Source organism: Streptomyces boninensis, from assembly GCF_048572725.1.
Classification (GTDB): Bacteria; Actinomycetota; Actinomycetes; order Streptomycetales; family Streptomycetaceae; genus Streptomyces; species Streptomyces boninensis.
Genome location: NZ_CP183837.1, coordinates 5,582,501 through 5,637,766, shown reverse-complemented (window position 1 = coordinate 5,637,766; position 55,266 = coordinate 5,582,501). Strand labels below are relative to the sequence as shown.

Genomic DNA, 55,266 nt, shown 5'->3' with positions numbered 1-55,266 from the left:
CCGGCGAGCCGATCACCGAGACGGCAGTTCGCGAGTTGTACGAAGAGACCGGCGTCACGGTCAAGCCCGAGCACCTCCGCGTCGCCCACATCATCCACGGCGCCTGGGGCGTCGAAGCCCCCAACGGCTTCCTCACCGTCGTCTTCGTAGCCCACAAATGGACGGGGAAGCCGGAAAACCGCGAACCTCTCAAGCATGCGGAGGTGAGCTGGGTGAGTACGGATGCCATTCCCAAGGAGTTCGTGGACACCACTGCCAACGCCCTCCACTCATACCGGGAGTGTCCAATAGACGGCGGATCCGATGATCAAGGAGACGCCTGATGAGCGAGACCATCACCGAGCACGAGTCCGTGGAGGAGCCGGTCGTTGAGTCGGCCGCGGGGGCGGTGTCGGACGAGCAGTTGGTCGCGATGCTGGTCGATCGTGCCCGCTCCGACGGGCTGCAGCTGACCGGGGAGGGCGGGCTGCTGCAGCAGTTGACCAAGCGCGTGTTGGAGTCCGCCCTGGAGGGCGAGATCACCGATCACGTCGGCTATGACAAGCACGACGCGGCCGGCCGCAACAGCGGCAACTCCCGCAATGGCACTCGGTCGAAGACGGTGCTGACCGACGTCGGACCGGTCGAGGTGAAGGTGCCCCGTGACACCGCCGGCACGTTCGAGCCGCAGATCGTCAGGAAGCGGCAGCGGCGGCTGACCGGCGTGGACGAGATGGTGCTGTCGCTGTCTGCGAAGGGCCTCACGCACGGGGAGATATCGGCTCATCTGGCCGAGGTGTACGGGGCGGAGGTGTCCAAGCAGACGATCTCCACGATCACCGACGCGGTGATGGAGGGCATGGCGGAATGGCAGGCCCGCCCGCTCGATCGTGTCTATCCGGTCGTGTTCGTGGACGCCATCAACGTGAAGATTCGCGATGGTAAGGTCGCTAATCGGCCCATCTACGTGGCGATGGCCGTGACCGTCGAGGGCACCCGGGACATTCTCGGGATCTGGGCCGGCGACGGCGGTGAGGGCGCCAAGCACTGGCTCCAGGTCTTCACCGAGCTGAAGAATCGCGGAGTCGAAGACGTCCTGATGCTTGTCTGCGACGGCCTGAAGGGCCTGCCCGACGCGGTCGAGACCGTCTGGCCCTGCACTGTGGTGCAGACGTGCATCGTTCACTTGATTCGCAACAGCATCCGTTACTGCGCTCGCCAGGACTGGGACAAGGTCGCCAAGGATCTCAAGCCCGTTTACACCGCGCCGAGCGAGGCCGCCGCAACCGAGCGGTTCCTGGAATTCTCCGGGAAGTGGGGCGGCAAGTATCCGGCCGTGATCAAGCTGTGGTCCGACGCCTGGGCAGAAATGGTGCCCTTCTTGTCCTTCGACGTCGAGATCCGCAAGGTCATCTGCAGCACGAACGCGATCGAGAGCGTGAACGCCCGCATCCGCAAGGCGGTCCGGGCCCGCGGGCACTTCCCGTCCGAGGCCGCCGCGTTGAAGTGCGTCTACATGGCGCTGATGAGCCTGGACCCGACCGGCAAGGGGCGACGCCGCTGGACGATGCGCTGGAAGGCGCCGCTGAACGCGTTCCAGATCGCCTTCGACGGCCGCCTCACCCCCACCGACCAGCGATAACTCAACAACCAAGATCAGCCGTTTACTTGACACACCCCTCATACCTGACAGGGAGCACGCAGGTGTCAGTCGACGGTTGGAGGTAGCGGCGATCTGCGACCGGTGGGTCTACCCTGCGACCCGGCGCACCGAGCACCCTGGTCGAAATCCGCTATGAGCGTGGCGTTGGGGTGTGGCGACGGGACATGCGGATGCGGATGGTGGTGCCGGTGTTGGCGCTGCGCATGTCGGCAGCATCGCTGAGCTGGCGGATGATCCATAGGCCGCGGCCGTCAAGCTGGCTGGTGACGGGGGGCAGGTAGCCGGCCAGGGCGGCGTTCAGGGAGCCGTTGGGGTCGGTGATCTCGCAGAACACTTCGGTGGTGGTGGTCCAGATTCGGCAGCGCCCACTGCCGCCTCCGTGCTGTATCGCGTTGGCGGCCGCCTCGTCGACGCAGATGAGCAGCGTCTCCACGCGGTCGGTGGAGAGTCCGGCAGCGGCAGCGAGGCGGGCGGTGAAGGCTCGGAGTTCGGCGAGCTGCTCGCGGCCGTCGAAGCGCAGTTCGGCACTGTCGGCGGGCGGGTCGGGCAGCGGGACGCTGTCGCAAGCCGCGCTGAAATCCTCCGGTGGGATGTGGGCGGGGTTGGGCCGGTGGGAGATGCCGGCGGTGAACGTGGGGTGGGTGAGCTGGGCCGCGTGCAGCAGACCGGAAGGCAGGGTGGCGGTGTTGTAGGGGCACAGGTGCCAGGCGCCGGTGGAGGCCAGGGCCAGGTTGAGCAGGGCCTCATATCGGGTCCACTCGCGGGCCTGTTCCTCGCTCAGTCCAGCCCAAGGGGTCTCGCCCAGCACGCGGGAGGGACCGGTCTGGGCCCGGGCCTGGTCGTGGTAGGCCAGCAGGGCCTGCGCGGGCGTGCGATACCAGTGCGCGGCGGCGAAGGTGACCTGGCTGGCTCGTCGTCCGAGATGCTCGCGCAGCAGCGCGGTGTTGTGGGGGGAGGTCGCGATGAACACCGGCTCGCCGGCATCCAGGCCATCGCGGGCGAATGGCAGTGCAGCATCGAGAAATTGCCGATCGCCGCCGTAGAGCAGCAGATGGTGCGCGTGCGGCGCAAGCCCCTGCGCCGGGCGGTCTGGCTTACTCATCGGTGATCTCTTCCAGCAGGGTCAGAGGGAGCTCGGGACGATCCCATCCGCAGGCGGCCAGCACCTGCGCGATCGCCGGGGAGCGGGTGTGCACTATCAAGCGTCGGCCCGGTTCGAGTAACTCGGAAAAGGACACCAGTGCATGCAGGGAGAGGAAGTTCACGAACGTCACCTCCCGCAGGTCCACAGTGACATCGGCCGGTTTGCCGTCAACCGCGAACAGGTGGGCCATGAGCACGGTCTGGTTGGTCGCGTCGACCTGTCCGACCAGGCGGAGGCCCGGCGGATCTGCGGCGACGAACAGAGCAGACTAACGCCGGTAGAATCATGCGTGTGCCGCTCAGTCGACAACTGGTTTCGGCACGGACCCGTTTGGGGTCGGCACTCGGGGCGACACGAGAAACGCCTCTCCCCAGTGCACCAGCGCCACCAAGGCGCTGGCAGGGCCAAAAGGACGATCAGGCCGATACCTGGAGAGCGGCCGCCTCCAGGAATTCGTCGGCGATCGCGTCCTCCGAGGTGTTATTCGACGAGAACAGGAAACTCGCTGACCAGCTCGGTTCCGGTACATACCCATGGGGCTGGACCGGGTCAGGCTTCCACGGTTCGGAACTGAGCCGGGGAAGCCGATATGGCCCGTACCGCAGGTGGCCGTGCTCACACAGCCCGTACGGCTTCGCCAGCACATCATGGCGTGCTTGAGCGGGGTGCCCTCCGCCGTCCCGGCACTGTGCGCGGAGGGCACAAGCAGGGCACACGAGAGCCGAAAGCGCCGGTGATCAGCGTCAACTACTGAAGGTAGTTTCGGCTGGTCACCGGCAGGTTCGATGCATCCTCGCAGGTCAGAGGCCCGTGGTGATCACTGGCTCCACGAGTGGCAGGACTTCGCTGATCGGCTGCATGAGGCGGGGCATCAGCTTTATTGCTTGGTGTGGCCCTGACCTGCGATCTATTCACTTAAGGTGCCTTGTTTTTGGGCGCCTCAGCGGGATCGTTGCGAAGCGGCCGTCAGTGCAGGCAGAGGCAGAAGGGATGGCCGGCCGGGTCCGCGTAGATCCGCCAGTTGGCCCCGGGCTGGATCTCATCGGTCCGCTCCAGCACGGTGGCGCCGAGGGCGAGTGCCCGCTGCTCCTCGCCGTCGAGGTCGTCGACGTCGAAGTCCAGGTGGAGCTGCTGCGGGATCTCCTGGCCGGGCCATACGGGGGGCCGGTAGCCGTCCACCCGCTGACAGGCGAGCGGAGTGCCCTCGAAGCCGTGGACCTCGATCCAGTCGAGGTCCCCCTCGTCGGCCACCACCCGGCCGCCGAGCAGCTCCGCGTAGAACTCCGCGAGCCGTACCGGATCGGCGCAGTCCAGCGCGACCGCCTGCAGCTTTCGAATCACTTACGGTGCTCCTTGTTCCTCGGCCGCTTCCGCGGCTGCTGCGTCAGCGGTCCGAGCTGCTCGACGATCTTCGCGAGGGTCAGGATCGCGTCGGTTTCGGCGCTGGTGCGCCAGATCAGTCCCCACTGGATCGGCGCGGCGTCGTGGATGGGGAGGTAGGCGATGCCGGGGCGGGCGAAGTAGCGGGCGGCCTGGAGGTGCACCTGTGACACGGCCTCACCGCTGGAGATGATCAGCAGTACCTCCATGAAGTCGGGGGCGGTGGGCCCGGCGTGGATGGGACGGCCGCTGGGGGTGTGGGTGGGCACCATGGCCTCGCGCCAGTACGCGGGTGCGTCGAGGTTGATGACGGTCTGGCCGGCGAGGTCCTCGCGGCTGACGGTGGTCTGGCGCGCCAGCGGGTGGGCGGAGGAGACGGCGAGCATCAGCGGCTCGATGTGGATTACGGGCCCCACGGTCAGATCGGGCTCCCGGACGGGCAGCCACACCAGGGCGGCGTCGAGGTCTCCGGTGCGCAGCCCGGCGAAGGGGTCGGTGTAGCCGATGGTGCGGATCTGCACCTCGATGCCGGGCCGCTCGGCGGCGAAGGCGTCGAAGTAGGGCCGCAGGTCGTCCACATTGGACGAGATCATGCCCAGCCGCAGCACCCCGGTCGTTCCCCGGGCGGCCTGCTCGGCGCGCTGCAGGCTCTCCCTCAGCTGCCGGTGGACCGGCGCCAGATCATCGATCAGTTGGCGCCCGATGGGAGTGAGCGCCACCTTGCGGCTGGTCCGCTCGAACAGCGCCGTGCCGATGCGGCGCTCCTGTGCCTTGACGCACTGACTGACCCGGGACGGGGTGACGTGCAGCCGCTCGGCGGTCCTGCCGAAGTGCAGCTCGTCGGCGAGCACGAGCAGTATCTCGATGTCCCGCAACTCCATGACGACCACCCCCGTGACCTGGCCTGCCTGCGAAGGCGACACGCTACCTCGTCGCGCAGGCCGCCGCACGGGATCGTTGCGTGCCAGGTAAACGCTGCTGTCCCAGTCAAGCGTTGATCACCCCTCACATGCCGGTGCAGCCTGAGACAGCACCCAACCCCACCCGTCGCGCCGCAACACAGCGGCACCGCTCTGCTGGAGGGCACAGATGACCACAACAGCACCCGGCACACTCATCCACTTCGTGGCCCAATCGGTCGACGGCTTCATCGAGGGCCCCGCCGGCGAGTTCGACTGGACGGTGATGGACGAGGAGCTGTCCGCGTACTCGCATACGGTCAGCGACGAAGCCGACGCTTTTCTGTACGGGCGAGTGGTGTGGGAGATGATGTCCGGCTACTGGCCGCGCGCCGAGGAGATCTCCACCCACCCGCACGATCTGCAGTTCGCACCGCTATGGCGGGAAAAGCCCAAGTTCGTGGTCTCCCGGAGCCTGGAGAAGGCGGACTGGAACACACAGGTGCTGGGCGCCGACTTCGCCGAGCAGGTCGCAGCACTGAAGCGGTCCGGTACCAGCCTGGTGCTGTTCGGCGGCGCCGACCTCGCCGCGTCCCTGGCCGAACACGACCTGATCGACGAGTACCGGATCACCGTCCACCCGGCCCTGCTGGGAGGCGGCAAGCCGGTCTTCAAGGACCTCAAGCGCCGCACCGGGCTGACGCTGGCCGAGGCGAAGGTCTTCGACTCCCAGGTCGCCCTCCTGCGCTACCGGCGAGACCGAGCCTGACCTGCAACCACACGCACCAACCCACAACCAACAGGAGATGTGCGATGCGCACGCTGATCAGTTCCGCCTTCATCTCGCTCGACGGGGTCGTGGAGGCACCGGGAGGCGAGCCCGGCTACCGCAACGCCGGCTGGACCTTCAAGGACGTCGAGTTCGTACCGGAGGCGTACGAGATCAAGGGCCGGGAGCAGCAGGAAGCAGCCGCCATGCTGTTCGGCCGGGTCAGCTACGAGGCGTTCGGCCCTGTCTGGCCGGACATGGCAGAGTTCGCCGAATACAAGGAGAAGCCGAAGTACGTCATCTCCACCACGCTCACCGAGGACGACCTGGTGGACAACTGGGGCCAGACGACGATCCTGCGGTCCCTGGAGGAAGTCTCCGCGCTGAAGCAGACCGACGGCGGCCCGATCATCATGCACGGCAGCGCCCAGCTGAACCGGCACCTGGCCGACGCCGGCCTGATCGACCGCTACCACCTGCTCGTCTTCCCGGTACTGCTGGGTGCCGGCAAGCGCATGTTCCCCACCACGGATAAGGACACACAGCGGCTGAAGCTGGTCGAGCACGAGGCGTACCCCAACGGCATGCAGCTCAACGTCTTCGACGTCGTTCGCTGACGCGCTCCGGCACGGCTCGTGAAAGGAACACGGCAGATGAAGTTCGCTTTGGTGTACGCCTACGACCCCGTGCAGGCGGGCCCTGGGCACGGCGAGATCGACGAATGGCTGGAACTGGATGCCGCGCTGAAGTCGGCTGGGAACCTCGTCCACGAGTCCGGATTCCACCCGGCAAGCGAGGCACGGACCCTCACGGTTCGGGACGGACAGGCCCAGGTACGGGCCGGTGCGGTGATCGGCGCCGGGACGACAGTCGCCGGCTACATCGAGGTCGAGGTGACGGACGAGGCAGCGGCGCTGGCCTGGGCCGAGCGGGTACCGACGGCTCGCTACGGACACGTCGAGGTCCGACGAATCGTTGAGTACTAGCGGAGCAGCACACGGGGGCCGGTCGGGTGGGTGCCGGTGACGCCCATGACCACCGAGTAGAGGCTGGTCTCGGCGGTGAGGAACAGGCGGTTGCGCTTGGGGCCGCCCCAGGAGATGTTGGCGACGGTCTCGGGCACGTTGAGGCGGCCGATGAGGGTGCCGTCGGGGTCGTAGCAGTGCACGCCGTCGGCCATCGCCGCCGCCCAGAGCCGGCCGTCGTCGTCGAAGCGGATGTTGTCGAAGCGGGCGCCTTCGCGGCGTGCGGCTTCCGCGAAGACCTTGCCGTCGGACAGCGTGCCGTTCTCGGTGACGTCGAAGACGCGGATGAAGCCCGCCCGGGTGTCGGAGACGAACAGCTGCCGCTCGTCGGCCGAGAAGACCAGGCCGTTCGGGGCGCCGAAACCGTCGGCGGCCAGCCGGACTTCGCCGCTGTCGGGGTCGATCCGGTAGACGTTGTTGGCGCCGATCTCGCTCTCGGCGCGATAGCCCTCGTAGTCGCTGGTGATACCGAAGTCCGGGTCGGAGAACCAGATCGAGCCATCGGACTTCACGGCCGCGTCGTTCGGGCTGTTCAGCCGCTTGCCCTGCCACTGGTCGGCGAGCACCGTGACGGTGCCGTCGTGCTCGGTGCGGGTGACGCGGCGGTTGCCCTGCTCGCAGGTGATCAGGCGGCCCTCGCGGTCGAGGGTGTTGCCGTTGGTGTGCCCGGCGGAGCGGCGGAAGACGCTGACCGCGCCGGTCTCCTCGTCCCAGCGCAGCATGCGGTCGTTGGGGATGTCGCTCCAGACCAGCTGCCGCCAAGCGGGCACATAGATGGGCCCCTCGGCCCAGCGGCAGCCGGTGTACAGGACCTCGAGGCCGGCGTCACCGCCCATGCACCGTCCGGTACGGAACCGGTCGTCGAGCATCTCGTACAGTCCTGGCCCCTCGCCGGCCATGAGGCCCTCCCTCTCTCCGAAGAGTGGGCCGATGACCTCGCCCGCCGGCTCTCAGCCCGCGGGGCGTGGAGCCACGTACAGGGTCTGGGAGCCGCGGCCCAGGGGGCCCTTTTCGTCGTGCAGGGATGATTCTGCAAGGCCGATGCCTGAGCTGTCCACGCTGGTGCGGGCGTTGAGGCAGACCCAGTCGCCCTGGGGGTGGCGGTGGAGGTTGACTGTCAGGTCGGCGTTGACGAAGACGTAGCGGGTGAAGTCGACCGTGCCGCTGATGCCGTTGCCGGAGTCGGCGGCGAGGAGGACTCGGGTGAGGGGGGTGGTCTCCTCGCCTGCGATGAGCGGGACGCGGGTGCGGAACCAGGCGGTCGCGGGGCCGAGTTCGCGGAAGGAGCCGCTGGTGAAGCGGACCTCCATCGCCGTGTGGTAGCCCTGCTCCCACGGCACGGGGAAGAAGCCGTCGTCCTTCGCGCCCTCCGGGCCGGGCACCTCGGGCCCGGGCTGCACGGCCGGCGCGGAGTCGGGCGAGTCCCGTACGCGCAGCATCGTCACCCGCATCACCTCCCGCCCGTCGTCAGGGCTCAGCGTGGCCTCGACAAGCTGGACGCTGCGGCCTTCGCGCAGGATGCGGGTGGTGACGGTCAGCGGGGCTACGGGGACGGGCCGCTGGATCTCGTACGTGGCGCGAGCGACCCGCATCTCCCCAACCCGCCCCGCCCGCTCCTCGGCGGCAAGCGCGAGCAGCGCGGCAGGCGGCCCGGCGTGCTGGGCGCCCGGGTCCCAGGGGCCGGTGGTGTACGGGCTGGAGAGAAACCGGTCCTCAGCCACTCGCTCGTAAAACGCCTCCACTCGCGCCTGCGCCACCACTCCGAGCTCCCTCCCGCCAACCATCTGTCCAGCGATCGTACTGAGCGCTTGCTCAGCCCCGCTACACCGCTTCTCAGCACCCACCCTCCATTCGACACTCATGACGCAGCGTTCATCAGCGGCCCCGGATTGTTATCTTCACTGGGCGCACGATATTCTGCGTCCAATGAAGATTTCCCCGCCACTGCTACCGATCCTGCGCTCGCGCCTGCAGGGAGAGCTGCTGGCAGAGGTGCTGCTGCACCCGGAGCGCGAATACAGCCTCGCCGAGCTCGCAGCACAGCTGGGCGCTTCCCACACCGCCGTGCTCCGCGAAGTGGACCGACTGGTCGAAGGCGGAATCCTCAGCGACCGCCGGGCTGGGCGTACCAGGCTCGTCAGCGCACGAAGCGATACCCCCCTGTCGGGTCCCCTGACCGACCTCATCGCCGTAACCTTCGGCCCGCTACCCGTATTGACCGCGGCCCTCAGCGGTATCCGTGGTGTGGAGCGGGCCTACGTGTACGGCTCGTGGGCCGCGCGCCACCAAGGCGAGAAGGGTCCGCCGCCCAAGGACGTGGACGTCATCGTGGTGGGCGCCCCCGATGCCGACGAGCTGTTCGACGCCGCCGAGGAGGCGTCCCGGCAGTTGCGCCGGGAAGTGAATGTCCACCGGGTCACGCAAGCCACCTGGGACAGCCCAACGACCGACCCCTTTCTGACAAGCGTCCGGGAACGACCCCTGGTTGAGCTGCCCCTGGACCGGGAGAACGCATGAACCGCTGGGACCAAGGCCGGGCGACAATCGACGCGTTGATCACGAACGGGGACATCGAGCGCGTCCCTGCGTCACAACAAGCTGCCGAACTTGAGCTGCAGCGCGCCCATACCCACGTCGCTTCCGCACAGCAGTTGCTGTCCTTCGATCCGGAGGGCGCCTACACCCTCGCATACGACGCAGCACGCCGTGCGCTGGCCGCCGTTCTCCAGAACCAGGGGCTGCGAGCCACAAGCCGGGGCGGACACACTGCGGTCTACGAGGCCGTGCGGGCTCAGCTCGATCCGCCGCTCGGGGCACTTCTGCGCCCTTTCAATCGAATGCGGGCTCGCCGCAACGAGGTGGAGTACCGATCCACCGAGGCACCTACGGTGACTGGGGAGGAAGTGTCCGCGGACATCCCGAAGGTGCAGTCCCTCATCGAGCTGGCCGAGAAGGCCATCCCGAACATGCCGCGTTACTGATGCAGGCAGATGGCTCAGCGAGCCGCCCCCGTCCAGTCCTCCAGTGCCGCCTCGACCCCGCGTGCATCTCCCGCGTCACCCGCCCACGCCACGTATCCGTCCGGGCGGATCAGGAGCGCCGGGCTGCCCGCGCCGGCCGTCGCACGCGCAGCGGCGACTACGCGATCCGACCAAGCGCCCGGATCCGCGTCCACCAGGACGAACTTCCGTGCTCGCAGCGCCTCGTACAGCCGCCCCTCCTTCAGGGACAGGTCCGGCGCCCGCCGACCCGCCAGGCGGTGGGCGCCTGACGGTGCCGGGTAGACGTAGCCGATGCCCGAGACCTGGCCGATGATGCTGCGAGCGGCCGGCTTGGCGGTGTTCAGGAAGGTGGCCACTGCCGCGCGCGCCGCGATGGTCCACGGGCGGGAGGCCATCGCCAGGCGGACCATGCCGCCGCTGCTGCGGAGGACGGCCTTGCCCACCGGGTGGCGTTCCGCCTCGTACGAGTGCAGCAGGTCCGGGCCGCCCGCCAGCGCCGTCGACAGTTTCCAGCTCAGGTTCGCCGCGTCCTGCAGGCCCGTGTTCATGCCCTGGCCGCCCGCCGGCGTGTGGACGTGCGCCGCGTCGCCCGCCAGGAAGGTGCGGCCGACGCGGTACGACGGGGCCTGGCGTTCGTCGCTGTGGAAGCGGGACATCCAGCGGGCGTCGTGCATGCCGAAGTCGCGGCCGAGGGCTGTGCGGGCGACCTCCCGGACCTCCGGCAGCTCCAGGGGCTCGGTGTCCGGGACATTGCGGCGGCGGTCCCAGCCGATCACGCGGTGGTAGCCGTCGTCGAAGGGGGCGATGAAGCAGAAGGCGTTGCCCCGGGCGCCGATCGTCACCAACTGGTCTGGTTGTTCCCGCAGTTGTACGTCGGCGAGGACCACCGAGCGGATCACCGACTTTCCGGGGAAGGGCAGGCCGATCGCCTCCCGGATGCGGCTGTGGAGGCCGTCGGTGCCCACGGCGTACGCGCCCCGGTACGGACCGCCCGCGGTCTCGACGGTCACACCCTCCGCGTCCTGCGACAGCCCCGTGGCCTCCGTGTCGTACGCAAGCCGCACACCCAGCTTCTCCGCCCGCCGCAGCAGCACCTTCTCCACCTCGTACTGAGGCAGCACCAGCACGTAGTTGAAGCGCGTCGGCAGTTTCGACAGGTCCAGGTAGAGGCGCTTGAAGGCCTGCAGGCCCGGGAGTTGCTTGCCCTTGGTGACCAGTTCGTCGGCCAGGCCGCGGGCGTCCAGCTGCTCCAGGGAGCGGGCGTGGAGGACGAAGGCGCGGGAGAGGTTGCTGATCTCGCGTGGGCGCTTTTCCAGCAGGGTGACCTCGACACCCGCCTCGGCCAGGTCGCCGGCGAGCAGTAACCCGGTGGGACCGGCCCCTGTGACCACGACGCCGCCGCTATCGTTCACGCGTGCCTCCCCTGCCCGTACCGATGGCCGATGCCCCGGGAAGATAGCGGAGGCGGCGCGGCTACTGATCCGTAGAGACCCGGGGGTTTTCACATGTACTTGGTGACCGGTGCTACCGGCAACGTCGGCCGCGAGGTCGTCCGCGCACTCCTCGATCGCGGGGCGCCGGTGCGCGCCCTGACCCGCGGCGGCGACGCGGCCGGGCTGCCCAAGGGCGCCGAGGCCGTCGCCGGCGACCTCAACGACCCGGCGTCGCTCGCCCCGGCCCTGTCCGGCGTCCGCGGCGCCTTCTTCCTGCCCGGGTACGCCGATATGCCGGGGCTGCTCGCCGAGGCGAAGCGCGCGGGCGTGGAGCGGGTGGCGCAGTTGTCCGGGCGGTCGGCGGCGAGCGGGGACATGACCAATGCCGTGACGGCGTACATGGTCCGTACCGAAGAGGCGGTCAGGGCCGCGGGGCTGCCGTGGACGGTCATCCGGCCGAGCGCCTTCCACGCCAACGCGCTGCGCTGGCTGCCGCAGCTGCGGGCGGGCGACACCGTCCGGCTGCCGTTCGCGGGGGTGCGGCTGGCCGGCATCGATCCGTACGACATCGGCGAGGTCGCGGCCGTGGCGCTGCTGGAGGACGGGCACGACGGGAAGGTGTACGAGCTGTCCGGGCCCGAGTCGCTCCTCCCCGCCGACCAGGTGCGCATCCTGGGCGAGGCGCTCGGCCGCGAGCTGCGCTTCGAGGCGCAGCCGGACGACGAGGCGCGGGCGGAGATGTCGGCGGCGATGCCGCAGGAGTATGTGGATGCCTTCTTCCGGTTTTACGTGGACGGAGACCTGGATGAGTCGCCGGTGCTGGCGACCGTACGGGAGGTGACCGGCCGCGATCCGCGCACCTTCGCGCGGTGGGCGCGGGCGCATGCGGAGGATTTCGCCTAGTCCCGGCGGAGGACTTTGCCCGGTCCCGAGCCATTGTCAGTGCGGCGGGCTAACTTTCTTTCCAGGGGAGCGATGAGTTTCGCCGGCCCCGGCAGTCCATACGTATATGAGCGCTGAAGGGGAAGGGGCCGTCGCCATGGCGGAGAAGGTAGCGATCGAGGACTTTCCGCAGGCCGCGGACCCGTTCCGGCGGGAGCTGCTGGCGCACTGCTATCGCATGCTCGGGTCGGTGCACGACGCCGAGGACCTGGTGCAGGAGACGTATCTGCGGGCCTGGAAGGCGTATGACCGCTTCGAGGGCAGATCCAGCCTGCGCACCTGGCTGCACACCATCGCCACCCGCGCCTGTCTGACCGCGCTGGAGTCGCGCGGCAAGCGCCCGCTGCCCACCGGGCTCGGCGCGCCCGCCGCCAACCCGTCGGAGCAGGTCGTGGCGGACGGCGAGGTGCCGTGGCTGGAGCCGATGCCCGACTCGATGATGGGCGGCGCCGGCGGCGGGGACTCGACCGACCCGGCGTCGATCGTCGGCTCCAGGGAGTCGATCCGGCTCGCCTTCATCGCGGCGCTGCAGTATCTGCCGCCGAAGCAGCGCGCCGTGCTGATCCTGCGCGATGTGCTGAAGTGGAAGGCCGCCGAGGTCGCCGAGCTGCTCGACACCAGCACCGCGTCGGTCAACAGCGCCCTGCAGCGCGCCCACGCCCAGATCGCGAAGATGGCGCCGCAGGAGGACGCGGTCAACGAGCCGACGGACGCCGCGCAGCGCGAGGTGCTCAACAAATGGGTGGACGCCTTCGAGCGCAAGGACGTCAAGCTGCTCACCCAGCTCTTCACCGAGGACGCGGTCTGGGAGATGCCCCCGTTCCCGGGTTGGTATCAGGGCCCGGAGGCGATCGGCACCCTCATCGAGTACCAGTGCCCGGCAGGCCCCGGCGACATGCGGCTGCGGGTCAGCTCCGCGAACGGCCAGCTGGCCTTCGGCCTGTACCTGCGCAACAAGGGCGAGACCGGCGAGTTCCGCCCCTGGCAGTACCAGGTGCTGGAGCTCGACGAGGCCGGCCTGGTCACGCACTGCGCCGCCTTCTTCGACGCGCGCCTCTTCACCGACGCGGGCCTGCCCGCCACGCTGCCCGCGGATGAGCCGGTGCAATGAGCGGCGGGGAGGATTGCGATGAGGCATCCGCGGTGGCGCTGCTGACCGCCGGAGTCAGCCTCCTGGAGCGCGGCCTGGGGTACGCCCTGGGCAGCCTCGGCCTGGTCACCCCGGCCACCCTGGCCAACCCGACACCCTGCGCCGACTGGGACCTGCACGGCCTGCTGCTGCATCTCGACGACTCGCTCGGCGCGCTGTGCGAGGCCGGGGCCGCAGGCCGGATCGCCGTCGGGCAGCAGCGCCCGCCGGTCGTCCCCGGCGCCCCCGCAGATCCGATAGCGGCAGTACGGGCCAGGGCACGCCTGCTGCTGGAGCTGTGGAGCGGCACGGGCGCGGCGGACCGGGAGCTGATCTCCGTCGGCGGCACGCCGCTCACCTCCGCGATCGTCACCAGCACCGGCGCGATCGAGACGGCGGTGCACGGCTGGGACATCGCCCGCTCCTGCGGCGCGGACCGGCCGCTGCCGGAGGCGCTGGCGGAGGAGCTGCTGGAGCTGGCGCCGCTGTTCGTGTCGGCGGCGGACCGGCCGGTGCGGTTCGCGCCGCCGTGCGAGGTGCGGGCGGAGGCGGGGCCCGGGGAGCGGCTGCTGGCGTTCGTGGGGCGGGATCCGTACGGGTGGCCGTAGGGCATGATGCGGAATGCCCTTGCTGTGCACGGTGTTGACGCCCGGAAAGCATCCACCGAGTCCGAAGGACACATCGTGCTCTCCGACGCGCTGAAGCAGTACCTCGACGACAGCAAGGCGTTCGCCACCGTGGCGACGCTGCAGCCCGACGGCCGGCCGCACCTGACGGTCGTCTGGATCATCCGCGAGGGCGACGACCTGCTGTTCTCGACCACGTCCACCCGCCAGCAGGGCAGGAACGCCACCCGCGACGCGCGCGTCACCGTGCTCATCCAGCCGGACGACAACCCGTACGCCTACGCCGAAGTCCGCGGCACGGCCAAGGTCACCCCCGACCAGGACCACGTCATCGTGAACCGGATCTCGCAGAAGTACACCGGCAAGGACTACGCCGACTTCAACCCCGCCTCGTCCAACGACGGCCCGCGCGTGATCGTGCGCGTCACGCCGGACAAGGTCACCGGCCGCTTCTGACCCGGAGCTTGGACTGCCCGTGCGGCAGCTCCTCCCAGTCCGCCATCAGCTCGGCCGTCAGGCCGTATTGGGCGGCGAGCGCGGTCAGCGTCTCGGTGCGGTAGTAGAAGTCCTCGCGCAGCACGTGATGTTCGCGGCCCTCGGTGCGGTCGAAGGTGAGATCGAAGAACCCGCCGGGGGCCAGGATCCGGCCCACGTGCTCGAAGCACTCCTCGATGACCGGCAGCGGGGTGTGCGAGAAGACGCTGTGCGCGTGGATCACCGTGAAGTGGCGGTCGGGCAGGAAGTCGAAGGTCAGGTCGTCGGTGAGGGTCAGGTGCGGCAGCCGGTCCTGCAGCCCGTAGCGGACGACCGTGTCCTTCGCGGCGAGCAGGATGTGCGGGGAGATGTCGATGCCGTAGTAGTGGCCGGGCTCCAGGTGCCGGATGAAGCGCCAGCCGGCCCGCAGATTGCCGCAGCCGATCTCCAGCAGCCGGTCGGCGGGCCGCAGCCCGTGCGTCAGCAGGTAGTCGTACTGCCACTTCCCGATCCGCAGCCAGGCCTCGCGCGACGACGTCGGCCCGCCCACCGCGGACTCCGCGCTGCGCTCCGAGTCGGAGGCCATCACGGCCCGGTAGTACGCCACGTGGTCGCGGCCATAGCGCGCCCGCAGCACGGCGTCGCGCAGGCTGCGGCGGGCAAAGCGCGGCACCCTGCCGGGTCTGCGCAGGGCGTAGGCCGCCTTGTACAGCAGCCGGGATCTGTCGCGTGCATCGGCGGTCTTCGCCATAGGTGCACCGTGTCACCCGTTTCACCCGGAGGAAACCTCTCCGTCAGCCCGCGGCGCCGCCCGCCCCCGCGTACCGGCCCGGCGACGACCCCACCGCGCCGGTGAAGTCCCGTACGAAATGCGCCTGGTCCGCATAGCCGAGGTCGGCGGCCAGCCCCGCCCAGTCGACCGTGCCGCCCTCGTCCGCCCGGGTGGCGGCCTCGTGCAGCCGGGCGCGGCGCAGCACCCACTTCGGGCTTGCGCCGACGTATTCGGCGAAGAGCCGCTGCAGCGTACGCACCGTCACCCCCAGCTCCGCGGCCAGCTGGTCCACCCGGAACAGCTGCGGCTGCGCCGCCACCCGCTCCACGGCCGCCCCGATCCGCACCGCCTGCGGATCGGCGCCCGCCGGCAGCCGCGGCACCAGGAACTCCTCCGCGAGAGCCGCCATCTCGGCCCCGCTGCCGGCCCCGAGCACCGCCCGCGACACGTCCTCGACCTCGGGCCCGAAGAACTCCGCCGCCGGCACCCGCCGGTCCGCCAGCTCCGCGACCGGCCCGTCCATGAAGCCCCGGAAGCCGCCCGGCCGGAACCGGACCCCGAGCACCTGCCCGCTCCCGTACAGCCGCCGCACGAAGAGCCCGCGGTCGACGCCGTAGACGAGGGGGCCCTGCTCCTCGAAGACCAGGTGGACGTTCGGGTGCGAGAGCACCTTCGCCTCGTACGGGCCGGTGCCCGGGACGCGCCAGGCGACGTGCCAGTAGTACTCGGTGAACCGCGCGGCGGCGGCGCCCGGCTCGTGCCGGTGCAGCGTCGCGTACATCTCCTGCTCCTCGGGGTGCAGCACCCCGCGCCCCCGCTCGCCCTTGTCGTCCACCCGGCCACGATAGCTGTCGCGTTTGTTCAAGACCCGGGATCACCCCAGGTCATAGCGTTGATGGCATGACGAACGGCAAGCAGAACGACATGTATCCGCACATGCAGGCAGCCGCCGCGGAAGCGGCCCGTATCGCCCGGGGCGTCGACCCGGCGCTGGCGATGACCACCCCCACGCACTGCGGGGAGTGGGACCTGGGCGCCCTGATCAACCACTGGGTGCTCTACAGCTCCCACGGCCTGGAGCACCGCGCCCTGCGCAAGCAGCTCCCGGAAGAGCTGACCAAGCGCGACTTCGCCGCCGACCCCGGGTGGGCGGAGGCGTACGCGAACCAGCTCGAGCGGGCGGTGGCCGCGTGGGCGGATCCGGCGGTGTGGAAGGGCAAGATCGACACCGGTTACGTGGAGTCGGATGCCACGGAGATCGCGTCCATGGTCATCAAGGAGCTGGCCGTCCACGGCTGGGACGTGGCCCGCGCCACCGGGCAGCGGCAGCGGCTGCCGGAGAGCACGGGGGCGTTCGTGCTGGGGGTGGTGAGCGAGTATGCCGAGCTGTACCGGCAGTACGACGGCTTCGCCGAGCCTGTTCCCGTACCGGAGGATGCGCCGGCGATGGAGCGGGCGCTGGGGCTGTCGGGGCGGGATCCGGGGGCGGTGTGACCGCTGCCGGGCCGAAATGCCGTCGCACGGGCGCCCGCACCGCGTTACCGTCGAGGCATGCAGCGCGCATGGATGAACACGACGACGCCGGAGCCAGTCCCGGTGCGCTGAAGCAATGTCTTGATGAGGCCCCGGGGCGAGTGCCCCGGGGCTTTGTCGTGCTCGTGGGTGCTTCGTCCCGTACGGCTTGACCGGAGCGAGGAGCATCACCATGCAAGAGATCAAGGACCATCGCCGGCTCGGGCGGGAGCTCGGGCTTTTCGGCAGCGATCCGCTGATCGGGGCCGGGCTGCCGTACTGGCTGCCTGCCGGGGCCGCCGTGCGGCAGGCGCTGGAGGATTACATCGCGGAGGCCGAGCGGCGGGGCGGGTATCAGCGGGTGTATTCGCCGGTGCTGGCGAAGCGGGAGTTGTACGAGTTGTCCGGGCACTGGCAGCACTATCGCGAGGACATGTATCCGCCGATGGCGGTGGGCGACGGCGAGGAGATGGTGCTGCGGCCCAGCCTCTGTCCGCATCATGCGCTCATTTACCGCTCGCGCGAGCACAGCTACCGCGAGCTGCCGCTGCGGATGTCGGAGCTCGGCGGCATGTACCGCTCGGAGCTGTCAGGCGTCCTCGGCGGCCTGACCCGGGTGCGCGCGATCCAGCTCAACGACGCGCACGTCTTCTGCGCCCTCGACCAGGTCGCCAAGGAGGCCGCGGCGGCGCTCGGGCTGATCCGGCAGGCATACGCGGCGATGGGCATCGAGCCCGCCCGGATCCGGCTGTCGCTGCCGGGGCCCGGCGGCAAGTACGTCGACAAGCCGGAGCTGTGGGAGCGGGCCGTGCCGCTGCTGCGCCAAGTGCTGGAGGACGCCGGGGTGGCATACGAGGAAGAGCCCGATGAGGCCGCCTTCTACGGGCCGAAGATCGATGTCCAGGTCGTCGATGCCGCCGGGCGGGAGTCGACCCTGTCGACCGTGCAGCTCGATTTCCACCAGCCGGAGGTCTTCGGGCTCGAGTACGTCGGGCCCGACGGTGCGCGGCACCGGCCCGTCATGGTGCACCGCGCGATCATCGGCAGCGTCGAGCGGGCCGTGGCGCATCTCATCGAGGTGCATCAGGGGCGGTTTCCGGCGTGGCTGGCGCCCGTGCAGGTGGCGGTGCTGCCGCTCGGGGATGAGCAGGTCGAGGCCGGGGTGAAGCTCGTACGGCGCTGTGTCGAGGCCGGGCTGCGGGCCGAGCTGGTCGCGCCCGACCGGGGCAGTCTCGGGGCCCGGATCCGGGCGGGGCGGCTGGTTCCGTACCAGGCCGTCCTCGGAGCGCGCGAGGCGGCCGCCGACGAAGTGTCGCTCCGGCGGCGGGACGGGGAGCGGATCGGGCCGCTGCCCGTGGCAGCGGCGCTGGGGCTGCTGGGGCAGGAGTGCGGCCCTGCGTACCCCTGACGCGGGCCGTACACCTGTGCTGCAATAGCGCGCGTGCCTCTCAGACCCGTGAGGAACCAGCCGGAGCCCGCGACCCCGCCACCGGGCCGCCGCAAGGCGCTGGCCGAGCTGCCCGGGCACCTGCCGGCGGGGCAGCGGGACTTCGCGACCGGGCTGCGTTCGCTGTACGGGGAGACGGGCCTCAGCCTCTCCGAGCTGGAGGCCCGGCTGCCGGTCAGCCGGTCCACCCTCTCCCGCTATCTGCGCGGGGAGGGGCTGCCGGACGTCGCCCTGCTGCGGCTGTGGTGCGAGCTGCATCCGGCGGGGCGGGAGCGGGGGGACGAGGTGCTGGCGGAGCTGACGGCGCTGCTGGCCCGGGCGGCCTCGCCCTCACCCGCGACCTCGCCGGCGACCGATGCGCCGGCGCCCGCCGCCGTACCGGAGCCGCGAAAGGGCGGGCCCCACGCCGGGAAGCGGCAGCGCCTCACCGTCGTGCTCGTCGCCGCAGGCGTCGTCCTCGCCGCCGCCGTCGCGATCGGCTTCTGGGCGGCCGGGTCCGACCCCGCCGAGGACTCCCGCACCGTCACCGTCCACAACGTCGTCGCCGCCTGTCAGGGCAAGGACTCCCGCCCCGCCGGCTGCTCCCTCGGCCTCGCCAAGGACCCGTACCTCCCCTACAGCGCCGACAACCGCGGCGCCCGGGTCTGGGACGGCGACCGGCTCGACGCCAGCTGCCGGATCAGCGACGGCGTGGTGGTGACGGACGAGAAGGGGCGGCACAGCAGCATCTGGTACGGCGTCGAGCACGACGGAAAGCGGCTCTGGCTGCCGGGCATCCGCATCCTCCCCCGCGAGCTGGGCAAGCCGGGCGGACTGCCCCTCTGCGCACGCTGACCTGCGCAAACACCCGCGTGCCGGGACCTAAGCCCCGCCCCGGGTCATCCGATCGGCCGACCCCGCCCTCAGCCATCCCGCACGCCGGGTTTGCCCACTACGACGACGGGTTCGCCCTGTTCGCGGCCCCAGGATGGATATCAGAGCGGGACGGCAGGAACGGCCTCCGACCCGTCCCCCTCCTCCCTCTGAGCACCTGGAGTCGATCCCTCATGAAGAAGCAGATCTCGAAGCGCGCCCGCATCGTCACCGGCAGCGCCCTCGTCGCCGCCATCGCCGTCGGCGGTGCCGGCGCCGTGACCGCGAACGCCGCCGCACCGGCCGCGCCGGCCGCCAAGGCCGCGGGCGTCCAGAAGAGCGACACCACCACCTCGACGCACCTGTCCATCGCCGCCGCCACCAAGGCCGCGAACGCCGCCCTCGACGCCGCGAAGAAGGACAACCAGCGCGTCTCCGTCGCCGTCGTGGACCGCAACGGCAACACCATCCTGACCCTCCGCGGCGACGGTGCGGGCCCGCAGTCGTACGAGTCGGCCGAGAAGAAGGCGTACACCGCCGTCTCCTGGAACGCCCCGACCTCCGAGCTCACCAAGCGCCTGGAGAAGGCTCCGACGCTGAAGGACATCCCGGGCACCCTGTTCCTGGCCGGTGGCGCCCCCGTCACCGCCAAGGACGCGCCGATCGCGGGCATCGGCGTGGCCGGCGCCCCGTCCGGCGACCAGGACGAGAAGTTCGCCCAGGCCGGCGTCGACGCGCTGAGCAAGTAACGCCGTAACACCCGCACCACCCCAGCCCCGGCGGCGCCCGCGCTCCCCCCGCGCGGGCGCCGCCGGTCCCGTAACCCTCCCCGCTCACCGCCGGAGAAGGAGCCGACCATGAAGGCCCACGACCGCGCCCTCCTCGAAGCCGCGGACTTCGGCGACGCCGATGCCGTACGCACCGCCCTCGCCGCGGGCGCCGCCGTGGAGGCGCGCGACGCGCACCGCCGCACCCCGCTGCTGCTCGCCGCGCTCGGCGATCACCTGGCCGCCGCCGAGGCGCTGGTCGCCGCCGGCGCCGACGTCAACGCGCAGGACGACCGCGACGACAGCGCGTGGCTGGTCACCGGCGTCACCGGCAGCGTCGCCATGATGCGCGCCCTGCTCCCGGCGGGCCCGGATCTGAAGGTCACCAACCGCTTCGGCGGCATCTCCCTCATCCCGGCGTCCGAGCGCGGCCACGTGGACTACGTCCGCGCCGTGCTCCGCGAGACCGACATCGACGTCGACCACGTCAACCGGCTCGGCTGGACCGCGCTGCTGGAGGCCGTCATCCTCGGCGACGGCGGCCGCGCCCACCAGGAGATCGTGGAGCTGCTGATCGTCGCGGGCGCCTCCCCCGGCCTCGCGGACGGCGACGGCGTCACGCCGCTGCGGCACGCCGAGCGGCGCGGCTTCGACGAGATCGCCGGGCTGCTGCGGGCCGTACGGTAACGCGCGGCCCGCCGCCCCGCGCCCCAGCGGCCCGCGGGCCAGGTGCTCCCCCGAACACTCCCCCGACCGGCCCGCGGCGCCTTGATTCCAAGGTACGGAAGGCGCCCGTCCGGGTCGTCCCATCCTGGTTGGGGATCGCGTACAACTTCCGTGGTACGCCGGTCGTTTGACGCCGCACCCCGCACACCGTCGATACGCTGCGACGATGCGGCCGCACACGCAGACAGCCAGGCTGTCCCGGCATCCGCAGGCCGTGGACGCGCTGCTCGCCCTCGGCTTCCTCATCTGCGCCCTGCTGCTGGGTGAGCAGCGGCCCAGCGAGGGCTATCCGCCGCTGAGCGGCTGGGGTTACGCCCTGACCTGCCTGGTCAATCTGCCGATCGCGGTGCGGCGGCGATGGCCGGTCGCCGTCTGCGCCGTCATCTGCCTGCTCTGGGCGGTGTACGTGGGCGCCGGCTTCTGGCCCGCGGTCAACAGCCTGGCGCCACTCATGGCCATCTACACCGTCGCCTCCATGCGCCCACCCCGCACCGCCTTCGGCTGCGCCGCGCTCGTCGCGGGCGTGTGGGTGTACGGCGGCGTCGTCAGCCCGCACGGCTCGATGCCCGCCGTCGTGGCGCAGGCCCTCGTCTTCCCCGCCGTGCTGGTCCGCTTCGGCGCCCACGCCCGCCAGTCCGCCGAGCGCGGCGAGCGGCTCACCGAACTCACCGCCCAACTCCGCCGCGAGCAGGACGAGAAGGCCCGCCGCGCGGTCGCCGACGAGCAGGCCCGGATCGCCCGCGAGCTGCACGACGTCATCGCCCACCACATGTCGGTGATCTCGGTGCAGTCGGGCCTGGCCCGCTATGTCTTCGCCACGGACCCGGCCACCGCCGCCGACTCCCTCGCCGTCATCGAGGACACCTCCAGTGAGGCGCTGGAGGAGATGCGGAGGATGCTGACGCTGCTGCGCGACGGCGCCGTGCGGGCCGGGGACGGCGAGGCGTACACCCCCATGCCCGCCCTCGACCGCCTCGGCGAGGTGGTCGAGCGGGTGCGGGCGGGCGGCGTGCCGGTGGAGCTGACGGTCGACGGCGACGTGCGGCCGCTGCCGCCGGGCATCGAGCTCTGCGCGTACCGGATCGTGCAGGAGGCGCTGACCAATGTGCTGAAGCACGCCCGCCCCGCCACCGCCCAGGTGAGCGTCACCTACCTCCCCAGTCAGCTGAAAGTGAGCATCCAGGACGACGGCACCGGTACGGAATCGGCCACACCTGTCGACGAACGCGTCACAGGCACCGGACATGGCTTGATAGGTATGCGCGAGCGCGCGAAGCTCTACGGCGGAACCGTGGCGGTCGGTCCGCGCCCCGAAGGGGGGTTCGGCGTCCGGCTCACGCTGCCCACCTCGGCGGTGGCGGCGAACGAGGCGCAATGAGAGGGCTGTTCGCGGCGGATGACGATACGGGTGCTCGTGGTCGACGACCAGTTCCTGATCCGCGCCGGGATCGTGGGCCTGCTCCGTACGGCCGCGGACATCGAGGTGGTCGCCGAGGCCGGGGACGGCGAGGAGGCCATCGCGGCGGCCGGGAGCACCCGGCCCGATGTGATCCTGATGGACATCCGGATGCCCGGCATGGACGGCATCACCGCGATCGAGCGGATCCTGGCCCGGGCCGAGGATCCGCCGCCCCGGGTGCTGGTGCTCACCACCTTCGACCTGGACGAGTACGTGTACCACGCGCTGCGCGCCGGGGCGTCGGGCTTCCTGCTCAAGGACACCGGTCCCGAGCGGCTGCTGGCGGCGGTGGCCGCGGTGGCGGGCGGCGACACGCTCTTCGCGCCGAGCGTCACCCGCCGCCTGGTCGAGGCGTTCGTGGCGCGGGAGCCGGCGCGGCAGCCGGACGGCGCACAGCTCGACGGGCTCACCGCCCGCGAGACGGAGGTGCTCCGGCTGACGGCCCGCGGCATGTCCAACCTGGAGATCGCCGACCGCCTCTTCATCAGCGAGGCCACCGTCAAGACCCACCTCAACCGCACCATGGCCAAGCTGGACCTGGACAGCCGGGCGCAGGCGGTGGTGGTGGCGTACGAGTCGGGGCTGGTGTCACCGGGGGCGGCGTGATCTCCTCGGTGGATGAGCGCTGACGTCATTCTCATGTCCGACCCGCAGGTCACGGCGATCCCGGTGGCGGAGTGCGGGGAGCCGCTCGCGGATGTCCGCGGCGCGGGTCTTGCGGTGAGCGACTACCGGGCGGATGCGGACGGCGCCTTCGCGCAGCTGCGCGCGGGGGTGGTCGAGCGGCTCGTCGAGGCCGAGCGGAAGCTGCCGGACGGGCTGCGGCTGCTGTTCATCGAGGGCTACCGGCCACCGATGCTGCAGCGGCGCTACTTCGACCGTTACGCGGCCGGGCTGCGCGCCGCCAACCCGGACTGGACGGACGAGCGACTGCACACGGCCGCCAGCCGGTACGTATCCCCGCCGGAGATCGCCCCGCACTCGGCGGGCGCGGCGGTGGACCTGACGCTGACGGGCGTGGACGGCACCCCGCTCGACATGGGGACGCGGGTGAACGCCAACCCCGAGGAGAGCGAGGGGGCTTGCTACACGGCGGCGTCGAACATCAGCGCCGGGGCGCGGGCCAACCGGGAGCTGCTGGGCGCGGCGCTGGGCGGGGCGGGGCTGGTCAACTACGGCACCGAGTGGTGGCACTGGTCGTACGGGGATCGCTACTGGGCACTGCGGACGGGGGCTGAGGCGGCGCTGTACGGGCCGGTGGAGTTCACCGCCTAGAGCTCACCGCCTGGGCGCGTACATGATCACCGCCACCCCGGCCAGGCACACCAGCGCCCCGATCACATCCCACCGGTCCGGCCGGTAGCCGTCCAGCGCCATCCCCCACGCCAGCGACCCGGCGACGAAGACGCCCCCGTACGCGGCCAGGATCCGCCCGAAGTTCGCGTCCGGTTGCAGCGTGGCGACGAAGCCGTACACCCCCAGCGCCAGCACCCCCGCGCCGATCCACGCCCAGCCGCGGTGCTCGCGGACGCCCTGCCAGACCAGCCAGGCGCCGCCGATCTCGAAGAGGGCGGCGGCGAGGAAGAGGGCGATGGAGCGGGCGACGGTCATGCACCGCAGCGTACGTATCCTGGGGTTCGAGCCCGTAGCAGCACCCCCAGGAGTCACTCATGCGCACCGCCGTCGTCACCGGAGCCAGCAGCGGCATCGGCGCCGCCACCGCGCGGCAGCTCGCCGCCGCCGGGTATCGGGTGATCCTCACCGCCCGGCGCCTCGACCGGCTGGAGGAGCTGTCCAAGGAGCTCGGCGCCAACGCCGACGTATACGCCCTGGACGTCACCGACCGCACCGGCGTCGAGGAGTTCGCCGCCTGGCTCGACCGCTGTGACGTGCTGGTCAACAACGCCGGCGGCGCCATCGGCACCGAGTTCGTCGCCGACGGCGACCTCGCCGACTGGCGGGCGATGTACGAGGTGAACGTCCTCGGCGTGCTCAGCGTCACCCAGGCCCTGCTGCCCAAGCTGCGCGCCTCCGGCGACGGCACCATCGTGATCGTCTCCTCGACCGCGGGCCTCACCCCGTACGAGGGCGGCGGCGGCTATGTCGCCGCGAAGCACGCCGAGCACTCCCTCGCCGGCACCCTGCGGCTGGAGCTGAACGGGGAGCCGGTGCGGGTGATCGAGATCGCGCCCGGGATGGTGCAGACCGAGGGCTTCGCCGTGAACCGGATGCGCGGCGACGCCGAGAAGGCCGCCGCCGTGTACGCCGGTGTCCGCGCGCCGCTCACCTCCGACGACGTCGCGGACACCATCACCTGGGCGGTGACCCGGCCACCGCATGTGAACGTCGACCTGCTCGTCGTCCGCCCGCGCGCCCAGGCCGCCAATCACAAGGTTCACCGCGAGGCGTAGCCGGAGTCGACGAAGCGCGGCGCCTTCATGTGCACCAGGCTGTCCTCCTTGTGCGTGCGCTCGTCGTGCCCGATCTGCCGCAGCAGGTCGGCCACCGTCGCGTAGTGGCCGTATTCGGCGGCGTACGTCGTCGGGGCCGGGGTGCGCTCCAGCTCGGGGTGCTCGGCGACGTACGCCATGTACTCGTGCTCGGCGTGGTCCTCGAAGTCGGCGTTGAGGCGGTAGCTCAGCTCCGGCTTCACCAGGAACAGCAGCCACGACACGTGGTAGTAGACGAACGCCACCAGCCAGGGTGCCAGCCGGTGCAGCAGGAAGCTCTGCTTGTGCCCGGCGCGCTGCACCAGGTCCTGCAGGATCAGCAGGTGCCACTGCTCGTTGTCCTGCTCCTCGCGGGTCTCGGCGATCCGCTCGTGGACCCGCTTGGCGAGTCCGGAGCGGCGGCGGACGCGGGAGAGCGCGTGGTAGCCCATGCGCTCCCAGGCCTGGTACGGGACCCGGGCGATGAACTCGAGCATCGTGAACTTCACCAGCGTGCGCTGCTTTCCGTACACGAGGTCCATCTGTTTGAAGAGCGCGCGGGCCAGGAGTCCGTAGCGCAGCCGAGGGGCGTTGAGGGTCTCCAGCTGGGCGAGGCGGAGGTCGTCGGCGGAGAGCTTGGGCGGGGCGCCTGCGGGGGGCGCGGGGGTGGTCTCCGGGGCAGTCAGCGTCGTGGTCATCGATCCGTCCTCCTACGGGAGTTGTGTTGCGGTGACGGGATCGATGCTGCTGGTAGGCGGGGGTGTGGCGCGTCGGGTAGCGGGAGGCAGTACGGCTACATCGGCGGGAGCAGGGCGCCGTGTCCGGCGTCCGACCTGGCCAGTACGAGAGCGCCCGCCAACCCGTCGGGGACCGGGCTCGGGTGGAGGCCGAGGGGGGCCGTGCGGGCGGTGAAGCGGGGCAGCAGCGGGCCTTCAGGGCCGAGCAGGCCGCCCGTGGTGACCAAGGGTTCTCCCCCTACGGGGCGGAGGGCGGCGAGGGAGACCAGCAGGCGGTCCGCGGCCTCGTCGAGGATGGCGGCGGCGATGTCGTCGCCATCCTCCGCAGTACGTACGACGACGGGGCACAGCTCGGCGAGGCGCGGGGGCGGGGTGCGGGCGGCGGCGGTGTCGATGAGGTGGATGCGCAAGTCCAGCGGCTCCGCGTCCGGTTGACCGCCGGTTGCCGTGACCAGGGCCCGTACGAGGGCGGTGTGCGGGTCGCGGCCGTCGAGGGCGCGGACGGCGGCGCGCAGGCCGCGGCGGGCGATCCAGAAGCCGCTGCCCTCGTCGCCGAGCAGCCAGCCGTGGCCGTCGATGGTGGCGGCCTGCATCCCGGCGCGGATCCGGGCGGCGGCCGCGCCCGTACCGGCGACGACCACGAGGCCGTCGCGCGGGCCGCCGGGGCCGGCGGCGAGGGCGACCTCCAGGTCCCCTGTCACCCGCACCGCGGCGCCGGTCACGCCGCAGCGGTGGAGCGCGGCGGCGAGGGCGGCGCGGGCGCGGCGGCTGCCCGGGTCGTCGGGTACGGGGTCGCCGGGGGACGGGCTGCGGGCGCCCGCGAAGCCGGCCGTCACCGCCCGTACCGCAGCGGCCCGTTCCGGCGGGCAGACGGCGGCGATCGCCTCGGCCAGCCGGTCGGTCAGGACGGCTTCGGGGACCGAGCGGGGGTTGCCCGCGCCCGCGGCGGCGGTGGCCAGGACCTCCCGGGGCGTGGCGAGGGCGGCGCGCAGCCGGGTGCCGCCTGCGTCTATGCCGATGACGAGGCTCATGGAGAATGTTGCTCCAACCAAGGAGTTGGGGGAGACATGACAGAGCGGAACGACGGTATCGGAGCGGACAGTTACGCCGCTGCGGCTCTGGCCGCCCTGCGCCGGGTGGACGGCGAGCAGCGCGCGTCCGTGCTCGCCGCGGCCGCGCTCTTCGCCGGCGCGCTCCAGAAGGACGGCGTCATCCAGGCCTTCGGCACCGGCCACTCGGAGGGCCTCGCCACCGAGATCTCCGGCCGGGCGGGCGGCTTCGTACCGACGAACAAGGTGGCCCTGCGCGACTTCGTGCTGCGCGGCGGCGAGCCGCCGTCCTTCCTCACCGACCCGCACCTGGAGCGCGACCCGGCGACCGCCCGCCGGCTGTACGAGCTGACCGCCCCGCGCCCGCAGGACCTGTGGGTGATCGCCTCCAACTCCGGCATCAACGGCGCCATCGTGGAGATGGCCGCGGTAGTGAAGGAGCACGGCCACCCGCTGATCGCCATCACCTCGGCGGCGCACGGCGAGCAGGCGGTCTCCCGGCACCCGTCGGGCAAGCGGCTGCCCGACTACGCGGATGTGGTGCTGGACAACGGGGCGCCCTTCGGCGACTCCCTCCTCGACCTGCCGGGCGGCGGCACGGCCTGCGCGATCTCGTCGATCACGGGCGCCTTCCTGGTCCAGCAGATCGTCGCGGAGGCGATAAGGCTGCTGCTGGAGGCGGATGTCACACCGCCCGTCTACCTGTCGGCGAACATCCCGGCGGGCGACGCGCACAACAAGGAACTTGAGGCGCGATACGCGGGCCGCATTCGCCGCGGCGCGTAACAGGGGATCATAAACCGGAAATATCCGGTGCAACCCCGTCGCGTCGGTCACACGACCGGCACGACCAGCAACACGTGCGATAAACATGACTCAGTCAGGCGAGCGAAGGGAGCGACTCGTGCCGAATGTGCAGCGCCGGACGGGCCGCCGCGGCGGCGTCGCCGCGACCGCGGCCGCCTTCTCGACGCTCGTGCTGGCGCTCGCCGGCTGCACCGGCTCCGGCGGCAACGGCCTGGTGGACGACGGCGAGGACGGCGGCTCCGCCTCGTCGCCCAGCCCCGCCACCTCCGGGAAGTACCGTTCCCTCCCCGAGGCCTGCACCTCCGTGGACGCCAAGCTGCTCAGCGACCTGCTGCCCGGCGCGGAGTCCGCGGCCGCCACCGACGACGGCAATGGCGACGCCTCCCCCGGCGCCGACGCCGAGGGCAAGGCCCCGTCGGAGGCGCTCGCCGGCAAGCCCACGCTGACGTACGACAGCCAGCGCCGGGCCGGCTGCGAGTGGCAGACCGACACCCCGCAGGGGCAGCACCAGCTGAAGGTCACCTTCGAGCGGGTGGTCAGCTACGACAACGACGTCAGCGACGACGACCGGGCCGCCGCCGTCTACCTCTCCAAGGCCGACGAGCACAGCTTCGACCCGGCCACCGCCGCCTCCCCCACCGACGACGCGTCCACGGCGGACAGCGAGAGCGGCGACCCGTCGCCGTCCACCTCCGGCGCTGCCGCCGACCCGTCCGTGGCGGCCCCGCGCGCGCTCGAGGACCTGGGCGACGAGGCCTTCCTCGACGACGAAGCCTCCGCGGCGGACACCAGCGCCCGCCGCGACGTCACTGTGGTATTCCGCACCTCCAACGTCGTCGTGACCGTCGGGTACGGCCAGTCACTGACCACCCCGAATCGCATTCCGGCGCCCGCTGACCTGCAGGAGAAGGCGGAAGACGTGGCCGAGCAGCTGGCTGAGGACCTCACTGAGTGACACGGGTGCCCACCCGTCGGCTAGGCTCGCGGATTGGCCTTTAGGCCCCGTACGTCCCCAGAATCCCCCTAGCCTGACCGTCACGTCCCCGGATAGTTAGCGAAGGACCCATGCACCGCTCAGCCCACCGACTGACCCGCATCCTGGCCGCCTCCGCGGCCGTGCCCGCGATACTCCTCGCGACCGGCTGCTCCATGCTGTCCGGCGGGGACGACGGCGGCGACTCCGAGTCGACGCCCTCGCAGAAGCCGGAGGCGACGCCGACCGTGAAGGCGGCGAAGTTCAGCAAGCTGCCGGAGGCCTGCTCCTCGATCCCCGAGAAGACGGTCAAGAAGCTGGTCCCGAAGGTGAAGTCCCCCTCCGGCACCGCCGTGAAGTCCTCCGACTCCGCCGCCCGCGGCGGCTGCACCTGGTCGGGCCTCGACGACAACGGCCTCAAGGGCTCCGACTTCCGCTGGCTCGACGTCTCCTTCCAGCGCTACGAGTCCGACCCCTCGCTCGGCACCGGCGAGAAGCGCGCGGAGGCGTACTTCAAGAAGCAGCAGGCCGCGCTGTCGAAGCCGGAGGGCGGCAAGGAGGTCTCCACCGGCCGCGCCGAAGGCGTCGGCGACGAGGCCGCGACCGTCTCGTACGAGACCACCAAGGACAAGGAGCAGTACGTCAACCAGACGGTCATCGCCCGCACGGCGAACGTCGTGGTGACGGTCAACTACAACGGCTCCGGCCTGCAGGGCGCCAAGGACCCGAAGTCCAACGACATGCTGAAGGACGCCCAGCAGGCGCTCGCGGCCGCGGTGAGCGCCGTCAAGTAACCCGGGGAGCGGCTGCGCGCCGCCGCACAACTGTGCGAGGCTAAGCGCTGCATCAGCGACCTGGAGGGACCAAGCGGTGGCCGCGCTCAAACTGAACCGGACGCACCGGATACTGATCGGCATCGTCATCCTCGGCGCCGTCGTCATCGCGACGATCGGCTTCGCGGGTTCGTACGCGGCCGTGCGCGAGCTCGCCGAGGACAAGGGCTTCGGCCGCTTCGCCGTCTTCTTCCCGATCGGCATCGACGCCGGGATCATGGTGCTGCTGGCGCTCGACCTGCTGCTGACCTGGATCCGCATCCCGTTCCCGCTGCTGCGGCAGACCGCCTGGCTGCTGACGGCGGCCACGATCGCCTTCAACGGCGCGGCGGCCTGGCCGGACCCGCTGGGCGTCGCGATGCACGCGATCATCCCGGTGCTCTTCGTCATCTCCGTCGAGGCCGCCCGGCACGCCATCGGCCGGATCGCCGACATCACGGCCGACAAGCACATGGAAGGCGTCCGCCTCAGCCGCTGGCTGCTCGCCTTCCCCTCCACCTTCCTGCTGTGGCGCCGGATGAAGCTCTGGGAGCTGCGCTCGTACGACGAGGTGATCCGCCTCGAACAGGACCGGCTCGTCTACCGCGCCCGGCTGCGCGCCAAGTACGGCCGCGCATGGCGCCGGAAGGCGCCGATCGAGTCGACGATGCCGCTGAAGCTGGCGAAGTATGGGGTGCCCCTGTCGGAGACCGCTCCGGCCGGGCTGTCGGCGGCGGGCATCGCCCCGGCGGGCCCGGACGTGAGCGCCGTCGGCGCGATCCCGGCGCAGCGCCGGTCGCGGGAACAGCAGGCGCTCGCGGCAAGCGCGGGGCCGCGGGCCGATGCGGAGCCCGCTCCTGCGCCGGCGGCGGCACCCGCGCCGGAGCCCGCCCCTGAACCCGCACCGGCGCCCCCCGCCACCTACGCCGAGTACGAACCGGCCCAGCAGGTACCGCAGCAGCCCTCCATCATGGTCCCGACCGGCACCGGCACCGGCCTTCGCACCCTCGGCCAGGCCCCGGTCAACGGCAACGGCCACCGCCCGGCCCCGCCGCAGCTCTTCATGGAGCCGCCCACGCAGCCCGTCCCGGAGCCCGAGCCGGAGCCACTCTTCGACCAGTTCGCCCAGGAAGACCCGGCCGACGACGACGCGGACGTCCGCGGCTCCCTCCCCGACGACATCCCACGCGAGGACGCGTACTACGGCGCCTTCCTCCGCTTCGTCCAGGAAAAGGCCGACTTCCCGAACGCCCGCCAGTTCGCCCTCTACCTCCTGGACCACTACGGCGTCGGCGGCCGCACCGGCGGCCCTCTGACGGAGGGCTACCTCCGCGGCTACGTACGCGAATTCCGCCAGCGCTACAACGAGGAACAGTCGTCGTAACGCTCCGCATTCACTTTGAATGCATCCGGGGTAGACTGACACTGTGGAAGCAACCCATGTCACCATCCGAGATGTGCCGACCGACGCGCTCGACATACTGAAGGAACGCGCCGCACAGGAGGGCGTGTCCCTGTCCCGGTTCCTGCGTGAGCTCATCGAGCGCGAGGCGGCGACACCGACCATGGCCGAAGCCATCGAGCGGATCCGCGCGCATGCCACGGCGGAGTTCACCAACGACGATGTGCTCGACGCCATCGAGGCAGGTCGGGAGCGGCGCACATGATCGTCCTCGATTGCTCGGCACTCGTTCACTGCCTGACCGGCCGAACGCTGCAAGGAGAGCGGATCGCCGAGCGGATCGCCCGCGAGCGCGTGCTGGCAGTTCCGCACCTGCTTGATGCTGAACTGGCGTCGGCCCTGCTGGGCATGGCCAGGCGCGGCAAGCTCAACCGCGGGCAGGTGGATCAGGCAATGGCCGACTACCGGCTGATGCCGCTGCGCCGGCATGAGTTGAACCCGCTGTGGGAGCGGGTCAGTGAGCTGTCCGCAGGGCTGTCCGTCTACGACGCGCACTATGTGGCGCTGGCCGAAGGGCTGGGGGCGCCGCTGGTGACCAGCGACGCCCGCATCGCCAAAAGCGGCAGCACGCGCTGCCAGGTCGAGACCTTCTGAAGAAGGTCAGAGCCGCTCAGGGGTGCGGATGCCCAGCAGGGCCATGCCCTGGTGGAGAGTGCGGGCCGTGAGGTCGCACAGGAAGAGGCGGTTCTCGACCTGGGCCGGGGACTCCGCCTTCAGGACCGGGCACTGGTCGTAGAAGGTCGTGTACAGCGAGGCCAGCTGGTACAGATACGCGGTCAGCTTGTGCGGGGCGTACTCCGCCGCCGCCTCGAAGACCGTGTCGCCGAACGCGTCCAGGTGCAGGCCCAGCGCCCGCTCCGCGGGGGCCAGTTCGAGCTCCGGGTGCGGCGCCGGGCGCGCGTCGCCCGCCTTGCGCAGGATCGACTGGATCCGGGCGTACGCGTACTGCAGATACACCGACGTATCGCCGTTGAGCGAGACCATCTGGTCCAGGTCGAACTTGTAGTCCCGGTTCGGCGACGTCGACAGGTCCGCGTACTTCACCGCACCGATGCCGACCTGCGCGGCCCGCTCCTGGATCTCGTCCTCGCTGAGGTCCCGCGCCTTTTCCCGTACGACCTCGGCGGCCCGCTGCACCGCCTCGTCGAGCAGGTCCTCCAGCCGTACGGACACGCCCTCCCGGGTCTTGAACGGCTTGCCGTCCGCGCCCAGGACCGTGCCGTACGCCATGTTGTGCGCGGTGACCTCGTCGGTCAGCCAGCCCATCCGCCGGGCCGTCTCGAAGACCATCTTGAAGTGCAGGGCCTGCCGGACGTCCACCACGTACAGCAGCGTGCTGGCCTTCAGGTCGAAGACCCGGTTGCGGATCGCGGAGAGGTCGCTGGCCGCATAGCCGAAGCCGCCGTCGCCCTTCCGGACGATCAGCGGGACCGGCTGCCCGTCCTGGCCCTTGATGTCGTCGAAGAAGACGACGAGCGCGCCCTCGGAGCGGACGGCGACGCCCGCCTCCTCCAGCAGCCGGGCCGTCTCGGCCATCATGTCGTTGTACGCGGACTCGCCGACGATCTCGTCGTCCTGGACCTTCATGTCGAGCTTGCCGAAGACCGAGTTGAAGTAGACCTTCGACTCGTCCACGAACTGCTGCCAGAGCGCGAGCGTCTCCGGATCGCCGGACTGCAGGGCGACGACCCGGTTCCGGGCCCGCTCCTGGAACTCCTCGTCCGCGTCGAAGACCGCCCGCGAGGCCTTGTACACCCGGTTCAGGTTCGACATCGCCTGCTCGCCGTCGACCTCGGCCGCCGGAGCCAGCTGACCCGGGTTCTCGAACAGGTACTGGATGAGCATGCCGAACTGGGTGCCCCAGTCGCCGATGTGATGCCGGCCGATGGTCTTCTCACCGGTGAAGTCGAGCATGGCCCGGAGCGCGTCGCCGATCACCGCGGACCGCAGGTGGCCGACGTGCATCTCCTTGGCCACGTTCGGCTGCGCGTAGTCGATCACCGTGGTGCCGGGGTTCTCCGCGTACGGGACGCCGAGCCGGTCGTCCGCCGCCCGGGCGGCGAGCGTGTCGGTGATCGCCTTGTCGGAGACGGTGATGTTGAGGAAGCCGGGTCCTGAGACCTCGATCTCGGCGATCTCGGCGTGAGAGCCCAGGGACTCCACGACCTGCGCCGCCAGCTCCCGCGGGTTGCCCTTCAGCTTCTTCGCGAGCGCCAGCATCCCGTTGGCCTGGAAGTCAGCCCGGTCACTTCGGCGCAGCAGCGGGTCCGCGGCGCCGGCCTCCGGCAGGGCTGCCGAGAGGGCGTCCGCGAGCTGCTGCTCGACCTTGGTGGAAAGGGCAGGGACCGAGGCCATGGGTAAGAACCACCGTTCCGTGTGGGAGATCAGATCTATGCCCCAGTATCCCATGCGACACCACTGGTTTTTCTTTGGGAGAATGGGCCGCGCATTGTTCCCGAGAGAGGAAGTACGGACTGTGGGTACCGCCGCCGAGGCCGCCGACTGGGTCTCCCGTTTCGCCGACGAGGTCATCGAAGAGGCGGAGCGTCGGGCGCCGGGGAAACCTGTGGTCTGCGCGTCCGGGCTCTCCCCCTCCGGCCCCATTCACCTGGGGAATCTCCGCGAGGTCATGACCCCGCACCTGGTCGCCGACGAGATCCGGCGGCGCGGGATCGCGTGCGAGCACATCATCTCGTGGGACGACTTCGACCGGTTCCGTAAGGTGCCGGCCGGTGTCGAGGGCATCGACGAGTCGTGGGCCGAGCACATCGGCAAGCCGCTGACCTCGGTGCCGGCACCGCGCGGCAGCTCGTACGCGAACTGGGCCGAGCACTTCAAGGCCGCCATGATCGGCGCGCTTGCCGAGATGGGTGTCGAGTACCGCGGGATCAGCCAGACCGAGATGTACACGTCGGGCGCGTACCGCGAGCAGGTGCTGCACGCGATGAAGCACCGCGGCGAGATCGACGCCGTGCTGGACCAGTACCGGACCAAGAAGGCCCCGAAGAAGCAGTCGCAGAAGCCCCTCGACGAGGCGGAGGTCGCGGCGGCCGAGGGCTCGGGTGCGGCGGACGAGGACGACGGCACGACGGCCGGCGGCGAGTACTTCCCGTACAAGCCCTACTGCGCCGTCTGCGAGCGCGACCTGACGACGGTGACCTCGTACGACGATGACTCCACCGAGCTGCACTACACCTGCGTCTGCGGGCATGAGGAGACGGTGCGGCTGGCCGAGTTCGACCGCGGCAAGCTGGTGTGGAAGGTCGACTGGCCGATGCGGTGGGCGTACGAGGGCGTGGTCTTTGAGCCGTCGGGTGTCGATCACTCGTCGCCCGGGTCGTCGTTCCAGGTCGGCGGGCAGCTCGTCGGGATCTTCGGCGGGAAGCAGCCGATCGGGCCGATGTACGCGTTCGTCGGGATCAGCGGCATGGCGAAGATGTCGTCGTCGCGGGGTGGCGTGCCGACCGCGGCCGATGCGCTGCAGATCATGGAGCCGGCGCTGCTGCGGTGGCTGTATGCGCGGCGGCGGCCGAACCAGTCGTTCAAGATCGCCTTCGATGACCAGGTCGGGCGGACCTACACCGAGTGGGACAAGCTTGTTGCCAAGATCGGCGACGGATCCGCGCTGCCGGGCGACGTGGCGGCGTACGAGCGGGCAGCAGGCACCGCGGCCGGGCTGCTGCCGGCGACGCCGCGCCCGATGCCGTACCAGATGCTCGCGTCGGTGGCCGACATCACGGCGGGCAACGACGAGCAGACGCTCCGGATCCTGACCGAGGTCGACCCGGAGAACCCGGTGTCGTCGCTCGACGAGGTCCGGCCGCGGCTGGACAAGGCGACGTGCTGGATCCAGAAGTACGCGAAGCCGGAAGCGCGCACGCATGTGCGCGACGAGCCGGACACCGAGCGGCTGGCGGCGCTGAGCGACGAGGAGCGGGAAAGCCTCCGCCTGCTGCTCGACGGCCTCGACAAGCACTGGTCGCTGGACGGCCTGACGCACCACGTGTACGGCGTGCCGAAGGTGCAGGCGGGCTTCCCTGCGGAGGCCGGTCCGAAGGATCTGCCGGCAGAGGTCAAGGCCGCGCAGCGGCCGTTCTTCGCGCTGCTGTACCGGCTGCTCGTCGGCGCCGACGCAGGGCCGCGGCTGCCGACCCTGCTGCTCGCGATCGGCGCCGACCGGGTGCGCAAGCTGCTGGGGGCGTAAGCCGCCTGTCGCGTACGGCTAGGCGCCGGCGCTCCGGTACTTCCGGAACGTCGGCGCCGCCAGCGCCAGCACCCCGATCGCCACCACCACGAGCACCCCGCCCCCGGCCACCGCCACCCGCGGTCCGAAGGCCGAGCCCGCGACGCCGTGGACCAGGTCGGCCAGGCGCGGGCCGCCGACGACGACCACCACGAAGACGCCCTGCATGCGGCCGCGCATCTCGTCCGTGGCGGCCTCCTGCAGGATCGCCCCGCGGAAGACGGCCGACACCATGTCCGCCACCCCGGACAGCGCCAGGAACGCCGCCGCCCACCACAGGTTGGGGCTCATCCCGAAACCGGCGACCGCGACGCCGAAGGCCGCGATCGACACGATCACCATCAGCCCGTGCCGCTTCGCCCTGCTGAAGGTGCCCGACAGCAGCCCGCCCAGCAGCGCCCCCAGCGGAATGGCGGCGAAGAGCAGCCCGAGCGCGAAGCCTTCGCCGTGCCCCGCGTACGTCGTCGCGGCCAGCTGCGGGAACAGCGCCCGGGGCATCCCGAAGACCATTGCGATGATGTCGGCGACGAAGGACATCAGCAGCACGGCGTTGGCGGCCGCGTACTTGAACCCGGCCAGGGTCTCGCGCAGCCCGGCCCGCTTCGGTGCCGCGTCCGACAGCGGCGGCAGCGGCGGCAGCCGCCACACCGCCCAGATCGTGACGACCAGCGCGATCGCGTCGATCAGATAGAGCTCGGCGAGCCCGATCACCGGGATCAGCACCCCGGCGAGCAGCGGCCCGGCGATGGCGCCGGTCGAGAAGACGGTGGCGCCGAGCGCCTGCGCCGCGGTCAGCTCACCGGCCGGCACCAGCCGGGCGATGGCGGCATTACGGGCCGGGGAGTTCATGCCGAAGAAGGTCTGCTGCAGCGCGAGCAGCACCATCAGCACCCACACCGAGCCGATCCCGGCGAGCGCCTGCACCCAGAACGCCACGGCGGTGACGGCGATGCCGGTGTTGGTGACCAGCATCAGCTTGCGCCGGTCCACGCTGTCGGCGACGGCGCCGCCCCACAGCCCGAAGATGACCAGCGGCACGAGCCCGGCGATCGACGCGTACCCGATCCAGGCCGAAGAGCCGGTGATGTCGTAGATCTGCTTGGGCACGGCCACGGCGGTGAGCTGGCTGCCGACCGCGGTCACCGCAGTCGACGCCCAAAGCCGCCGGTACGCGGGCCGCTTCAGCGGCCGCGTATCCATGAGGAAGCGCCGCCAGCCGCTCGGCCGGTCCGAGACGGCGGGGTCTATCGCGGGTTCGTCGGGGTCGTCGCGCTCCGCAGCGGTGCTCGTCACTGCTCGCGCAGCAACTGCGCGGCCTCGACCGCCCAGTAGGTGAGCACCATGTTCGCGCCCGCCCGCTTGAAGGAGGTCAGCGTCTCCAGGATCGCGCGCTCCCGCTCGATCCAGCCCTTCTCCGCGGCGGCCTCGACCATCGCGTACTCACCGGAGATCTGGTACGCCGCGAGCGGCACCGTCACCTCGTCGGCGAAGGACTTGAGGATGTCGAGATACGGCAGGCCCGGCTTCACCATGACCATGTCCGCGCCCTCGGCGAGGTCGAGCTCCAGCTCGCGCAGCGACTCACGGAAGTTCGCCGGGTCCTGCTGGTAGGTCTTCCGGTCGCCCTTCAGCGACGACCCGACGGCCTCCCGGAACGGGCCGTAGAAGGCGGACGCGTACTTCGCGGTGTACGCGAGGATCGCCACGTCCTCCCGCCCGATCTGGTCGAGCGCCTCGCGGGTGACGGCGATCTGCCCGTCCATCATCCCGCTGGGCCCCACGACATGGGCGCCGGCGTCGGCCTGCACCTGCGCCATCTCGGCGTACCGCTCAAGGGTGGCGTCGTTGTCGACCCGCCCCTCGGCGTCGAGCACACCGCAGTGGCCGTGGTCGGTGGTCTCGTCGAGGCACAGGTCGGACATGACGACGAGGTCGTCGCCCACCTCTGCCCGCACATCCCGCAGCGCGACCTGGAGGATGCCGTCCGGGTCGGTGCCGGCGGTCCCGACGGCGTCCTTCTTGTCCTCCTCGGGCACCCCGAAGAGCATGATCCCGCCAATGCCGGCGGCGACGGCCTCCGCGGCGGCCTTACGCAGCGTGTCCCGGGTGTGCTGCACGACACCGGGCATCGACCCGATCGGCGCCGGCTCGCTGATCCCCTCCCGCACAAAGGCGGGCAGGATGAACTCGGCCGGATGCAGCCGATTCTCGGCGACCATCCGCCGCATCGCAGGGGTCGTCCGCAGCCGCCGCGGCCGTACGACCGGGCCTTCGCTGATGCCGCTCACTTCGCTTCCTTCCTGGATCAGCGCGACGTGCGCCAATTCAAGCCCGTCCGGCGCTTGAGGACGAGCGCCGCCAGGCGCGATACGGGGGTCTGGGGGCGGAGCCCCCAGGTCTCACACCGAGCGCGACTTTCGACGCGGCCGCCGCTCCGACGGCCGCAACACCGACTCCCCGGCCTCCAGCGCCGCCAGGCGTCGCTCCCCGCCGAAGGCGGCAAGCGCCTCCGCCAGCTTGGCGACCGACGGCTCCGGCGCCATGACGTCGACCCGGAGGCCGTGCTCCTCGGCGGTCTTGGCGGTGGCGGGGCCGATGCAGGCGATGACGGTTACGTTATGCGGCTTGCCGGCGATCCCGACGAGATTCCGCACAGTCGAGGACGACGTGAACAACACGGCGTCGAAGCCACCGCCCTTGATGGCTTCACGCGTCGGCGCCGGCGGCGGCGAGGCGCGCACAGTGCGGTACGCCGTGACGTCGTCGACCTCCCAGCCCAGCTCCTTCAGCCCGGCCACCAGCGCCTCGGTGGCGATGTCGGCGCGCGGCAGGAACACCCGGTCGATCGGGTCGAAGACCGGGTCGTACGGCGGCCAGTCCTCGAGCAGCCCGTGCGACGACTGCTCGCCGCTCGGCGTGAGATCCGGCTTCACCCCGAAGTCGACCAGCGCCTTCGCCGTCGACTCACCCACCGCCGCGACCTTGATCCCGGCGAAGGCGCGCGCATCGAGCCCGTACTCCTCGAACTTCTCCCGCACGGCCTTCACGGCATTGACCGAGGTGAAGGCGATCCACTCGTAACGCCCGGTCACCAGCCCCTTGACGGCCCGCTCCATCTGCTGGGGCGTCCGCGGCGGCTCCACGGCGATGGTCGGCACCTCATGGGGCACGGCCCCGTAAGACCGCAGCTGCTCGCTCAGCGACGCCGCCTGCTCCTTCGTGCGCGGCACGAGCACCTGCCACCCGAAGAGGGGCTTCGACTCGAACCACGACAGGCTCTCCCGCCGCGCCGGCGCGCTCTGCTCGCCGACCACGGCTATGACGGGCTGCCCGGCATCCGGGGACGGCAGCGCCTTCGCGGCCTTGAGCACCTGCGCGACGGTGGACAGCGTCGCATTCCAGGTCCGCTGCCGAGTCGTGGTCCCGGCGACCGTGACCGTCATCGGCGTATCGGGCTTGCGCCCGGCGGACACCAGTTCACGCGCGGCCGCCGCGACATCCTCCAGCGTGGTGGAGACGACCGCGGTGCCGTCGCTGGTGCCGACCTCGCCCCAGCAAGCGGCCGAAGCGGTACGGGCGTCGACGAACCGCACGGTCCCGCCGTCCGCGTCCCGCAGCGGCACCCCGGCATACGCGGGCACGCCAACGGCGGCCGCGACACCCGGCACCACCTCGAAGGCGATGGCCTCCGCGGCGCAGTCCTGCATCTCCTGCACGGCGCCGCCGTCCAGGCCCGGGTCACCGGCGATCGCATGCACGACCCTCTTGCCGGAGCGGGCGGCCCGCATGACAAGATGGCTCGCGCTGGGCGGCGTTGAGCCCTCCGCCGAGGATTCGGCCGCCTCCTGGGGCACGCTTGCCCCTGCGCGAGCGTGCGCGCGCACGACATCGAGGATGTCGCGGTCGGCGACGAGCACATCGGCGGCGGCTAGCGCCTCCACGGCGCGCAGTGTCAGCAGTCCCGGGTCGCCGGGTCCGGCGCCCAGGAACGTGACGTGCCCGGCGGTGCGGGGCGCCTTCGTCTCGTTCTGGTCAGTAGTAGAGGCGGTGGGGCTCAATCTGCTCGCTCCCCCATCAGACCGGCCGCTCCCTTGGCGAGCATCGCTTCCGCGAGCTCGCGCCCGAGCGCAACGGCGTCCTCGCTGGACGCCGGGACGGGGCCGGTGGTGGACAGCTGCACCAGTGTGGAGCCGTCGGTCGTGCCGACGACGCCGCGCAGGCGCATCTCGGTGACAACCTGCCCCTCCGTCAGCAGGTCGGCGAGCGCACCCACGGGCGCGCTGCAGCCGGCCTCCAGAACGGCGAGCAGGGTTCGCTCGGCGGTCACGGCGGCCCGCGTGTACGGGTCGTCGAGCTCGGCGAGCTGTGCGACGAGGTGCGTGCTTGCGGCAGCACACTCGACCGCGAGTGCCCCCTGGCCAGGGGCGGGCAAGACTGCGTCGGTCGGGATCAGCTGGGTGGCCTCCTCGAGGCGGCCGATACGGGCCAGGCCCGCGGCTGCCAGGACGACGGCGTCCAGTTCGCCCTTCCGTACGTAACCGATGCGGGTGTCGACGTTACCCCGGATCGCGACCGTCTCGACACCACGCCCGAGCGCGCGGGCCCAGGCGTTGAGCTGCGCGGCACGGCGCGGCGAGCCGGTGCCGACGCGGGCGCCCTCGGGCAGCTCCTCGAAGGTCAGCCCGTCGCGGGCCACCAGCACGTCGCGGGCGTCCTGCCGCGGCGGGATGGCCGCGACGACGAGGCTGTCCGGCTGCGTGGTCGGCAGGTCCTTCAGCGAGTGCACGGCGAGATCGATCTCACCCCGCTGCAGCGCCTCGCGCAGCGCGGCGACGAACACACCGGTGCCGCCGATCTGCGCCAGCGGCGAACGGTCCGTATCGCCGCGGGTGGTGATCTCGACGAGCTCGACCGGACGGCCGGTGAGCTCGGTGATCGCCTCGGCGACCTGGCCCGACTGGGCCATGGCGAGCTTGCTGCGGCGGGTGCCGAGCCTGAGCGGAGTGGTCATGCCTGGCCCCTCTCGGCGGCTGGATTCGTATCAGCCCGGCTGACGGCCGCCACCGCTTCCTGATCAAGGTCGAACAGCTTGCGCAGCGCATCCGCATACCCGGCCCCGTCCGGGGTCGCGGCAAGCTGCTTCACCCGCACGGTCGGCGCATGCAGCAGCTTGTCGACGACGCGGTTAACGGCCTGCGTGATCTCGGCCCGCTCCCGCTCCCCGAGATCGGGCAGCCGCCCGTCGAGCCGCGCGATCTCGGCGGCCACGACATCGGCGGCCATGGTGCGCAGCGCGACGACGGTGGGCGTGATGGTGGCGGCCCGCTGGGCGGCGCCGAAGGCGGCGACTTCAGCGGAGACGATTTTGCGGACCTGGTCCACGTCGGCGGCCATGGGCGCGTCGGCGGACGCGGCGGCGAGCGACTCGATGTCGACGAGGGTGACGTGGTCGAGGTCGTGCAATGCGGGATCGGTGTCCCGCGGCATGGCGAGGTCGAGGATCTCGACGGCCCCGGTCACGTCGGCAGCGGTGAGCACGAGCCCGGTGGCACCGGTGCAGGAGACGACGACATCGGCGAGGGCGAGCTCGGCGCTCACGGCGTCCATGGCGACCGCCCGGGCGGTCAGCTGCTGCCCGGCCCCGTCGGAGACGCCGGCCCCGTCGGAGACGCCGGCCCCGTCGGAGACGCCGGCCCCGTCGGGGGCACTCCCCTGCGCCGGAATCCCGCTGTCAGCGCCGCGTAGCGGCGCAGCGGCACCGGCGCCGGAGGCGCCAAGGCTCGCGGCGAGCCGCTCAGCCCGCTCCACCGTCCGATTCGCGATCACCAGCTCCGCCACCCCGGCCCGCGCCAGCGTGGTGGCAGCCAGCGACGACATCGACCCGGCGCCAATGACCAGCGCCCGCTTGCCGACGGCCCAGTCGGCGACCGGCCGTCCGGCAGCCAGCTGCTCAAGCCCAAACGTCACGAGCGACTGCCCAGCCCGGTCGATCCCGGTCTCCGAATGGGCACGCTTGCCCACCCGCAGCGACGACTGGAACAGATCATTCAGCGTCCGCCCCGCCGTATGCAGCTCCTGCCCCCGGGCCAGCGCCTCCTTGATCTGCGCGAGGACCTGCCCCTCCCCCACGACCATCGAGTCGAGCCCGCACGCCACCGAGAAGAGATGGTGGACCGCCCGGTCCTCGTAATGGACGTACAGATACGGGGTGAGCTCCTCAAGCCCCACCCCCGTGTGCTGGGTGAGCAGCGTGGACAGCTCGGCGACACCCGCGTGGAACTTCTCCACGTCGGCATACAGCTCGACCCGGTTGCAGGTGGCGAGCACCGCCGCCTCTCCGACCGGCTCCGCCGCCACCGCGTCGGCAAGCAGCTTCGCCTGCGCGGACGCGTCGAGCGCGACCCGCTCCAGCAAGCTGACCGGCGCACTGCGGTGGCTCAGGCCAACGACGAGCAGACTCATGCCGGCATCACGGCGGGGATGTCCCCGTCAGATCCCGGCTCGTGCCGCTTGCGCGCCGTCGCGGCGGGCGGCGCCGCGGGCGCCTCGGTGTCGGGCTGCGGCGCGCCCTCGTCCGCCCCGGCCTCGTCGGCACCGGCGCCGTCCTCCCCGGCCTTCCGCTGCTCGTGGAAGGCGAGGATCTGTAGCTCTATCGACAGATCGACCTTGCGTACGTCCACACCTTCCGGGACGGTCAGCACGGTCGGGGCAAAGTTCAGGATCGACGTCACACCGGCCTCCACGAGCCGGTTGCAGACCTGCTGCGCAGCACCCGCCGGAGTGGCGATGACACCGATGGAGACGCCGTTGTCGCTGATGATCGACTCGAGTTCGTCGGTGTGCCGCAGCGGCAGCCCGGCGACCATCTTCCCGGTCATCGCCGGGTCGGCGTCGATGAGCGCGGCGATACGGAACCCACGGGACGCAAAGCCGCCGTAGTTGGCGAGCGCGGCGCCGAGGTTACCGATACCGACGATCACCACGGGCCAGTCCTGGGTCAGGCCCAGCTCGCGGGAGATCTGGTAGACGAGGTACTCCACGTCATAGCCGACGCCCCGGGTCCCGTACGAGCCCAGGTAGGAGAAGTCCTTGCGCAGCTTCGCGGAGTTGACGCCCGCGGCGGCCGCGAGCTCCTCCGAGGAGACCGTGGGGACCGATCGCTCGGACAGCGCGGTCAGCGCGCGCAGGTACAGCGGAAGACGGGCGACGGTGGCCTCGGGAATCCCTCGGCTTCGGGTCGCCGGTCGGTGAGTTCGGCCAGTTGCCACGGTGCTCCTGCGGTCAGCGCGAGCGGGTGAGCAGGCTCGCGTTCCTTGGAATCGCGCGACGCTGCTCGATTGAAAGCAGGCTATGCCTTTGTGAACGCGTGCACAAAGACGGTGTCTGTTTTGTCCGAGCAAAGTGACGGGGGTCACGCGTCGCAGCACTCACCCTCACCTCACCTGCTCGCACCCCGCGTTCCGACACAAAACGCCCCCGATCGTAAACCAGATTTCTACAGCGCCGCTCTACAGCGCCCGGCGCAGCCGATCCGGATCGACCCGCCAGAAGGTGTGCTGCTCACCATCGATGAGCACCACGGGGATCTGCTCCCAGTAGGCGCTGTACAACTGCTCATCCGCAGTGATGTCCCTCTCATCCCAAGAGGCACCGGTCTCGGCACACACCTTCTTGATCACCTCGCGGGCCTCGTCGCAGAGATGACACCCCGGCTTGCCGACCAGGGTCACCGTGCGCTCGGCCGGAGACCGGCGGGAGGACCTACGCCATGGAAGGGGACTCATGTCCCCATTGTGCGGCGTCCGGGCACAACCCCCTTAACCTGCCCGACACCAGCTTGTCCGCCTCGCACCGTTATGCTCGCGCCATGGCCGCTATCCGATGGCTCACCATCCCGAGGTTCCGCAGGCGCTACGCGACCGCGCGCAGCGTGCTGGCGGGCGAGGCTGCCGCGGAGGCCGCCCGCAAGCTCGAGGAAGCGCCTGACGAGGCTCTCCAGGAAAAGGGTGCGGAACAGGCCGAGGAAGCCGGCGAAGAGGAGCAGGAGCCGGAGTTCCCGGTCCCGGGCGACACCCGCGCCGCCGCCTTCTTCGACCTCGACAACACGATCATGCAGGGCGCCGCGCTCTACCACTTCGGCCGCGGCCTCTATAAGCGGAAGTTCTTCACCTCCCGCGACCTCGCCCGCTTCGCCTGGCAGCAGGCGTACTTCCGCCTCGCCGGCTCGGAGAACCCCGAGCACATGCAGGACGTCCAGTCCTCCGCGCTGTCGATCATCCAGGGCCACCGCGTCTCCGACCTCATGGAGATGGGCGAGGAGATCTACGACGAGTACATGGCCGACCGCATCTGGCCCGGCACCCAGGCCCTCGCCCAGGCGCACCTGGACGCGGGCCAGAAGGTCTGGCTGGTCACCGCGGCCCCCGTGGAGACCGCCACCATCATCGCCCGCCGCCTCGGCCTGACCGGCGCCCTCGGCACCGTCGCCGAGTCCGTCGGCGGCGTCTATACGGGCCGCCTCACCGGCGAGCCGCTGCACGGCCCGGCGAAGGCGGAGGCGGTACGGGCCCTGGCCACCGCCGAGGGCCTGGATCTGGCGCGCTGCGCGGCGTACAGCGACTCGGCCAACGACATCCCGATGCTGTCCCTGGTCGGCCACCCGTACGCGATCAACCCGGACGCCCGGCTGAAGAAGCACGCCCGGGAACACGGCTGGCGGCTGCGCGACTACCGCACGGGCCGTAAGGCGGCGAAGGTCGGCATCCCGGCCGCCGCGGGCGTCGGCGCCGTCGCGGGCGGCGCGGCCGCCGCGGCGGCGCTGCACCGCCGCCGGCGCTAACCCCACCTGATCGCAGGCAATCTCTCCCTCTTACCCACACAGGGCGCTCGCCAGTCACACCGGCAGCGGTCAGCCACAACACGCCCGGGAACCAGGCAGTTCGTGTCACTTACCGATCAGAATCACCCATCACCCGGATACTTGATGGGTCGTCAATAGGTTACGGACCGAACGGAACCGGTGAATTGAGCAACTGGGTGTAGCGCGGCCTGTACGAAGCGTTATTCTCCTCAGACGCGTAACCGGTCCCACACGTCACAACGACGGGTGAACGGTCCCGCACTGAACGTGATGGAAGCTCTGCCTCTGGGAGTCCCGTGTCCTCACACGTCGGGGTTGACGCCTCAGGCCTGGCTACGCTGCGCGCACAAGTGCGCGAGCAGCTGCGCATGTTTGAGAACAGGAGCGGCACCGGCGCCACACCCTGGCCGGCCGGCCCCGCGCTGGTCCTGGCCGGCCACCCGGCCACCGGCCCCTCAGCCGCCACCGCCTACGCCCTCGCCGACAGCGGCGCCGCCGTCGGCAGCCGCCGCGGCTCCGCCAGGGGCGCCCGCCCCGCGGACAGCGACAGCCGCCGCATGATGGACCTGGTCGAGCGCGCCCAGTCGGGCGAGGCCGAGGCCTTCGGCTCGCTCTACGACCAGTACTCGGACACGGTCTACCGGTACATCTATTACCGCGTCGGCGGCCGCGCCACCGCCGAGGACCTCACCTCCGAGACCTTCCTGCGCGCCCTGCGCCGCATCGGCACCTTCACCTGGCAGGGCCGCGACTTCGGCGCCTGGCTGGTGACGATCGCCCGCAATCTCGTCGCCGACCACTTCAAGTCCTCCCGCTTCCGGCTGGAGGTCACCACCGGCGAGATGCTCGACTCCAGCGAGACGGAGCGCTCCCCCGAGGACTCCGTCCTCGAGTCGCTCTCCAACACCGCCCTGCTGGAGACGGTCAGAAAGCTCAACCCACAGCAGCAGGAGTGCGTTACGCTCCGATTCCTCCAGGGCCTCTCCGTAGCCGAGACGGCCCGTGTGATGGGGAAGAACGAGGGAGCGATCAAGACCCTGCAGTACCGCGCCGTGCGTACCCTGGCCCGGCTCCTCCCTGACGACGCCCGCTGAGAGGCACACCCGTCTTGCCAGCCGCACCGATAGCCGCCGACCTGATCGCACCGCCCCTACGGTGCGATTATCGGCAGTGCGTAACCCTATTGCCCGAGCTGTCGTTGAGTGGAGTGCAGGACTTCCACCCGACCTCTGATTTGCGCACAACCTCTGGGCGGGTCAAGGGAGTCCAACGCCTGAGACCCCGAGTCGAGAGGAGGTGCAGTCCGTGATCGGATCCGTATCGGCGAAGCGGGCCAACGCCTTCGCCCAGGCCCTGGATACCGCCGTTCTCGAAGGCGTCCCGGAGGACGTCGAGATCGACGACCCCGAGCAGGCGCGGCTGCTGGCCGTCGCCGGCGGCATCGCGGCGCTGCCCGCGCCGTCGATGGACCCCGAGGTCAAGGCCGTCCAGCGGGCGCAGCTGATCGCCGCCATGGAGCAGCAGTTCGCGGGCGGCGGCTCGGGCGGCCAGGCCGTCCCCGAGCAGCGCCGCCGCGGCGCGCACCGCGCGGACACCAGCCCGCTCTCCAAGCTCAGGCCGCAGTCGAAGTGGTCCCGCGGGGTCGCCATCGGCGGCCTCGGCGTCGGGGTGGCCGCAGGATCGTTCAGCGGCGTCGCCGCGGCCAGCTCCGACGCCCTCCCCGGCGACACGCTCTATGGCCTCAAGCGCGGCATGGAGGACGTCAAGCTCACCCTCGCCGACGGCGACGGCGAGCGCGGCCGCCTCTATCTCGACAATGCCGCCACCCGCCTGAATGAGGCCCGCCGCCTCATGGAGCGGCAGCGCGCCGGCGACCTCGACGAGGAGTCGGTCTCCGAGGTCCGCAAGACCCTGCAGGGCGTCCGCCATGACGCCGGCGAGGGCCACCGGCTGCTCCATGATGCGTACGAGAAGGACCGCAGCGCCGGCCCCATCCAGTCCCTCTCCGCCTTCTCCAAGTCGCATCGCGCCGGCTGGGACCAGCTGCGCCAGCAGCTGCCCGTGCAGCTCGACGATGTCGGCCAGGAGGTCGACGACGTCTTCGACGCCATAGACGATGAGCTGGGCCCGCTGAGCTCCCTGCTCCCCCCGGACGAGGACTCCGCCGACCGCGGCCGCTCCACCGGCACCGACCCGGGCCGCGACTCCGGCAGCCCTGACCCGTCCCCGTCGTCCAGCTCCTCGTCCGACGGCGAGGCCGGCAAGGACGACAAGAAGCAGCCCTCGGACGACGCGAGCGACGGCAAGGACGGCGGCCTCATCGGCGACGGCGGCCTCATCGACACCAAGCCGAGCGAGGGCGGCAAGAGCAGCGGCTCCAGCACGCCCCCGCCGGACAGTGGCAAGTCACCCGACGCGGACGTCACCATCCCGCCGCTGCTCCCCGGCCTGCCGGGCCTGGGGCTGGACGCCGAGGACGACGAGGAGTAAGTCGGCGGAGGCGGCTGCTCAGAAGAAGACGGACCTGCGCTGCACCAGCAGCTTGTACAGCGTGTGCTGGATGGTCTCCCGCACCTGATCGGTCAGGTTGAACATCAGCATCGGGTCCTCGGCCGCCTCCGGCGGATAGCCGTCCGTAGGAATCGGCTCGCCGAACTGGATCGTCCACTTCGTCGGCAGCGGCACGGCCCCGAGCGGCCCCAGCCAGGGGAAGGTCGGGGTCACCGGGAAGTACGGGAAGCCCAGCAGCCGCGCCACCGTCTTGGCGTTCCCGATCATCGGGTATATCTCCTCGGCGCCCACGATCGAGCAGGGCACGATCGGCGCCTTCGCCTTCAGCGCGGTCGAGACAAAGCCGCCGCGGCCGAAGCGCTGCAGCTTGTAGCGCTCGGAGAAGGGCTTCCCGAGCCCCTTGAAGCCCTCCGGCATCACGCCCGTCACCTCGCCGCGCGACAGCAGCCGCTGGGCGTCCTCGGCGCAGGCCAGGGTGTGGCCGCCCTTGCGGGCCAGCTCATTGATCACCGGCAGCTTGAAGACCAGGTCGGCGCCGAGCAGCCGCAGCGTGCGGTCCGCCGGGTGATGGTCGTGCACGGCGACCTGCAGCATCAGCCCGTCCCACGGCAGGGTGCCGGAGTGATTGCACACCACCAGGGCGCCGCCGGTGTCCGGGATGTTCTCGATGCCCTTGACCTCGACCCGGAAGTACTTCTCGTACAGCGGCCGGAACAGCGGCATCAGCACCTGATCGGTGAGCTCACCGTCGTACCCGAACTCATCCACCTCATAGTCACCGGTCAGCCGCCGCCGCAGAAAGCTCAGCCCGTGCGCCGCCTTGCGGTCCCAGTCGCCGCCGAGGAGCCGGTCGAGCAGGCCGGGGCCCATAGTCTCGCCCGGCCCGTCCTGAGCGGCCTCCTGGGGCATCTCGGCCTCCTCGGCATCCTGCACGTCGGACGGCTCCCGTACGGCACTCAGCGGGCTCTCCGCGGCCGTCTGCGCGGCACCGGGCCCGCCGGGCCGCTTGCGGGGGCTGCGGCGGCGCTGTCCCCCGCTTGAGGACGTCCTGGCGCGGTCGTCGTCGAAGGGTATGACCTTCGCGTCAGCCATGGGTGCGCTCCTTGCTGATACCTATACGGGCGGCCACCGCGTCCACGGCCCGCCCCACCGCCTCCGGCGGCAGCAGGCCGGGGCCGAGGCTGCCGGCGAAGTCGCAGAAGGCCTCGGTGGTCGTGTACCGGGGCGCGAAGCCCAGCACCTCGCGCATCTGCCGGGTGTCCACCACCCGCCCGTGGGTGAGCAGCCGGATCTGCTCCGGCGCGAAGTCCGTCATGCCCACCGAGCGCAGCGCCGAGCCAATCCAGGTGACCGCGGGCAGCAGGGTGGGCGCGGTGGGGCGGCCGAGGCGGCGGGCGCACTGCGAGAGCAGCAGGACGCCGTCCCCGGCGATGTTGAAGGTGCCGCTGTTGAGATGTCCCTTACGGGCCTCTCCGGCAGCCACCAGCAGCACGTCGATCACGTCCTGCTCGTGCACGAACTGCAGCCGCGGGTCGTACCCGAGGACGGTCGGCAGCACGGGAAGCGCGAAGTACTCGGCGAGCGGGGTGTCGGCGCCGGGACCGAGGATGTTCGCGAACCGCAGCACCGCGACCGCGACATCGGGGCGGCGCCGGGCGAAGCCGCGCACATACCCCTCGACCTCGACGGTGTCCTTCGCGAAGCCGCCGGAGGGCAGCCGCCGCGGCACGGTCTGCTCGGTGAAGACGGCGGGGTCGCGGGGCGCGGAGCCGTAGACATTGGTGGAGGACTTCACCACGAGCCGCTGCACGGTGGGCGCCTTCTGGCAGGCGCCGAGGAGCTGCATCGTGCCTATGACGTTCGTTTCCTTCAGGGCGGCGCGGCTGGCGCGCGGGCCCAGCGGGGTGCCGGTGACGTCCATGTGCACGACGGTGTCGACGGCGTTCTCGATCAGCACCCGGCCGACGGTGGGGTGGCGGATGTCGGCCCGTACGAACTCGGCGTCGCCGAGATCATGATCCGGCTCCAGGGTGTCGACGGCAAGCACCCGCTCGACGCCCGGCTCACGCTGGATGCGGCGGACCAGGCGGCCGCCCAGCCGGCGGGCCACGCCTGTGACGAGCACCACCTTGCCCACTGGATCCGCCTGCCTTCCTGCGCCGGGGCCTCCCAGGTTAGCGGTGCGATGTTGCCCGGAGGTGTCCGTACCTGAACGCACACCGCCGCCCCAGGGCACCCTGAAGGTGCTGGGGCGGCGGTTGTGCGCGCGGCCTTGCGGCCGGTTACTTCTTGTTGCGGCGCTGCACGCGCGTGCGCTTCAGCAGCTTGCGGTGCTTCTTCTTAGCCATCCGCTTGCGGCGCTTCTTGATGACAGAGCCCACTACTACCCTCGCTCACTTGATTTGCTTCATGGCGCGGGGCAGGGCCCACACGACCTACGTCGGCCCAGCCTACCCGCCATGCGGCCTAGCCCGTAATCGAGGGAGGGCCACCGGGCTCTGTCGATCTTGATCGCTGTGCTGATTTTACGGTCGATCTTGAACGACTCCTGGCCGTCAGGCCGACTCCACCCCCACATATGACTCGCGAAGGTACTCGTGCACCGCGTTCTCCGGCACCCGGAAGGACCTGCCCACCCGGATCGCCGGCAGATGCCCGCTGTGCACCAGCCGGTAGACGGTCATCTTGGACACTCGCATCACAGCGGCTACTTCCGCCACCGTGAGGAACTGGACCTCGGACAGAGGCCTCTCTGCATTTGCAGCCATGACACACCTGAACCTTCCGCACATGACGGACACCGGCTTCCCCTCCGGTGACTCCTGTTCGCATGCGCGCTCTTTCCCAGAGTAGGTGCGGGTGGTGCAAGTGGGGAAGAGGAGTTGCGATCGGATGGCTACTGTGACAGACACGCTCGATTGAGTACATAGCGCGTCAACGCCCTGTAGCAGTCGGACCGCACAGCGTCATCAAGCGGAACGACTACGGACACCCGCCCCTCTGCCTGCCCGACGAACGGCGCGGGATCGTCGGCATCTGCCAGGCCAATGGCCTCAAAACCCAGCTGACCTGCACCACAGACCCACCCGTGATCCCCGACCACCAGCTCCGGCAGGGCAGTTGCCCCGCCGGCCGCGGCGGCCAGCGCGGCCCGGACAGGAAGGGGGGAGTGCGTATGCACGCCGGTACGACACCCATCCCCATGCACGCCGTTTTCGTGCACCTGCGCGACGCCGCTGGCGTAGCGAAGGTTGTATGTGCGTACGCCGAACCGGGTCGTTATGTCGACATCTCTGCCATCCCCTGGGGTGAGGACATCGCACCCCGCCGCCGAGAGCCCGGCAGCCAAGGCGGCGTAGAAACCAAGGAGTCCTGCGGGATGCCCGGTGCCGATGAGCACGCTTTCACCGCGCTCGGCGGCCAGTTTGAGCCGATCTGCGAAGGCGTCCAGGGCCGCGATGGTCAGATCCGGGTCGATCTCGACGGGTCCGGAGATGTGCCCGGGGTCCGGGCTGGTCCCGGTGCGGTGCGCCATGAGGAGCAGCAAGTCCCGCACGGTCCAGTCCCGTTCGGGCTCAAGCCCGAGGAGCGCGCGCGGATCGCGGGCGGCGAAGAGGTGATACCGCCGCAATGCACCCTCGCGGGTGGTGGCTACGGTCCCGGCGATGCTGTGCGCGAGCAGGTGGACCCGGAGCTCGTCGGCGGCAGCCGTTGTGGTGGTCAACACGGGGGCAATGGTGGCGGCTTGGGCAGCGCGGTGCGGCACGTTTCACTCTTTTTCACCCACCCGCCCGCCCGTTGGACCTACGGCACACAGCAACGGGCGGGAACAGCCCCTCAGGGCAGCAAACCGTGCGCCGGGAACACCCCACGCCGCACCGCCCGAATCGCCTGATCCACCGCCGACCCCGGGTCGTACCCGTCCTCCCAGTCCGGGAAGGACGCATCGCACCCATCCGTCATCCGCCGCGGCCCAGCCACCCCCGTACGGCGATAAACCTCGGCCCGCCACTCCTCAGGCACCTCAGCCTCCGCCGGAATCGGCACCCCGGCAGCGATCGCCGACAGATGCGTCCACGCCCGCGGCACCACATCCACCACCGCGTAGCCGCCACCCCCCAGCGCCAGCCACCGCCCACCGGCATGCTCCTGCGCCAGATCATGCAGGCCCTGCGCAGCAGCCCGCTGCGCGTCCACCGACAGCGCCAGATGCGCCAGCGGATCCTCCACATGCGTATCCGCCCCGTGCTGCGTCACCAGCACCTGCGGCCGGAAGGCGCCCACCAGCGGCGGCACCACCGCATGGAACGCCCGCAGCCACCCCGCATCCCCGGTCCCCGCCGGCAGCGCCACATTGACCGCGCTGCCCTCCGCGGCCGCGGCCCCCGTCTCCTCCGCCCACCCGGTCTGCGGAAACAGCGTCCGCGGATGCTCATGCAGCGAGATCGTCAGCACCCGCGGGTCATCCCAGAACGCCGCCTGCACCCCATCCCCGTGATGCACATCGACATCCACATACGCCACCCGCTCCGCACCCAGCTCAAGCAGCCGCGCAATCGCCAGCGCCGCATCGTTGTAGATACAGAACCCGGACGCACCCCCAGGCATCGCATGATGCAGCCCGCCCGCGAAGTTCACCGCATGCTCGGCATCCCCACGCCACAGCGCCTCCGCCGCCGCCACCGACTGCCCGGCGATCAGCGCCGAAGCCTCATGCATCCCGGCAAAGGCGGGATCATCGATGGTCCCGATCCCGTACGACACATCAGCGGCGGACGGATCGGCCGAGGCGGCCCGTACCGCATCGATGTAGTCCTGCCGGTGCACCAGCCGCAGCGTCGAATCCCCCGCCGGCGGCGCCGCGACCACATCCACCCCCGGCGCCTTGTCCACCCCGAAGGCCTCGACCAGCCGCATCGTCAGCGCCAGCCGCACCGGATCCATCGGATGCTCGGGCCCGAAGTCGTAAGCGGTGACGGCCTCATCCCACATCAGCTGCGCGCGCACGGTCATGCCCGCCACCGTATCGAGCGGGAGCGGTCCCGTACGACCTGGCATAGAACAGCGTCGCCAGCACCATCGCCATGGGGATGAGCATCGCCCCGCGGTACGACCACGCCTCCCCGATCCCGCCGACCAGCGGCGCCCCGACGAGGAAGCCCACGTAATTGAAGATATTGAGCCGCGCGATAGCGGTGTCCGACCCGGGGAAGAGCCGCCCGGCGGCAGCGAACGTCTGCGGCACGATCACGCACAGCCCGAACCCGAGCAGCGTGAACCCCGCCATCCCCGTCCACGCCCCGGGCGCCACCGCGACGACGGCGAAGCCCACACCGGCCAGCACCGTCCCGGCCCGCACCACGGCGGCCCCACCCCAGCGCGCGACACCGCGGTCGCCGAGGGCGCGGCCGAGGAGGGTGGTGACCATGTAGACGTTGTACGGGACGGTGGCGAGCTCCTCGGAGGAGTGCAGGACGTCGTCGAGGTACTTGGCGCTCCAGTTGGAGACGGTGGCGTCGCCGATGTACGCGAAGGCCATCACCATGCAGAGGGGCAGCAGCGCGCGATAGGCGCGGGAGCCGCCTTCCGGGGCGGCCTCCTCCGCACGCTCCGACTGCGCGTCCCGGTAGTAGCGGCTCCCGTAGAACGCCGCCGGCGCCAGCACCACCACAACGCAGCCGTACAGCAGGGCCAGGGATATGTCCCAGTGCGCTCCCACCCAAGCCAGCGACGCCCCGGTGATGCCGCCGAGACTGTACGCCGCATGGAACCCGAGCATGATGCTGCGCCCATACGCCCGCTGCAGGCTGACGCCAAGCATGTTCATGGACGCGTCCAGCGCCCCGACCGCGAGCCCGAAGGCAGCGAGGGCAACGGCGGCCTGCCACACCTGGTCCCCCAGGCCGACCCCGGCCAGCGTCAGGCACACCACCGGCTGCACCCAGCGCAGCACGACGGACGGCCGGACCCGCTTGACGAGGTGCTCGGCCGCGACGCTGCCTACGCCGGCCAGAATCGGCACAGCAGCAAGGAAGATGGGCAGCGCGCCGTCGCTGATGCCGTAGCGGTCCTGGATCGCGGGGATACGGGTCACCAGCAGGGCGAACACGGCCCCCTGCACAAAGAAGCTGAGCCCGAGCGCACCCCGCGCCTGCCGCAGCTGAGCATCGATCATGGCGGGAGCTTAGGGCCAATGCCTACCTGTGAGTAGCCCTGCGGCGTCCTGAAACGCAAGAAGGCCCCCGCCAGTTGGCGGGGGCCTTCTTACAAAGATTGTTCGGCGGCGACCTACTCTCCCACACAGTCCCCTGTGCAGTACCATCGGCGCGGAAAGGCTTAGCTTCCGGGTTCGGAATGTAACCGGGCGTTTCCCTAACGCTATGACCACCGAAACACTATGAAACACACAAACCGGAGCACCCGACCTGGGGTGCTGCGAGACGGTTGTTGTCTCAGAAACCAGACAGTGGACGCGAGCAGCTATGGACAAGTCCTCGGCCTATTAGTACCAGTCAACTCCACCCCTTACAGGGCTTCCATATCTGGCCTATCAACCCAGTCGTCTACTGGGAGCCTTAACCCCTCATGGGGGTGGGAGTCCTCATCTCGAAGCAGGCTTCCCGCTTAGATGCTTTCAGCGGTTATCCTTTCCGAACGTAGCCAACCAGCCATGCCCTTGGCAGAACAACTGGCACACCAGAGGTCCGTCCGTCCCGGTCCTCTCGTACTAGGGACAGCCCTTCTCAAGACTCCTACGCGCACAGCGGATAGGGACCGAACTGTCTCACGACGTTCTAAACCCAGCTCGCGTGCCGCTTTAATGGGCGAACAGCCCAACCCTTGGGACCGACTCCAGCCCCAGGATGCGACGAGCCGACATCGAGGTGCCAAACCATCCCGTCGATATGGACTCTTGGGGAAGATCAGCCTGTTATCCCCGGGGTACCTTTTATCCGTTGAGCGACGGCGCTTCCACAAGCCACCGCCGGATCACTAGTCCCGACTTTCGTCCCTGCTCGACCCGTCAGTCTCACAGTCAAGCTCCCTTGTGCACTTACACTCACCACCTGATTACCAACCAGGCTGAGGGAACCTTTGGGCGCCTCCGTTACTCTTTGGGAGGCAACCGCCCCAGTTAAACTACCCACCAGACACTGTCCCTGATCCGGATCACGGACCGAGGTTAGACATCCAGCACGACCAGAGTGGTATTTCAACGACGACTCCACCCATACTGGCGTATGAGTTTCAAAGTCTCCCACCTATCCTACACAAGCCGAACCGAACACCAATATCAAGCTATAGTAAAGGTCCCGGGGTCTTTCCGTCCTGCTGCGCGAAACGAGCATCTTTACTCGTAGTGCAATTTCACCGGGCCTATGGTTGAGACAGTCGAGAAGTCGTTACGCCATTCGTGCAGGTCGGAACTTACCCGACAAGGAATTTCGCTACCTTAGGATGGTTATAGTTACCACCGCCGTTTACTGGCGCTTAAGTTCTCAGCTTCGCATGATCGAAACCACGCTAACCGGTCCCCTTAACGTTCCAGCACCGGGCAGGCGTCAGTCCGTATACATCGCCTTACGGCTTCGCACGGACCTGTGTTTTTAGTAAACAGTCGCTTCTCGCTGGTCTCTGCGGCCACCCCCAGCTCGGACAGTAAATGTCGTCACCAGGTGTGGCCCCCCTTCTCCCGAAGTTACGGGGGCATTTTGCCGAGTTCCTTAACCATAGTTCACCCGAACGCCTCGGTATACTCTACCTGACCACCTGAGTCGGTTTAGGGTACGGGCCGCCATGCAACATCGCTAGAGGCTTTTCTCGACAGCATAGGATCATCCACTTCACCACAATCGGCTCGGCATCAGGTCTCACCCCACAAGCAACGGATTTACCTATTGCTCGGGCTACACCCTTACCCCGGGACAACCACCGCCCGGGCTGGACTACCTTCCTGCGTCACCCCATCACTCACCTACTACCACCTTGGTTCAGCGGCTCCACCACTCCGAATCACCCCGAAGGGATCAACGGCGGCTTCACGGCCTTAGCATTAATGGGCTCGATGTTTGTCGCCACACAGCGGGTACCGGAATATCAACCGGTTATCCATCGACTACGCCTGTCGGCCTCGCCTTAGGTCCCGACTTACCCTGGGCAGATCAGCTTGACCCAGGAACCCTTAGTCAATCGGCGCACACGTTTCTCACGTGTGAATCGCTACTCATGCCTGCATTCTCACTCGTGAACCATCCACCACTCGTTTACACGGCGGCTTCACCCGGCACACGACGCTCCCCTACCCAACACAGCACCCGTTAGGGCTCTTGCTGCATTGACACGACTTCGGCGGTACGCTTGAGCCCCGCTACATTGTCGGCGCGGAATCACTTGACCAGTGAGCTATTACGCACTCTTTCAAGGATGGCTGCTTCTAAGCCAACCTCCTGGTTGTCTCTGCGACTCCACATCCTTTCCCACTTAGCGTACGCTTAGGGGCCTTAGTCGATGCTCTGGGCTGTTTCCCTCTCGACCACGGAGCTTATCCCCCGCAGTCTCACTGCCACACTTCACTTACCGGCATTCGGAGTTTGGCTAAGGTCAGTAACCCGGTAAGGCCCATCGCCTATCCAGTGCTCTACCTCCGGCAAGAAACATGTGACGCTGCACCTAAATGCATTTCGGGGAGAACCAGCTATCACGTAGTTTGATTGGCCTTTCACCCCTAACCACAGGTCATCCCCCAGGTTTTCAACCCTGGTGGGTTCGGCCCTCCACGAAGTCTTACCTCCGCTTCAGCCTGCCCATGGCTAGATCACTACGCTTCGGGTCTTGAGCGTGCTACTCCATCGCCCTTATCGGACTCGCTTTCGCTACGGCTACCCCACCCGGGTTAACCTCGCAACACACCGCAAACTCGCAGGCTCATTCTTCAAAAGGCACGCAGTCACGACTACAGTCCCGAAGGACTGCAGCGACGCTCCCACGGCTTGTAGGCACACGGTTTCAGGTACTCTTTCACTCCGCTCCCGCGGTACTTTTCACCATTCCCTCACGGTACTATCCGCTATCGGTCACCAGGGAATATTTAGGCTTAGCGGGTGGTCCCGCCAGATTCACACGGGATTTCTCGGGCCCCGTGCTACTTGGGTGTCTCTCAAACGAGCCGCTGACGTTTCAGCTACGGGGGTCTTACCCTCTACGCCGGGCCTTTCGCATGCCCTTCGCCTACATCAACGGTTTCTGACTCGCCTCATGGCCGGCAGACCATGAACAAGAGATCCCACAACCCCGCACACGCAACCCCTGCCGGGTATCACACGCATACGGTTTGGCCTCATCCAGTTTCGCTCGCCACTACTCCCGGAATCACGGTTGTTTTC

57 protein-coding genes and 2 rRNA genes (2 of these 59 only partly in view) are annotated in these 55,266 nt (G+C 70.0%); 30 read left to right on the top strand and 29 right to left on the bottom strand.

The features are described from left to right. Window positions 1-323, top strand: the 3' portion of a protein-coding gene (locus ACNNMR_RS25755) for an NUDIX domain-containing protein (protein WP_419997050.1). It extends 217 nt beyond the left edge of the window; only the last 323 of its 540 coding nucleotides appear in the window; the start codon falls outside the window, past its left edge; it ends in the stop codon at window positions 321-323. 89 nt (window positions 324-412) lie between these two features. After that, window positions 413-1,621: an IS256 family transposase gene (locus ACNNMR_RS25750; protein WP_420000461.1), complete on the top strand. Its 1,209-nt coding sequence runs from the start codon at window positions 413-415 to the stop codon at window positions 1,619-1,621. A 151-nt stretch (window positions 1,622-1,772) separates the two neighbouring features. On the opposite strand, the gene ACNNMR_RS25745 is transcribed toward ACNNMR_RS25750, so the two are convergent. The 4 genes from ACNNMR_RS25745 to ACNNMR_RS25730 all read right to left on the bottom strand — a co-directional run bounded on the left by ACNNMR_RS25745 (window position 1,773) and on the right by ACNNMR_RS25730 (window position 5,089). Beyond that, a complete protein-coding gene (locus ACNNMR_RS25745) occupies window positions 1,773-2,744 on the bottom strand; it encodes an anti-sigma factor RsbA family regulatory protein (protein WP_419997049.1) in 972 nt (323 codons plus the stop codon). Further along, window positions 2,737-3,015 carry an STAS domain-containing protein gene (locus ACNNMR_RS25740; protein ID WP_420000468.1) on the bottom strand — a complete coding sequence of 93 codons (279 nt, stop codon included), beginning with the start codon at window positions 3,013-3,015 and terminating at the stop codon, window positions 2,737-2,739. The genes ACNNMR_RS25745 and ACNNMR_RS25740 overlap by 8 nt, the downstream gene beginning before the upstream one ends. Before the next feature lie 737 nt (window positions 3,016-3,752). Continuing rightward, entirely contained in the window at window positions 3,753-4,127 is a 375-nt protein-coding gene (locus ACNNMR_RS25735; RefSeq protein WP_419997048.1) for a VOC family protein, read from the bottom strand. Then, window positions 4,124-5,089, bottom strand: a complete 966-nt coding sequence (locus tag ACNNMR_RS25730) for a LysR family transcriptional regulator (RefSeq protein WP_419997047.1) — start codon at window positions 5,087-5,089, stop codon at window positions 4,124-4,126. Before ACNNMR_RS25730 ends, ACNNMR_RS25735 begins: the two co-directional genes overlap by 4 nt. 166 nt (window positions 5,090-5,255) lie before the next feature. On the opposite strand from ACNNMR_RS25730, the gene ACNNMR_RS25725 reads away from it, so the two are divergent. Genes ACNNMR_RS25725 through ACNNMR_RS25715 form a run of 3 tightly spaced genes read left to right on the top strand, consistent with a single transcriptional unit; the run spans window position 5,256 to window position 6,820 of the window. After that, complete coding sequence (locus tag ACNNMR_RS25725; protein ID WP_419997046.1) at window positions 5,256-5,834, top strand: dihydrofolate reductase family protein; 579 nt, start codon at window positions 5,256-5,258, stop codon at window positions 5,832-5,834. A gap of 44 nt (window positions 5,835-5,878) precedes the next feature. Continuing rightward, window positions 5,879-6,451 carry a dihydrofolate reductase family protein gene (locus ACNNMR_RS25720; RefSeq protein WP_419997045.1) on the top strand — a complete coding sequence of 191 codons (573 nt, stop codon included), beginning with the start codon at window positions 5,879-5,881 and terminating at the stop codon, window positions 6,449-6,451. A gap of 36 nt (window positions 6,452-6,487) precedes the next feature. Then, entirely contained in the window at window positions 6,488-6,820 is a 333-nt protein-coding gene (locus ACNNMR_RS25715) for a YciI family protein (protein WP_419997044.1), read from the top strand. Here ACNNMR_RS25715 and ACNNMR_RS25710 read toward each other — a convergent pair. Beyond that, complete coding sequence (locus tag ACNNMR_RS25710) at window positions 6,817-7,758, bottom strand: SMP-30/gluconolactonase/LRE family protein (RefSeq protein ID WP_419997043.1); 942 nt, start codon at window positions 7,756-7,758, stop codon at window positions 6,817-6,819. The genes ACNNMR_RS25715 and ACNNMR_RS25710 overlap by 4 nt on opposite strands. Window positions 7,759-7,809: 51 nt before the next feature. Next, entirely contained in the window at window positions 7,810-8,616 is an 807-nt protein-coding gene (locus tag ACNNMR_RS25705; protein WP_419997042.1) for a thioesterase family protein, read from the bottom strand. 169 nt (window positions 8,617-8,785) lie between these two features. Between ACNNMR_RS25705 and ACNNMR_RS25700 the strand changes: the two genes are divergently transcribed. After that, entirely contained in the window at window positions 8,786-9,376 is a 591-nt protein-coding gene (locus tag ACNNMR_RS25700; protein WP_419997041.1) for an ArsR family transcriptional regulator, read from the top strand. Further along, window positions 9,373-9,840 (top strand): hypothetical protein, encoded by a 468-nt coding sequence (locus tag ACNNMR_RS25695; RefSeq protein WP_419997040.1) that lies wholly within the window; start codon window positions 9,373-9,375, stop codon window positions 9,838-9,840. Before ACNNMR_RS25700 ends, ACNNMR_RS25695 begins: the two co-directional genes overlap by 4 nt. A 14-nt stretch (window positions 9,841-9,854) precedes the next feature. Here the strand turns inward: ACNNMR_RS25695 and ACNNMR_RS25690 are convergent, their stop codons facing one another. Further along, window positions 9,855-11,273: an FAD-dependent monooxygenase gene (locus tag ACNNMR_RS25690; RefSeq protein ID WP_419997039.1), complete on the bottom strand. Its 1,419-nt coding sequence runs from the start codon at window positions 11,271-11,273 to the stop codon at window positions 9,855-9,857. 93 nt (window positions 11,274-11,366) lie between these two features. Between ACNNMR_RS25690 and ACNNMR_RS25685 the strand changes: the two genes are divergently transcribed. The 4 genes from ACNNMR_RS25685 (at window position 11,367) to ACNNMR_RS25670 (ending at window position 14,447) form a co-directional block, all read left to right on the top strand. Further along, on the top strand, window positions 11,367-12,197 hold the full coding sequence (locus ACNNMR_RS25685) for an NmrA family NAD(P)-binding protein (RefSeq protein ID WP_419997038.1): 831 nt from the start codon (window positions 11,367-11,369) through the stop codon (window positions 12,195-12,197). Window positions 12,198-12,333: 136 nt separating this feature from the next. Next, window positions 12,334-13,347, top strand: coding sequence for a sigma-70 family RNA polymerase sigma factor (locus ACNNMR_RS25680; protein ID WP_419997037.1), 1,014 nt, complete (start codon window positions 12,334-12,336; stop codon window positions 13,345-13,347). After that, window positions 13,344-13,973: a TIGR03086 family metal-binding protein gene (locus ACNNMR_RS25675; RefSeq protein WP_419997036.1), complete on the top strand. Its 630-nt coding sequence runs from the start codon at window positions 13,344-13,346 to the stop codon at window positions 13,971-13,973. Before ACNNMR_RS25680 ends, ACNNMR_RS25675 begins: the two co-directional genes overlap by 4 nt. Window positions 13,974-14,048: 75 nt before the next feature. Further along, window positions 14,049-14,447, top strand: coding sequence for a PPOX class F420-dependent oxidoreductase (locus ACNNMR_RS25670; RefSeq protein ID WP_419997035.1), 399 nt, complete (start codon window positions 14,049-14,051; stop codon window positions 14,445-14,447). Here ACNNMR_RS25670 and ACNNMR_RS25665 read toward each other — a convergent pair. Beyond that, window positions 14,431-15,216: a class I SAM-dependent methyltransferase gene (locus tag ACNNMR_RS25665; protein ID WP_419997034.1), complete on the bottom strand. Its 786-nt coding sequence runs from the start codon at window positions 15,214-15,216 to the stop codon at window positions 14,431-14,433. The two genes, ACNNMR_RS25670 and ACNNMR_RS25665, sit on opposite strands and share 17 nt — an antisense overlap. A gap of 43 nt (window positions 15,217-15,259) precedes the next feature. Beyond that, complete coding sequence (locus ACNNMR_RS25660) at window positions 15,260-16,102, bottom strand: AraC family transcriptional regulator (protein WP_419997033.1); 843 nt, start codon at window positions 16,100-16,102, stop codon at window positions 15,260-15,262. Window positions 16,103-16,137: 35 nt separating this feature from the next. Here ACNNMR_RS25660 and ACNNMR_RS25655 point away from each other — a divergent pair, with 35 nt between their 5' ends. From ACNNMR_RS25655 to ACNNMR_RS25620, 8 genes are all read left to right on the top strand, one after another. Then, a complete protein-coding gene (locus ACNNMR_RS25655) occupies window positions 16,138-16,731 on the top strand; it encodes a TIGR03086 family metal-binding protein (RefSeq protein WP_419997032.1) in 594 nt (197 codons plus the stop codon). Window positions 16,732-16,951: 220 nt separating this feature from the next. Continuing rightward, complete coding sequence (gene thrS / locus ACNNMR_RS25650; RefSeq protein WP_420000467.1) at window positions 16,952-18,157, top strand: threonine--tRNA ligase; 1,206 nt, start codon at window positions 16,952-16,954, stop codon at window positions 18,155-18,157. 33 nt (window positions 18,158-18,190) lie between these two features. Next, a complete protein-coding gene (locus ACNNMR_RS25645; RefSeq protein ID WP_419997031.1) occupies window positions 18,191-19,030 on the top strand; it encodes a helix-turn-helix domain-containing protein in 840 nt (279 codons plus the stop codon). Window positions 19,031-19,242: 212 nt separating this feature from the next. Beyond that, entirely contained in the window at window positions 19,243-19,797 is a 555-nt protein-coding gene (locus tag ACNNMR_RS25640; protein WP_419997030.1) for a GlcG/HbpS family heme-binding protein, read from the top strand. 108 nt (window positions 19,798-19,905) lie between these two features. Further along, on the top strand, window positions 19,906-20,502 hold the full coding sequence (locus tag ACNNMR_RS25635; RefSeq protein ID WP_419997029.1) for an ankyrin repeat domain-containing protein: 597 nt from the start codon (window positions 19,906-19,908) through the stop codon (window positions 20,500-20,502). A 205-nt stretch (window positions 20,503-20,707) separates the two neighbouring features. Beyond that, entirely contained in the window at window positions 20,708-21,919 is a 1,212-nt protein-coding gene (locus ACNNMR_RS25630; RefSeq protein WP_419997028.1) for a sensor histidine kinase, read from the top strand. Between the two features lie 18 nt (window positions 21,920-21,937). Then, window positions 21,938-22,606 (top strand): response regulator, encoded by a 669-nt coding sequence (locus ACNNMR_RS25625; RefSeq protein WP_419997027.1) that lies wholly within the window; start codon window positions 21,938-21,940, stop codon window positions 22,604-22,606. A 12-nt stretch (window positions 22,607-22,618) separates the two neighbouring features. Continuing rightward, complete coding sequence (locus ACNNMR_RS25620) at window positions 22,619-23,275, top strand: M15 family metallopeptidase (protein WP_419997026.1); 657 nt, start codon at window positions 22,619-22,621, stop codon at window positions 23,273-23,275. A gap of 3 nt (window positions 23,276-23,278) precedes the next feature. Here ACNNMR_RS25620 and ACNNMR_RS25615 read toward each other — a convergent pair whose 3' ends face one another. Next, complete coding sequence (locus tag ACNNMR_RS25615) at window positions 23,279-23,611, bottom strand: YnfA family protein (protein ID WP_419997025.1); 333 nt, start codon at window positions 23,609-23,611, stop codon at window positions 23,279-23,281. Between the two features lie 59 nt (window positions 23,612-23,670). Between ACNNMR_RS25615 and ACNNMR_RS25610 the strand changes: the two genes are divergently transcribed. Further along, window positions 23,671-24,411 carry an SDR family oxidoreductase gene (locus ACNNMR_RS25610; protein ID WP_419997024.1) on the top strand — a complete coding sequence of 247 codons (741 nt, stop codon included), beginning with the start codon at window positions 23,671-23,673 and terminating at the stop codon, window positions 24,409-24,411. Here ACNNMR_RS25610 and ACNNMR_RS25605 read toward each other — a convergent pair. Further along, window positions 24,396-25,127: an alternative oxidase gene (locus ACNNMR_RS25605; RefSeq protein ID WP_419997023.1), complete on the bottom strand. Its 732-nt coding sequence runs from the start codon at window positions 25,125-25,127 to the stop codon at window positions 24,396-24,398. The two genes, ACNNMR_RS25610 and ACNNMR_RS25605, sit on opposite strands and share 16 nt — an antisense overlap. A 95-nt stretch (window positions 25,128-25,222) precedes the next feature. Further along, window positions 25,223-26,197 (bottom strand): N-acetylglucosamine kinase, encoded by a 975-nt coding sequence (locus ACNNMR_RS25600; RefSeq protein WP_419997022.1) that lies wholly within the window; start codon window positions 26,195-26,197, stop codon window positions 25,223-25,225. Window positions 26,198-26,233: 36 nt separating this feature from the next. On the opposite strand from ACNNMR_RS25600, the gene ACNNMR_RS25595 reads away from it, so the two are divergent. From ACNNMR_RS25595 to ACNNMR_RS25570, 6 genes are all read left to right on the top strand, one after another. After that, window positions 26,234-27,001, top strand: a complete 768-nt coding sequence (locus tag ACNNMR_RS25595) for a sugar isomerase domain-containing protein (RefSeq protein WP_419997021.1) — start codon at window positions 26,234-26,236, stop codon at window positions 26,999-27,001. Between the two features lie 118 nt (window positions 27,002-27,119). Continuing rightward, window positions 27,120-27,977, top strand: a complete 858-nt coding sequence (locus tag ACNNMR_RS25590) for a hypothetical protein (protein ID WP_419997020.1) — start codon at window positions 27,120-27,122, stop codon at window positions 27,975-27,977. Between the two features lie 110 nt (window positions 27,978-28,087). Then, window positions 28,088-28,789 (top strand): DUF3558 domain-containing protein, encoded by a 702-nt coding sequence (locus ACNNMR_RS25585; protein WP_419997019.1) that lies wholly within the window; start codon window positions 28,088-28,090, stop codon window positions 28,787-28,789. 76 nt (window positions 28,790-28,865) lie between these two features. Further along, on the top strand, window positions 28,866-30,191 hold the full coding sequence (locus ACNNMR_RS25580; protein WP_419997018.1) for a DUF2637 domain-containing protein: 1,326 nt from the start codon (window positions 28,866-28,868) through the stop codon (window positions 30,189-30,191). Between the two features lie 43 nt (window positions 30,192-30,234). Then, a complete protein-coding gene (locus ACNNMR_RS25575) occupies window positions 30,235-30,474 on the top strand; it encodes a FitA-like ribbon-helix-helix domain-containing protein (RefSeq protein ID WP_419997017.1) in 240 nt (79 codons plus the stop codon). Then, window positions 30,471-30,863, top strand: coding sequence for a type II toxin-antitoxin system VapC family toxin (locus ACNNMR_RS25570; RefSeq protein ID WP_419997016.1), 393 nt, complete (start codon window positions 30,471-30,473; stop codon window positions 30,861-30,863). The genes ACNNMR_RS25575 and ACNNMR_RS25570 overlap by 4 nt, the downstream gene beginning before the upstream one ends. 6 nt (window positions 30,864-30,869) lie before the next feature. On the opposite strand, the gene argS is transcribed toward ACNNMR_RS25570, so the two are convergent. Beyond that, entirely contained in the window at window positions 30,870-32,624 is a 1,755-nt protein-coding gene (argS, locus tag ACNNMR_RS25565; protein WP_419997015.1) for an arginine--tRNA ligase, read from the bottom strand. A gap of 121 nt (window positions 32,625-32,745) precedes the next feature. On the opposite strand from argS, the gene lysS reads away from it, so the two are divergent. Next, window positions 32,746-34,473: a lysine--tRNA ligase gene (gene lysS, locus ACNNMR_RS25560; RefSeq protein WP_419997014.1), complete on the top strand. Its 1,728-nt coding sequence runs from the start codon at window positions 32,746-32,748 to the stop codon at window positions 34,471-34,473. 18 nt (window positions 34,474-34,491) lie between these two features. Here the strand turns inward: lysS and ACNNMR_RS25555 are convergent, their stop codons facing one another. The 7 genes from ACNNMR_RS25555 to ACNNMR_RS25525 all read right to left on the bottom strand — a co-directional run bounded on the left by ACNNMR_RS25555 (window position 34,492) and on the right by ACNNMR_RS25525 (window position 42,296). Further along, complete coding sequence (locus ACNNMR_RS25555; protein ID WP_420000466.1) at window positions 34,492-35,760, bottom strand: MFS transporter; 1,269 nt, start codon at window positions 35,758-35,760, stop codon at window positions 34,492-34,494. A 41-nt stretch (window positions 35,761-35,801) separates the two neighbouring features. Beyond that, window positions 35,802-36,800, bottom strand: a complete 999-nt coding sequence (gene hemB, locus ACNNMR_RS25550) for a porphobilinogen synthase (RefSeq protein ID WP_419997013.1) — start codon at window positions 36,798-36,800, stop codon at window positions 35,802-35,804. 111 nt (window positions 36,801-36,911) lie between these two features. After that, window positions 36,912-38,570, bottom strand: coding sequence for a uroporphyrinogen-III synthase (locus ACNNMR_RS25545; protein ID WP_419997012.1), 1,659 nt, complete (start codon window positions 38,568-38,570; stop codon window positions 36,912-36,914). Then, entirely contained in the window at window positions 38,567-39,523 is a 957-nt protein-coding gene (hemC, locus tag ACNNMR_RS25540) for a hydroxymethylbilane synthase (RefSeq protein ID WP_419997011.1), read from the bottom strand. The genes ACNNMR_RS25545 and hemC overlap by 4 nt, the downstream gene beginning before the upstream one ends. Further along, the gene (hemA, locus tag ACNNMR_RS25535; RefSeq protein WP_419997010.1) at window positions 39,520-40,974 is read right to left on the bottom strand and encodes a glutamyl-tRNA reductase; all 1,455 of its coding nucleotides are present in this window, start codon (window positions 40,972-40,974) and stop codon (window positions 39,520-39,522) included. The genes hemC and hemA overlap by 4 nt, the downstream gene beginning before the upstream one ends. Further along, a complete protein-coding gene (locus tag ACNNMR_RS25530; protein WP_419997009.1) occupies window positions 40,971-41,780 on the bottom strand; it encodes a redox-sensing transcriptional repressor Rex in 810 nt (269 codons plus the stop codon). The genes hemA and ACNNMR_RS25530 overlap by 4 nt, the downstream gene beginning before the upstream one ends. A 240-nt stretch (window positions 41,781-42,020) precedes the next feature. Next, the gene (locus tag ACNNMR_RS25525) at window positions 42,021-42,296 is read right to left on the bottom strand and encodes a glutaredoxin family protein (RefSeq protein ID WP_419997008.1); all 276 of its coding nucleotides are present in this window, start codon (window positions 42,294-42,296) and stop codon (window positions 42,021-42,023) included. An 83-nt stretch (window positions 42,297-42,379) separates the two neighbouring features. Here ACNNMR_RS25525 and ACNNMR_RS25520 point away from each other — a divergent pair, with 83 nt between their 5' ends. The 3 genes from ACNNMR_RS25520 to ACNNMR_RS25510 all read left to right on the top strand — a co-directional run bounded on the left by ACNNMR_RS25520 (window position 42,380) and on the right by ACNNMR_RS25510 (window position 45,862). Next, window positions 42,380-43,351 carry an HAD family hydrolase gene (locus ACNNMR_RS25520; RefSeq protein ID WP_419997007.1) on the top strand — a complete coding sequence of 324 codons (972 nt, stop codon included), beginning with the start codon at window positions 42,380-42,382 and terminating at the stop codon, window positions 43,349-43,351. 317 nt (window positions 43,352-43,668) lie between these two features. Continuing rightward, entirely contained in the window at window positions 43,669-44,466 is a 798-nt protein-coding gene (locus tag ACNNMR_RS25515; RefSeq protein WP_419997006.1) for an ECF subfamily RNA polymerase sigma factor, BldN family, read from the top strand. A gap of 211 nt (window positions 44,467-44,677) precedes the next feature. After that, a complete protein-coding gene (locus ACNNMR_RS25510) occupies window positions 44,678-45,862 on the top strand; it encodes a DUF5667 domain-containing protein (protein WP_419997005.1) in 1,185 nt (394 codons plus the stop codon). An 18-nt stretch (window positions 45,863-45,880) separates the two neighbouring features. Here the strand turns inward: ACNNMR_RS25510 and ACNNMR_RS25505 are convergent, their stop codons facing one another. From ACNNMR_RS25505 to ACNNMR_RS25465, 9 genes are all read right to left on the bottom strand, one after another. After that, the gene (locus ACNNMR_RS25505) at window positions 45,881-46,975 is read right to left on the bottom strand and encodes a lysophospholipid acyltransferase family protein (RefSeq protein WP_419997004.1); all 1,095 of its coding nucleotides are present in this window, start codon (window positions 46,973-46,975) and stop codon (window positions 45,881-45,883) included. Then, a complete protein-coding gene (locus ACNNMR_RS25500) occupies window positions 46,968-48,020 on the bottom strand; it encodes an NAD-dependent epimerase/dehydratase family protein (protein ID WP_419997003.1) in 1,053 nt (350 codons plus the stop codon). The genes ACNNMR_RS25505 and ACNNMR_RS25500 overlap by 8 nt, the downstream gene beginning before the upstream one ends. 145 nt (window positions 48,021-48,165) lie before the next feature. After that, on the bottom strand, window positions 48,166-48,264 hold the full coding sequence (locus tag ACNNMR_RS25495) for a 30S ribosomal protein bS22 (protein ID WP_003948845.1): 99 nt from the start codon (window positions 48,262-48,264) through the stop codon (window positions 48,166-48,168). A gap of 174 nt (window positions 48,265-48,438) precedes the next feature. Further along, window positions 48,439-48,651 (bottom strand): helix-turn-helix domain-containing protein, encoded by a 213-nt coding sequence (locus tag ACNNMR_RS25490; RefSeq protein WP_165241271.1) that lies wholly within the window; start codon window positions 48,649-48,651, stop codon window positions 48,439-48,441. A gap of 128 nt (window positions 48,652-48,779) precedes the next feature. Next, a complete protein-coding gene (locus ACNNMR_RS25485) occupies window positions 48,780-49,607 on the bottom strand; it encodes a phosphatase (protein WP_420000465.1) in 828 nt (275 codons plus the stop codon). Between the two features lie 113 nt (window positions 49,608-49,720). After that, a complete protein-coding gene (locus ACNNMR_RS25480; protein WP_419997002.1) occupies window positions 49,721-50,896 on the bottom strand; it encodes an acetoin utilization protein AcuC in 1,176 nt (391 codons plus the stop codon). Then, on the bottom strand, window positions 50,865-52,058 hold the full coding sequence (locus ACNNMR_RS25475) for an MFS transporter (RefSeq protein WP_419997001.1): 1,194 nt from the start codon (window positions 52,056-52,058) through the stop codon (window positions 50,865-50,867). The genes ACNNMR_RS25480 and ACNNMR_RS25475 overlap by 32 nt, the downstream gene beginning before the upstream one ends. Before the next feature lie 100 nt (window positions 52,059-52,158). Next, window positions 52,159-52,275: ribosomal RNA gene (gene rrf, locus ACNNMR_RS25470) — 5S ribosomal RNA — on the bottom strand. 90 nt (window positions 52,276-52,365) lie between these two features. Further along, window positions 52,366-55,266, bottom strand: a 23S ribosomal RNA gene (locus ACNNMR_RS25465); it runs 222 nt beyond the window's last position.

Bases quoted from the DNA above. Each gene is read 5' to 3' on its own strand.
- ACNNMR_RS25600 (WP_419997022.1), bottom strand. From the start codon at position 26,197: ATGAGCCTCGTCATCGGCATAGACGCAGGCGGCACCCGGCTGCGCGCC.
- ACNNMR_RS25720 (WP_419997045.1), top strand. From the start codon at position 5,879: ATGCGCACGCTGATCAGTTCCGCCTTCATCTCGCTCGACGGGGTCGTG.
- ACNNMR_RS25585 (WP_419997019.1), top strand. From the start codon at position 28,088: ATGCACCGCTCAGCCCACCGACTGACCCGCATCCTGGCCGCCTCCGCG.
- ACNNMR_RS25520 (WP_419997007.1), top strand. From the start codon at position 42,380: ATGGCCGCTATCCGATGGCTCACCATCCCGAGGTTCCGCAGGCGCTAC.
- hemA (WP_419997010.1), bottom strand. From the start codon at position 40,974: ATGAGTCTGCTCGTCGTTGGCCTGAGCCACCGCAGTGCGCCGGTCAGC.
- ACNNMR_RS25725 (WP_419997046.1), top strand. From the start codon at position 5,256: ATGACCACAACAGCACCCGGCACACTCATCCACTTCGTGGCCCAATCG.
- ACNNMR_RS25680 (WP_419997037.1), top strand. From the start codon at position 12,334: ATGGCGGAGAAGGTAGCGATCGAGGACTTTCCGCAGGCCGCGGACCCG.
- ACNNMR_RS25695 (WP_419997040.1), top strand. From the start codon at position 9,373: ATGAACCGCTGGGACCAAGGCCGGGCGACAATCGACGCGTTGATCACG.
- ACNNMR_RS25665 (WP_419997034.1), bottom strand. From the start codon at position 15,216: ATGGCGAAGACCGCCGATGCACGCGACAGATCCCGGCTGCTGTACAAG.
- ACNNMR_RS25675 (WP_419997036.1), top strand. From the start codon at position 13,344: ATGAGCGGCGGGGAGGATTGCGATGAGGCATCCGCGGTGGCGCTGCTG.
- hemC (WP_419997011.1), bottom strand. From the start codon at position 39,523: ATGACCACTCCGCTCAGGCTCGGCACCCGCCGCAGCAAGCTCGCCATG.
- ACNNMR_RS25490 (WP_165241271.1), bottom strand. From the start codon at position 48,651: ATGGCTGCAAATGCAGAGAGGCCTCTGTCCGAGGTCCAGTTCCTCACG.
- ACNNMR_RS25685 (WP_419997038.1), top strand. From the start codon at position 11,367: ATGTACTTGGTGACCGGTGCTACCGGCAACGTCGGCCGCGAGGTCGTC.
- ACNNMR_RS25615 (WP_419997025.1), bottom strand. From the start codon at position 23,611: ATGACCGTCGCCCGCTCCATCGCCCTCTTCCTCGCCGCCGCCCTCTTC.
- ACNNMR_RS25475 (WP_419997001.1), bottom strand. From the start codon at position 52,058: ATGATCGATGCTCAGCTGCGGCAGGCGCGGGGTGCGCTCGGGCTCAGC.
- ACNNMR_RS25480 (WP_419997002.1), bottom strand. From the start codon at position 50,896: ATGACCGTGCGCGCGCAGCTGATGTGGGATGAGGCCGTCACCGCTTAC.
- ACNNMR_RS25605 (WP_419997023.1), bottom strand. From the start codon at position 25,127: ATGACCACGACGCTGACTGCCCCGGAGACCACCCCCGCGCCCCCCGCA.
- ACNNMR_RS25700 (WP_419997041.1), top strand. From the start codon at position 8,786: ATGAAGATTTCCCCGCCACTGCTACCGATCCTGCGCTCGCGCCTGCAG.
- ACNNMR_RS25525 (WP_419997008.1), bottom strand. From the start codon at position 42,296: ATGAGTCCCCTTCCATGGCGTAGGTCCTCCCGCCGGTCTCCGGCCGAG.
- ACNNMR_RS25715 (WP_419997044.1), top strand. From the start codon at position 6,488: ATGAAGTTCGCTTTGGTGTACGCCTACGACCCCGTGCAGGCGGGCCCT.
- ACNNMR_RS25640 (WP_419997030.1), top strand. From the start codon at position 19,243: ATGAAGAAGCAGATCTCGAAGCGCGCCCGCATCGTCACCGGCAGCGCC.
- ACNNMR_RS25625 (WP_419997027.1), top strand. From the start codon at position 21,938: ATGACGATACGGGTGCTCGTGGTCGACGACCAGTTCCTGATCCGCGCC.
- ACNNMR_RS25620 (WP_419997026.1), top strand. From the start codon at position 22,619: ATGAGCGCTGACGTCATTCTCATGTCCGACCCGCAGGTCACGGCGATC.
- ACNNMR_RS25630 (WP_419997028.1), top strand. From the start codon at position 20,708: ATGCGGCCGCACACGCAGACAGCCAGGCTGTCCCGGCATCCGCAGGCC.
- ACNNMR_RS25570 (WP_419997016.1), top strand. From the start codon at position 30,471: ATGATCGTCCTCGATTGCTCGGCACTCGTTCACTGCCTGACCGGCCGA.
- ACNNMR_RS25595 (WP_419997021.1), top strand. From the start codon at position 26,234: ATGACAGAGCGGAACGACGGTATCGGAGCGGACAGTTACGCCGCTGCG.
- ACNNMR_RS25745 (WP_419997049.1), bottom strand. From the start codon at position 2,744: ATGAGTAAGCCAGACCGCCCGGCGCAGGGGCTTGCGCCGCACGCGCAC.
- ACNNMR_RS25610 (WP_419997024.1), top strand. From the start codon at position 23,671: ATGCGCACCGCCGTCGTCACCGGAGCCAGCAGCGGCATCGGCGCCGCC.
- ACNNMR_RS25750 (WP_420000461.1), top strand. From the start codon at position 413: ATGCTGGTCGATCGTGCCCGCTCCGACGGGCTGCAGCTGACCGGGGAG.
- ACNNMR_RS25655 (WP_419997032.1), top strand. From the start codon at position 16,138: ATGACGAACGGCAAGCAGAACGACATGTATCCGCACATGCAGGCAGCC.
- ACNNMR_RS25635 (WP_419997029.1), top strand. From the start codon at position 19,906: ATGAAGGCCCACGACCGCGCCCTCCTCGAAGCCGCGGACTTCGGCGAC.
- argS (WP_419997015.1), bottom strand. From the start codon at position 32,624: ATGGCCTCGGTCCCTGCCCTTTCCACCAAGGTCGAGCAGCAGCTCGCG.
- ACNNMR_RS25710 (WP_419997043.1), bottom strand. From the start codon at position 7,758: ATGGCCGGCGAGGGGCCAGGACTGTACGAGATGCTCGACGACCGGTTC.
- ACNNMR_RS25505 (WP_419997004.1), bottom strand. From the start codon at position 46,975: ATGGCTGACGCGAAGGTCATACCCTTCGACGACGACCGCGCCAGGACG.